A 57,671-nucleotide genomic window follows, 5' to 3' on the forward strand; every position below is an offset into this window, starting at 1 on the left:
TTCACTCAAACCTTCATTGAAGAAGGAAATTGGTGGGCGATACCGGGTTCGAACCAGTGACCCCCTCCTTGTAAGGGAGGTGCTCTCCCAGCTGAGCTAATCGCCCTGGGACTTTTATTATATCAGCGATTGAAATCAATGATATTAAAAAAGTGGTGGGTCGTGCAAGATTCGAACTTGCGACCAATTGATTAAAAGTCAACTGCTCTACCGACTGAGCTAACGACCCACTGTTTTTTTATTTACTTAGTGTTGACAACAGAAAGTATTGGTGGGCGATACCGGGTTCGAACCAGTGACCCCCTCCTTGTAAGGGAGGTGCTCTCCCAGCTGAGCTAATCGCCCGCTGTCAACGAGGGCCGCATTATAGGGGCTACTCGTTGAGAGTCAACGTTTTTTTCTATGGAACTGTACGTCCGTCGGGAAAATAATCAAATTGATCTCTTTTTCTTCAACTCTGTATTTCTAACGTGATTTTTCTGTTGATTTGGCGTGTTGTTTTGATTGTTGCGTTGTGGATTCAAAGCGGAGTGCTAGAATAACAGCACTTTTTCAGCCTTTATGTTGTTACTGCTGTTTCAGTGAGTACGATTAGACAGGGCTGTGCTGTTTATCTGCTTGTTAAAGGCCTCGATCTTATCATGAAAATTAAAACGCGTTTTGCGCCAAGCCCTACGGGTTATCTGCATGTGGGTGGTGCTCGTACTGCTCTGTACTCTTGGTTGTATGCTCGCCATATGAAGGGTGAATTTGTATTACGCATTGAAGATACGGATTTAGAGCGTTCAACACAGGAAGCCATTGATGCCATTATGGATGGTATGGATTGGTTAGATTTAGGCTGGGATGAAGGCCCATACTATCAGACTAAACGCTTTGATCGTTATAATGCGATTATTGATCAGATGCTAGAAACAGGCACAGCGTACCGTTGTTACTGTTCGAAAGAGCGTTTAGAGGCGTTACGTAATACACAAGAAGAGAATAAAGAGAAACCACGCTACGATGGTTTATGTCGTGATCATGCACATAGCCATACACCTAATGAGCCGCATGTGGTGCGTTTTCGCAATCCACAAGAGGGCTCAGTCATTTTTAATGATCAAATTCGTGGCCCGATTGAGTTCAGTAATCAAGAGCTCGATGATCTGATTATCCGCCGTACTGATGGTTCACCAACATACAACTTCTGTGTGGTGGTGGATGATTGGGATATGGAGATCACCCATGTTATTCGTGGCGAAGACCATATCAATAACACGCCTCGCCAAATCAATATTCTCAAAGCGTTAGGTGCACCTGTGCCGGTATATGCACATGTCTCAATGATTTTGGGTGATGACGGTAAAAAACTGTCAAAACGTCACGGTGCAGTGAGTGTAATGCAGTATCGTGATGATGGTTATCTGCCTGAGGCACTGTTGAACTATTTAGTGCGTTTAGGCTGGTCACACGGCGATCAGGAGATTTTCTCTATTGCTGAGATGGAAGCACTGTTCTCTTTAGACGCGGTAAGCAAATCAGCCAGTGCATTTAATACAGATAAGTTGCTATGGTTGAATCATCACTATATCAATACGGTTGATCCTGTGCGTGTAGCAGAGTTCTTGGCATGGCATATGGAAGATCAGAGCATTGATACAGCAAATGGCCCAGCATTGGTTGAGATTGTCTCGTTACTGGGTGAACGTTGTAAGACACTGAAAGAGATGGCGGCATCCAGCCGTTATTTCTTTGAAGATTTTGCTGCATTTGATGAAGATGCCGCGAAAAAGCACTTACGTCCGGTTGCTCAAGCGCCGCTAGAAGCCGTACGTGCACAGTTGGCTGATGTAGCATGGAACGTAGAGGCGATTCACGCAGCAATTGCGCAAACCGCTGATGCATTAGAGATTGGTATGGGCAAAATAGGTATGCCGCTGCGTGTGGCCGTGACAGGTGCAGGCCAATCACCTTCTGTTGATGCTACAGTGCATGCGGTAGGCCGTGAGCGTGCGTTGGCCCGTATTGATATGGCGCTGGCATTTATTGCTGATCGCGCAGCAGCACAATAAGCCATATGGGGCAGCAGGGCTATTTTTGTTTATTCATTAAAGTGTGTTCTTGTTGAAGAATATCGCTGTTAACTAAAGTAGCCATCAGCCAATACGATATATGAGGCCATAACGATTGTTATGGCCTTTTTTTGTTTGGGAAGGGCTTTTTTTTGAGAAATATGTTGTTGGCTGATGGCCTGTTTTACGCTTACCGATATCACTGTGATACCGGTAAGTGGGGCAAAGGCAAAATAGCAGCGTTAGTTAGGCAAGATCACACTGATAAGGCAGCGGGTAGATAGCCAGTTCACTACTCGGTTCATCAATGAGGCGCAGTTGTGCGTCAGGTTCAAGATCACTGCTAAGTACAATTTGAATCAGTACTTTGCCGGCAGGCAAGGCTACCGCCGATAACACAGTGCCGGTTTTACGCCAGTTATCACCTAATTTGAGCTCGACACTTTCACCGGCGACAGGAAGGTGTGCCGCACTACCCAACAAGGTATATAAGGCACGTTTATTCGCCCCCCGATATTTTGCTCGCGCGACCATCTCTTGTCCGGCATAGCAACCCTTGGTAAAACTGATGGCGTTTAAGGCCTGCAAATTGACGGCCTGTGGAATAAATTCCGCGATAGTTTGCGCACTTAATTGCGGTAAACCCGCTTCAATATCTAATGCCTGCCACTGTGTGTGATGATGCAGTATTGCACCTGATTGTTGCAGTGTGCTGTACAAGCTCTCTTGTGGCGTGGTGTGAGTATCGATAATCAGAAGGTAACGATCTGCCGGTGTGGGGAGATACATAATCTGGCCAAACGGTGCGTTGACGACCGGTGTAGCAGCATCTGGCAGTGTATCAGTCAGCGTTTGCAGTGTAGTTGCTGCATGTGAACCGGCTAATCCGGCCAGTTTCCACTGCGTGTTTTCGGTGATGGTCAGCTTGGAAAATACGGCATACTTTTTCAGTTCGGGCAGTTGTTGCTCTGTGAGTGATTTTGGTTGTATCCAGCCGAAACCATCATTGAGATGAAACAGAGTGAACACGCTCCACATTTTACCTTTGGCATCACAATGTGCGCCTAAACTGTAATGTTCTGGCTGGATCGTTGGCACATCACAGGTGACTTGCCCTTGCAGGTATTTGATGGCATCAGGGCCGACGATATTCAGCAGATCAAGATGATCAAGCGGGATTAGCGAAAGGGCGAGTTCAGATGACATTACAGCAGGTTGAGTGGAAAAATCAGGCGTGATCGCAGGTGTCATAAAAAAGTCCATCTGTCTGTTTGGCTAAGTGATTTCGTCTATCTGCCGAAATCAGTCAAAAGTGTATTTACTATAACGCGCTACAAGATGACTGACTATGTGAAATCATCTGATTTTCAAGCGGATAAATTGGGCAGAACAGCGTGTTTAGTCACAAATCTGCACGATAAAATCAGCGTAAAATAGCAAATAAATGCTACGATCGGCCGCGTTTTAGTGGGTTTATTGGAGTCAGCAACGTGGATATTAATGATAAAGCGCGTGTGCGTTGGGCATGCCGCCGTGGGATGTTAGAGCTGGATGTGATTATCATGCCGTTTTTTGAGCATGAGTACGATACGCTGACGGATGTGCAAAAAGTCGATTTTATTCGCCTACTTGAGAGTGATGATCCGGATCTATTTCGTTGGTTTATGAATAGCACTAAGCCAACAGATCCGGTTTTAGATGCGATGGTTGTGTTGATGAAAACGCGTAATCAAGCCCGTGGATTTATGGCAGTCTGATATTCACCCTTCGCAGCGCGCACTATGGATTTTACGTGCTGCTTATTTTCTACTCAGCATAGCCGCTTTGACTGTGGTGTTAACGTTTTCCTATACGCTTTTATATTCCCTTTTACTTATTTTTTTGATGTTTTTAATGTTTTTTGAATATAAAAGGATACGCCGCAACGGGCTAAAAATGAGTGGGAAACTGGCATTTAGTGAGATGTATTTGATTCGGTGGCAAGACAGGGAGTGGCGCTACTGCCGTACGCTTTCACTTTCCGTATTTGGCTTGCTAATTTATCTGCGTGATCCGCATAATAAGAGGTGCAGAAAGAAGGTGCTGTGGTTATTACCCGATATGATGAGTGAAAGGTCATGGCGCACGCTCTCTGCCGTAGTGCGGCAAACTGATCGGATTAATGATAAATACTCATAGGCAGTGTGTTGTGTAAATTACCTGCTATTTAAACAGGCAATTTACAGATGTCATTTTTTTCGAGCCGTGTTTGTGATGCTGCTTTGTACGGCTACCGCGTTGATCCTGATTGGCTATCGTGCGGTGAAAGAATGCTCGGCAGAGGATCAGATTGTGGCTCAGGGTAATCAAGCGTGTAGTGCAATCCACGGCTCTCTTTACGCTGCAGCGCACATAGCACGATTAACTCAGCAACCTGTACCAGATTACGCAATTCCAATAAATTATTGGAAACGCGGAAGTTGGCATAATAGTCATGAATCTCTTGTTTGAGCATGTTAATTCGCCGTAAGGCGCGCTCAAGCCGTTTGGTGGTTCGCACTATGCCGACATAATCCCACATAAAAAGCCGCAATTCGTGCCAGTTATGCTGGATCACCACATTTTCATCAGAGCATTCAACCTGACTTTCATCCCATGCGGGCAGTGAGTCAACAATGTCCGCATAAGGTAGCCACTGCAACAGATCTTCGGCAGCAGACCATGCATATACTACACACTCAAGCAGTGAGTTAGATGCCATACGGTTTGCACCGTGCAAACCGGTATAGCTGACTTCACCAATGGCATACAGACCATCAATATCCGTACGACCAGCATGGTCAACCATTACGCCGCCACAGGTATAGTGAGCCGCAGGTACAATAGGGATAGGCTCAGTAGTAAGATCAAGCCCTAATGTCAGCAGTTTTTCATAAATGGTGGGAAAGTGCGCTTGTACAAATGCAGCCGGTTTATGGCTGATATCTAAATACATACAATCAGCACCTAAACGCTTCATTTCATGATCAATAGCACGGGCAACAATATCACGTGGCGCTAACTCTGCGCGTTCATCAAAATCAGGCATAAAGCGAGAACCATCAGGACGACGCAGGTAAGCGCCTTCACCCCGTAATGCCTCAGTTAGCAAGAAATTACGGGCTTGTGGATGATACAAACAGGTCGGATGGAACTGATTGAACTCCATATTAGCGACCCGACACCCTGCTCGCCATGCCATAGCAATACCATCACCGGATGAAATATCGGGGTTCGTGGTATATTGATAAACCTTTGATGCGCCACCTGTTGCAAGCACAACGGCTTTGGCTCGAACACATTCAACCCGTTCAAGTGTTCTGTTCCAAACATAAGCGCCTACGACTTTTTGTACTTGATCATGTTCATGTGGCAAATGGTGGACGCTCAGTTGCTCAGTTTGCACAATGCCCTGTTTTACACAGGTGATTAAATCAACAGCATTGTACTTTTCATATAAAAAGATATTAGGGTGATGACGGGCTTGCTCTACCAATGTTGTTTGAACTGCCTTTCCTGTGGCATCAGCAGCATGTAAAATTCGGCGATGACTATGACCCCCTTCGCGTGTAAGGTGAAATTTTTGGTCAGTGGCAAGCCCTTCTATATCAAAAGGAACACCACAATCGATTAACCACTGTACGCAGTTACGGGCATTTTCAGTAATAAATTCAACTGCTGCTTTATCACACAGCCCTGCACCAGCAATCAGTGTATCCTGCACGTGTGATTCAATGCTGTCAGTTTCGTCAAATACGGCAGCAATACCACCTTGTGCATAATAAGTTGCACCTTCTGCGAGCGATCCTTTGCTCAGTATGATCACCTTGCAGTGTGGTGCTAAACGAAGTGCTAACGAAAGCCCAGCAGCCCCGCTGCCGATGACTAGCACATCGCAAAGATGTTCAAGGGATTGTTCCATAACGTATGATATATATTCAGAAAGGGATCTTATGTTAGATCAGGTACTGATATATTGTTATCGTTTTTATGTCTTTGGATAGACGTTTGACTCACAGAATTTAGTACAACGTTGAACTTTACCCAGAGATAAGCATCAAACACACCAGCTGGCTCAATTACTGCGATTTCATATTAACAGCGAGTAATGCGAGATGCTGTACAAAGAATGTTTTGGAGAAAACACCTCGGATGAGCGAGCAGTTGACAGATCAGGTTCTGGTCGAACGTGTTCAGCAGGGGGATAAACGCGCTTTTAATCTTCTGGTTACTCGTTATCAACATAAAGTAGCCGGATTGGTTTCCCGTTATGTCCCGCAGGGAGATGTCCCTGATGTTGTACAAGAGTCATTTATCAAAGCGTATCGGGCCTTAGCGTCTTTTCGCGGTGAGAGTGCGTTCTACACATGGTTGTATCGTATTGCGGTCAATACCGCTAAAAACTACTTAGTGGCTCAAGGTCGTAGACCACCAAGTAGTGATGTAGATGCCGAAGATGCAGAAAATTTTGAAGTAGGTGGTGCGTTAAAAGAAATATCGAACCCTGAGAATTTAATGTTGTCAGAAGAGTTGAAGCGGGTGGTTTTTAGTGCAATAGAAGCACTGCCCGATGATCTGAAAATGGCAATTACGTTGCGAGAATTAGATGGGTTAAGTTATGAAGAGATCGCTTCTATCATGGATTGCCCCGTCGGTACAGTGAGGTCGCGGATATTTCGAGCTCGTGAATTTATCGACAGTAAAATTCAACCGTTAATTCAGCAGTAATTGCTATAGCAATACCGATTTAATCTCTGTAGCGAGGCATCGGTATTCGACAACAGTCATATCACCTTTAGGTAATATAGGTAAGTAGGCATGCAGAAAGAGCAACTTTCCGCCCTGATGGACGGTGAATCGGTAGACAGCGTGTTGTTGAGTGAGCTGTCGAAAGACCGTGAGCTGCAAGGAGCGTGGCGTAATTATCATCTTATCCGCGATACGCTACGCGGAGAGACACCGGCGGTGCTCGATTTTGATATTACCTTCCGCCTTGCTGCTGCACTGGAAAATGAGCCCACGTTATTTGCACCTAACGCTGTGCCAGAGTCACAACCTACACCAGAAACGTGGCACAAACTCTCTTTTTGGGAAAAAATTCGTCCTGTCTTGGGTAATGTTAGCCAGTTAGGGTTAGCTGCGTGTGTATCATTAGGGGTGATTGTTGGGGTGCAATATTACAATCAACCAGAAAGCGGATTTGAAGATAGCCCTGTTTTCAATACGTTGCCAATTGGTGGGCAAGCATCACCTGTGAGCTATAGCGTACCTACGTCAGGTGCACCGAGTGAGCAACAATTGCAAGAGCAACGTAAGCGAATCAGTGCGATGTTACAAGATTATGAGCTACAGCGTCGTTTGAATGCGGAAAATATTGAGCCGCGTCAAAATGAATTATCGCAACAAGCCGGGAATACACAGCACTAATGAAGCAAATTGTCTTTTTCCTGCTGTCAGTATTTGGGCTATGTAGTACTCATGCTATGGCATCACAAGGAACGGCAGAACTGCCTACAATCTCTTCATTGCCTCCTGTGCCAGCAACGCCAAAGCCGGTAAAAAAAGAGCAGGGAGAAGAACGTGTTACACCAGCAGTAACACCAAACTCAACACGTAATAATGCAGTATCAGCACAAACGCTGCTTGAAAATATGGCTGTAGCAGCGCAAAACTTAAGTTATGAACTGGCATTTATTCGTGTTAGCAAAAGCAGCATTGACTCAATGCGTTATCGGCATACGCGTATTGATAACCGTAATTTAAGTCAGATGCTCTATCTTGATGGGCCACGTCGTGAAGTGTTACAACGTGGCGATGAAGTCAGTTATTTTGAGTCAGGTGTTGAGCCTTTTACTATTCGTAGCTCATACATTGTGGATTCGTTACCCTCTGTTTTACATGGTGATTTTAAAAAGCTCAGTAAGTTTTATGATTTTGTTCCTGTAGGGCGAGCTAGGGTCGTTGATCGCCCAACCCAAGTTGTCCGTATTGTTCCACGAGATGATTTTCGTTATAGCTATGTTGTGTGGCTAGATGAAGAGAACAAACTCTTACTGCGTGCCGATTTGCTTGATCGTGATGGTGAAACACTCGAACAATATCGAGTGATATCTTATGTGATAACACCAGAGTTATTAAAAGTGATGTCAAAGCTCGATGACGTGTCTTTGCCACCGGTTTTAGCTTTTGAACCACAGTCGAAACAAAAAATGACATGGAAATTAACATGGGTGCCAAACGGGTTTACAGAGATTTCGCGAAGTCGTCACCGTTTACCGAATGTAGATATTCCTGTTGAATCACGTCTTTACTCTGATGGATTATTTAGTTTTACCGTTTATGTATCACCTGCTGATGGCCGTGCTCTGCAAGAACAACTCGTACGCCAAGGTCGTAGAACGGTACACATTGAAAATCAGGGCGCATATGAGATCACCGTGGTCGGCGAGTTGCCACCCTCAACCACTAAACGCATCGTGCATGGGGTAAAGTTTGACACAGAGTCTACGCCTACTAATGTGTCGACAAACGATAATAAATAACACGATATAAAGTATTATTTATTGAACGCGTCTAGAGTGCATCATACAGTGAGTATTTTAAAAGAGACGTTTTTATCTACATACTCACTATCTGAATATATAAAAATATCTAATAGGTAAGCCCACTATATGAAGGCTTACCTCTTTGTTTTTAGATTTAACTGAAAACAAAGAGACACTGAAATAGAGTGCTCTAACTGGCTATAGAGGTTGAGCATTGTACTCTGTATTTCAACCAACTCTGAGATAGAGATAACGCATGATTCAAGAAAAAGTGACGGTTGTTAGTTATCAAGAAGGGGTTGCAACGGTTGCGTGCCAGCAAAAATCAAGTTGTAGTGGGTGTGCAAGTGCATCTCATTGCGGTATGAGTGTATTAGATAACATCTCTAAGGGCAACATACATACACTTAAACTACACAGTGATGTGGCGTTAACAGCGGGCCAACAAGTTGATATTGGAATATCTGAAGCTAGCTTAGTCAGATCAGCGTTTACACTCTATTTTATCCCGTTATTAGGGTTAGTAGTAAGTGCATTGATTGCAAATCAATATTTTAGACAAGAGTGGATTGTTATTGTAATGACCGCATTCGGTACGGGAATTGGTTTTTTTATTGCACGAAATATAGCGCAACGAGCCAGCCAACAAAAAGCCTATCAACCCACTATCCTATCAACAATAGATAGCCTTAATGTCACCCATGGTCAAAAAATACATTCTGATCAACACTTGTGATGTTGTTACTCATCGTGCTGTAAAACGGAGGGTGATAACCCCTTTAACTGCACATTAAAAAGAGAAATAAAAAGCAAAATAGTAAAAACACAATAAACCTGATTTTACTATAATCACATCAAAATTAATGTTAGTGCACAATTTACGTCGCGAGTTTGTTGGTATTGCTGCTCTAATTATGACTAAGTGACCCACTTAAACTGGAATAAATAGGGCTAATCCACAAAGTGAATGCGCGCAAGGATAGCGAGTAACCAGCGATTCAGGTAGAATCCACCCACTTAAATCATTAACACTGATTCTGCTTTGATTCCTAGCAAAGGTCGCGCAAATTCTGATGAAGCATATTCGTAACTTTTCCATCATAGCCCACATTGACCACGGTAAGTCGACACTGTCTGACCGGATCATCCAAATTTGTGGCGGTTTATCTGATCGCGAAATGGCAGCCCAAGTTCTGGACTCTATGGATTTGGAACGTGAGCGCGGTATCACCATTAAAGCGCAAAGCGTTACGCTAGATTATACCGCCCCTGATGGGCAGGTTTATCAGTTAAACTTTATCGATACTCCAGGCCATGTTGACTTCTCGTATGAAGTATCTCGCTCGCTGGCAGCCTGTGAAGGTGCGCTGCTGGTGGTTGATGCTGGCCAAGGCGTTGAAGCACAAACATTGGCAAACTGTTACACCGCACTGGATATGAATCTGGAAGTGGTGCCGGTATTGAACAAAATTGATCTTCCTGCCGCAGAGCCTGAGCGTGTGGCTGAAGAGATTGAAGATATTGTAGGTATTGATGCTACCGATGCGGTGCGCTGTTCAGCGAAGACCGGTGTGGGTGTGCCTGAAGTGCTGCAACGGTTGGTTGAGTCTATTCCAGCCCCAGAAGGTGACCCTGAAGCGCCGTTACAGGCCCTGATCATTGATTCATGGTTTGATAACTACTTAGGTGTTGTCTCTTTGGTTCGTATCAAAAACGGCAGCCTGCGTAAAAACGACAAAATTAAAGTGATGAGCACCGGCCAGACTTGGGGTGTTGATCGTTTGGGTATTTTTACCCCGAAGCAGCTTGATCGTACAGAACTTAACTGTGGCGAAGTGGGCTGGGTTGTTTGCGGTATTAAAGATATTCTGGGCGCTCCAGTGGGCGATACCCTGACTCTGGCGCGTAACCCAGCAGACAAAGCATTACCGGGCTTTAAGAAAGTAAAACCACAGGTTTATGCCGGTCTGTTCCCTATCAGCTCTGATGATTATGAAGCATTTCGTGATGCGCTAGGTAAACTAAGCCTGAACGATGCCTCACTGTTTTATGAGCCAGAAAGTTCTACAGCACTGGGTTTTGGTTTCCGTTGCGGCTTCTTAGGCTTGCTGCACATGGAGATCATCCAAGAGCGTTTAGAGCGTGAATATGATCTTGATTTAATCACCACTGCCCCAACGGTAGTGTATGAAGTGGCAATCACCAATGGTGATATTGTCTACGTTGACAGCCCATCAAAATTACCACCACTGAATAATATTGATGAGATCCGTGAGCCAATCGCAGAGTGTCATATGCTATTGCCACAGGCTTATTTGGGTAATGTGATCACTCTGTGTATCGAAAAACGCGGTGTACAAACCAACATGGTTTACCACGGCAATCAAGTGGCACTGACCTATGAAATTCCAATGGGTGAAGTGGTGCTTGATTTCTTTGACCGATTGAAATCGACCTCTCGTGGATATGCATCGCTTGATTACGGTTTTAAACGTTTCCAAGCCGCTGATATGGTGCGTGTTGATATCATGGTTAACGGTGAGCGTGTTGATGCGCTGGCAATTATTACACACCGTGATAATGCTCAAGGTCGTGGGCGTGATGTGGTTGAGAAAATGAAAGAGCTGATCCCACGTCAGCAATTTGATATCGCGATTCAAGCGGCTATCGGTAACCAGATTATTGCCCGTGCTACCGTCAAACAGTTACGTAAAAACGTACTGGCAAAATGTTATGGTGGTGATGTGAGCCGTAAGAAAAAGCTGCTACAGAAGCAGAAAGACGGTAAAAAACGTATGAAGCAGGTCGGTAATGTCGAGCTGCCACAAGAAGCGTTCTTGGCCATTTTGCATGTCGGCAAAGATTAATTTTCGACAAATATTGATTTAAGGAGCAAGCATGGCGAATACCTTCGCGCTGATTTTGGTGCTGGTTACTCTGTTCACCGGCATTATCTGGTGTTTAGATAAACTGGTTTGGGCACCTAAGCGTAATGCCAAAAAAGAGGACGTACGTGCGAAGGCGGGCGGCAGTATTGATGAGGCAACCTTAAACAAGGTTGCTCCACAGCCAAGTTGGGTTGAGACTTCTGTCTCTATCTTTCCGGTTATTGCCGTTGTATTGGTCGTGCGCTCTTTCATCTATGAACCTTTTCAGATCCCTTCTGGTTCTATGATGCCAACCCTACTGGTAGGTGATTTTATCCTAGTAGAGAAATTTGCCTATGGTATTAAAGACCCGATCTTCCAAAAAACGTTGATCAAAACCGGTGAACCTAAGCGCGGTGACATTGCGGTATTTAAATATCCAGAAGATCCGAGCTTAGATTACATCAAGCGCGTTGTTGGATTACCGGGAGACACCATTGTTTATCAAGATAAACAATTGTTCATTAAGCCCGCCTGTCCTACAGGAAAAGCATGTTTGCCATTAACCAAACTTGAGTATAGCAATATACATCCTAGCCCGTTTTATCAAGGGAATGCTCAGTTAATTGAAGCTACTGAGCAGTTAGGGAAAGTAGGGCATAACATTCTTATTAATCCTTATATGCCAGAAGCTACAGCCTACTATTACACTCAAACTGGAAAGCCAGTGGGTGAGTGGGTTGTACCTGAAGGTGAATATTTTGTTATGGGTGATAACCGTGACAACAGTAAGGACAGTCGTTTCTGGGGCTTTGTCCCGAACGCCAATTTAGTCGGTAAAGCTGTTGCTATCTGGATGAGTTTTGATAAAGAACCCGGAGAGTGGCCAACAGGTGTTCGCCTAAACCGAATTGGCGCAATTCATTAATCGGTTATGTAGTTGATGAATGCATCATTAAATACTTTACAGCGTAAGCTAGGTTACACCTTTACGAATCAAGAGTTACTTCATCTGGCACTGACTCACCGCAGTGCCAGCGGTAAACACAATGAGCGTTTAGAGTTCCTTGGTGACTCTATTCTTAGTTTTGTGGTTGCTGATGCGCTATATCATCAATTTCCTAAAGTTGATGAGGGCGATATGAGCCGTATGCGTGCAGCATTGGTCCGTGGAAATACACTGGCTGAACTTGCCCGTGAATTTGAACTGGGTGACTATTTGCGTCTTGGCCCCGGAGAGCTTAAAAGTGGCGGGTTTCGTCGGGAATCTATCCTGTCTGATACCGTTGAAGCTATCATTGGTGCGGTCTATTTAGACACGGGTTTAGAGTCGGTTCGTCAACTGATTTTGCAGTGGTATCAGCAACGTTTGGAAGAGATCCGCCCAGGTGATCGGCAAAAAGATCCTAAAACACGCTTGCAAGAGTATCTGCAAGGTCGCCGTTTACCGTTACCAGTTTACCATGTGATGCAGGTGCGCGGTGAAGCGCATGATCAAGAGTTCACGATTCATTGCAGCGTAGAAGGCATGGCTCAACCGGTTATCGGTGTGGGTTCAAGCCGCCGTAAAGCGGAGCAAGCTGCCGCTGATCAAGCACTTACATTGTTGGAGCTGGTATGACCGAAGCTGAAAAAACACATTGTGGCTTTATTGCCATTGTCGGTCGCCCAAATGTTGGGAAATCAACCTTACTGAACCAGTTACTGGGGCAGAAAATTTCGATTACCTCACGTAAAGCTCAGACTACGCGTCACCGTATTGTCGGTATTGATACCCAAGGGGCTTATCAGGCTATTTATGTCGATACTCCGGGTTTGCATATCGAAGAGAAGCGCGCGATTAACCGCTTGATGAATAAGGCTGCCACCAGTTCTATTGGTGATGTAGAGCTGATCATTTTTGTGGTGGAAGGCACGAACTGGAATGAAGATGACGACATGGTGCTGGGTAAACTGCGTCATGCCCGTTGTCCGGTCATTCTGGCGATCAACAAAGTTGATTGCATCAAGCAAAAAGATATTTTGCTGCCACATATTCAGGCGCTAGCAGAGAAGTTTAACTTCCTGAATGTTGTGCCTATTTCGGCTGAAACCGGTGCGGGCGTTGATGAAATTGCCCGTATTGTGCACGATAAACTGCCAGAAGGTACACATCACTTTCCGGAAGATTATGTCACTGACCGTTCACAGCGGTTTATGGCCTCAGAGATTATCCGTGAAAAGCTGATGCGCTTTATGGGTGAAGAGCTGCCGTACTCCGTTACCGTAGAGATTGAGCGTTTTGTCGCCACCGAAATGGGTACTTACGATATCAATGCGGCAATTTTGGTTGAACGTGAAGGCCAGAAGAAGATGGTGATTGGCGCGAAAGGTAGCAAGATCAAGGTAATTGGTACTGAAGCGCGTCGCGACATGGAATCGATGTTCGATACCAAAGTGCATCTGGAGCTGTGGGTGAAAGTGAAATCAGGTTGGGCGGATGACGAGCGTGCCTTGCGCAGCCTCGGTTATACGGACGATCTGTAATTGTACAAGGATACTTTCTGATGGATGGGTGGCAGCGTGGCTTTGTACTTCACGCTCGCCCTTACAGTGAAACCAGCCTGATGCTGGATGTCTTCACTGAAGATCAGGGGCGACTGCGAATACTTGCTAAAGGTGCACGCAGTCGCCGTTCCAATTTAAAGGGCTGTTTACAGCCCTTTACTCCCTTACTGCTCCGCTGGAGTGGGCGTGGAGAAGTCAAAACATTGCGCAGTGCAGAGCCTGCTGCATTAGCCTTGCCTTTTAGCCGTATTGGTTTATACAGTGCGCTGTATGTCAATGAGCTGATTACTCGTGTTCTTGAGCCACAAACGGCTTACTCTTCTGTTTTTCTTGACTATCTCACCTGCCTGCGTGAGCTGGCACAATATCCGAATAATCCAGAACCGGCTCTACGCCGTTTTGAATTGGCACTGTTACAGGCGCTTGGCTATGGGATTGATTTTGTACGCTGTGCAGGTAGTGGGTTACCCGTTGATAAACAGATGACATACCGTTACCGTGAAGAGAGAGGGTTTATTGCATCACTCATTGTTGATCAACTCAGTTTTAGCGGTCAGCATCTGTATGCACTGGCAGCACGCCAATTTGATACCGCTGATCAATTAAAAGCAGCAAAACGCTTTACGCGTTTAGCATTAAAGCCCTATCTTGGTGGTAAGCCATTAAAAAGTCGGGAGCTTTTCCGCCATTTTGCCAAGGAGTCGAAACATGTCTAAGTTACTGCTCGGTGTTAATATTGATCATATCGCGACAATTCGTAATGCTCGTGGAACAATTTACCCTGATCCAGTGAATGCAGCATTTGTTGCGGAGCAGGCCGGTGCTGACGGTATTACCGTACATTTGCGTGAAGATCGCCGCCATATTACTGATCGCGATGTGAAAATCTTACGGCAAACCCTGCAAACGCGGATGAATCTGGAGATGGCTGTCACCGAGGAGATGCTGGCGATTGCTTGTGAGGTGCAACCACACTTTTGCTGCTTAGTGCCAGAGAAGCGCGAAGAGGTGACAACCGAAGGTGGGTTGGATGTTGCTGGTCAGCTGAGTAAAATGACTGACGCAGTGGCACGTTTAACTGCGGCACAGATTAAAGTCTCACTGTTTATTGACCCTGATATGGCGCAAATTGATGCTGCTGTTGCAGTCGGTGCACCATTTATTGAATTACATACCGGTGCGTATGCTGATGCGCCAACCGAGGCTGCACAACAACTGGAGTTGGCCCGTATTGCAGCAGCGGCAGAATATGCTGCTGGGCGTGGGCTGACGGTCAATGCCGGACATGGCCTGACATACCACAATGTAGCTGCGATCGCGGCCTTACCTGAGATGTATGAGCTAAATATCGGCCATGCAATTATTGGTCGTGCGGTGATTGATGGGCTGAAGAATGCAGTTTCCGATATGAAGCAGTTGATGCAGGCTGCGCGTGCATAATGGCGGTTTGCGGTTTAGGTACAGACATTGTTGAAATCGCGCGTATTGATGCGGTGGTTAATCGTAGCGGTGAACAGCTGGCCCAGCGAGTTTTGACACCCTACGAGCTGACCTTGTATCAGGCCAGTACGCAGCCAGTACGCTTTTTAGCCAAGCGTTTTGCAGTAAAAGAGGCGGCAGCCAAGGCGCTGGGTACTGGATTTCGTGGTGGTATAGCGTTTAATCAGATAGAGGTGCGCACTGATCCATTAGGCAAACCCTGTCTGTATTGGTATGCGCATGCAGATACGCAGCGAGCTTTGCTGGGTGCTGTAAGTTCATATGTGACCATTGCCGATGAGAAGCATTATGCTGTGGCAACAGTACTTCTTGAACGGTAATGTTGGCAGTGACTTAGCAAGCATAGCAGCTAAAAAAGAGAAGGTGAGCATGATAGCTCACCTTTTTTATTCGTATCTTAGTCAGATTTTTTTGCAAAGTGATACTCGTACTTTTGCAACAGTGCTTATATCACCTGCGCTTATGTGACCTGATGTGGAATAAAACGTAAAGACTCATGCCTAACGTTCTCTATCTCATCGAGTAATTCGAGCCATTCTGGTTCTAATTCTGTCGCTGACGTTCCCTGACGTAATAGCTGTTCAAGCTGACGACAGAGGTTTTTTAGGCGCGGCACTCCGCTGTAACTGCAACTGCCGTGCAGCGTATGAATTTTAGCAAGGATCTCAGGCTCATCCTGTTCATTGAGTACATTGTGTACCCGTTGCTCAATTTCGGTCAGGAAGGTGAGGAGCATTTCCAGTAATTCAATGGCTAAATCCTCTTTACCCGCGGCTTGCTGTAACGCTAATGCCCAGTCAAGGCTGCTGTTTTCACTGGCATTGCCTGCAATCACGGTTTTTACTGTCTCAGTTGTTTCCGTTGCATTTACAGTTTCAACTGTAAGTACTGTTGCGACAGTATTGGTAATATCGCGAACTACAGTGTTTTGTGCCGGTATGGCATCTGTCTTGCTGATTAATATTGGTGCCGAATTGCCTGGGTATGGTTTTGCAGGGCATGGTAATGCCGCGGTTGAAACAGTTATTGGCAGATTGCAGCCGGTATGCAGAGCCATAATCCGCTGTAGCATACTCTCATCAATAGGTTTAGTTAGATAATCATCCATGCCTGCAGCCATCAGCCGTTCGCGCTCACCGCTCATAGCATGTGCAGTAACAGCAATAATGGGGGTATGTTGATTATTGGTTTGTTGATGAATCAGCTCGCTGGCTCTGATGCCATCCATCTCTGGCATTTGAATATCCATCAAAATAATATCAAATGGTTGGTGCGAAGCTTGCTCAACAGCATCAAGCCCGTTATTACATAAATAAACGTGTTCAACCATCTCTTGTAATAGTGTACCAATCAGTTTTAAGTTAGCTGGATTATCATCAACTGCCATGACATGCAGTGGGAGTTTTGCTGGCAACCAAACCGGAGTTGGGAGTGTAGTTGAATGGCCATCTTGCAGCGTATTAAATAATCGCGCACGTGGCAGTGGTTTGGTTAAGCAAGCTTCTGCACCGGCTTGAATGAGTGCATCAGCCACATTGAGATCTTTACTGGGTAAGCCGACAATCACACGACGGGTATAACGGCGTGCTTGTTTAATTTGCTTTGACATATCAGCTACATCAGGTGTGAGTGTCGCAGCAAAACAGAGCAATAAAATATCTGTTTGTGTAATAGTTAATTCTGTCAGTGTTGCAGCGCAGTGCAGTATAACAGGTTGCTGCTCAAACATACTGATTACTGCACTGGCTGCGTGCTCGTTAGATTCAATGACGCTGATATGTTGCCCTGCCAGTGAAAGTAGTTTGGGCACATCGTTGTGCATACTATCAGTTAACGCCAATGGCACAGTAAACCAAAAACTAGATCCTTTATGCAGGCGGCTTTGAAAGCCAATTTCTCCCCCCATCTCTTTAACCAGTTTTTGGGTGATAACCAAACCTAAACCTGTGCCCCCATAACGGCGGGAAATGCTGGCATCCGCTTGCCGAAAAGCCTGAAACAGTTGTGCTTGCTGGCGTTCAGAAATACCGATACCCGTATCTTTAATTTGCAAAAGAAGTTCAATTCCGCCCGGCGTGTGGCTACGTAGCTCAATTAAGATATCGATATTCCCATGCTCGGTAAATTTAATGGCATTACCAATAAGGTTGGTCAGGATTTGCTGTATCCGTAAGGGATCACCGACCACATATTCAGGCACATCTTGACTGAGCGTGAGTGTGAGCTCGATGCCTTTATCATGAGCATTTGGGGCAAGTAGTAGTATCACTTCATCAATCGTGTCGTGTACCCCAAATGGGATCTGCTCAAGCACTAACTTTCCGGCTTCAAGTTTTGAGAAGTCTAAAATATCGTTGATGATGGTCAGCAAGTTATTAGCAGAACGTTCAATGGTTTGTAGATAGTCAATCTGGCTGGTGCTGAGGCGAGTTTTTAACATCTGACGAGTAAAGCCGATAACACCATTAAGCGGTGTACGTAGTTCATGCGACATATTGGCTAAAAATTCAGATTTAATGCGTGCCGCTTCTTGTGCCCGTTTTTTCGCCAAATCAAGCTCGACGTTCTGGATCTCCATCTGTTCGAGCGTTTCCCGCAAATCAGAGGTGGCCTGATCAATGCTTTGTTGCATCTCTTCATGGTATACGGTGAGTGAAACAGCCATCGAGTTAATGCCATTTTTCAGCATATTTAACTCACCGAGCATATTACCCGCAACCCGACTATCAAGCTGCCCACGGCGAATTTGATCAACAGTATGCACCATATGGGTGATAGGCACGGTCACTACACGCATCAGGCGGTAAGAGAATACACCCGCAATAATCATGCCGATAGCCAACATTCCGAGTGAGGCTGCTATTTCTTGATATTGTTGCAACTCCATAGGTTTAACATCGAGCTCTACAGCAATATAACCAAGTGGTGGATTATTATCTGGATTACTCAGTAATAGCTCAGGCAATGAATTTTCAGCAAAAATAGGCGTACGGATCACCAGCAGTTGATCTTGCCGTGTGACCATGACTTGTGTCGGTAATTTACTTTGATCATCAAGTTGCAGTACTGAGAAATTACGGTGAAAATTAGAGGTAACAAATAAACGGTTGTCAGCATCGAATACAGCAATAGAGCGCACTATATTTGAGTGACGACGGTGCAATAAATTGATCAGTTGCTTAACTGACTCTCGGTTTCTGAATGTCATCGCATATTCAGTGGCGACAGAGAGAGGCTCGATGATCGAGATCCCCTCATCAATCAGTTGTTGATTGAGATCGCGATAACGATTAACGACAAAAAAAGTACTGAGCAGCAACCCGATAATTAGGGTTGGGGCCAGTGTCATGGTGATTACTCGTGCGCGCAGGCCGTAATTGGTCATCAGTCGTTATCTGTGGGAGAATTGCCGATTATTCGCATAATTTACCTGATTATGGCTAGATATTCATGGTGCAATTTTATACTCCAGTAAAAAAACGGGCTTCTGTCGTACAAACTGCCGAAGTTGAGATCCTTTCTCTTGATTATCAAGGGCAAGGTGTTGCGCGTTGGAAAGGGAAAACGCTGTTTGTAACGGGTGCACTGCCTGGTGAAAAAGTACTGGTGCGGATTTATGAAGATAAACGCCAGTATGCGAAAGCAAACACGCAAAAAGTGTTACACGCTTCTGACGCCCGAATCAAACCCGTATGTCCACACTTTGCATTGTGTGGCGGTTGTCAGATGCAACATATCGAATATGCATTGCAAATTGAGACTAAGCAAAAAGCAATTTTGCGTTTAATGACTCGTGATGTCACTACTCCCGCAACAGTAGTTGCACCCTTATGTGGTTATGCATATGGTTACCGCCGCCGAGCAAGATTGAGTCTGTTGGCCGATAAAAAGACCCGCGATCTAACGTTGGGTTTTCGGCGTGCAAATGCTAAAACATTGGTTGATATTCAGCAGTGCCCAGTGTTACAGCCATCGCTCTCTGCACTTATCCTGCCATTAAAGCAGTGCTTACAAACGTTGCGTGGGGTTATTTCACTCGGCCATATTGAGTTGGTAGAGGCTGATAATGGTCATGCTTTAGTCGTGCGCCATGTAAAGCCTTTGTCAGAGTCAGATCAGGCAATATTGATTGAATTTGCAAAGGCACATCAACTGAGTCTATTTTCTGCCCCTGATAGTGAACAGGTGATCTGTTTAGTTGGCCAATGGCCGACCTATCAGGTTAATGGGCTAACGCTGAAATTTTCACCACGTGACTTTATTCAGGTGAATGCTGATGTAAACCAAAAAATGATCACGCAGGCATTAACGTGGCTGGCGTTATCGGCCGATGATCGGGTGCTGGATTTGTTCTGCGGAATGGGGAACTTTACATTACCGATTGCGCAGAAAGCCGGTTATGTGGTGGGTGTTGAAGGTGTGGCCGCGATGGTTGAGCAGGCTAAAACTAACGCACATGAAAATCAGATCAGTAACGCTGAGTTTTTCTGTTGTGATCTTGATGCACCGCTTACGACACAACCGTGGAGTGCTGAAGGGTTTAATAAGGTGTTGCTTGATCCTGCACGGGCGGGGGCGTTAGCTGTAATGGAGCATATAGTGAACTTGCGCCCAAGTCATGTTGTCTATGTGTCGTGTAATCCGGCAACACTGGCACGCGATAGCCAAATTTTACGTGATTCTGGTTATCAATTGGCAAAACTCGGTGCGTTAGATATGTTTCCACAGACGGCACATGTTGAGTCAATGGCGCTGTTTCTTCGCCAAAAAAGGTAAAATGTTAGCCATTAAAAGGTGACGTTTTTAATGCCGCGTTTCACTATGCCAAGTCAGAGTATAATTCGTTAACGGTACGATTTTTTATGAAATATTCAGCGCATCATAGATGATGATTACGGTATTGTATCGGTTCGAATATCTGCTTTATATCGTTAATTTTTAGCATAAAAGCCAAGAAATAGGGATTAATTATGGTCGCAGTTCGCGGTGCTCACCTAAATAAAGACGGGGTGTTTGCGCTCGAAAAATGGATTAACAGTCTGGGTTTATCACCTGAGGCTAAAACCTGTGTATCCGAAACTTGGCGTTATTGTGAAAGCTGTATTACTGAGCCAACATTAGCCAGTACAGTGCTATCGCGTGGTCTGGAAATGGTCGAAATTCTGGCCACGCTAAGTATGGATACTGAGAGTTTACGTTCAGCATTAGTTTTTCCATTGGTTGAAGCTAAGTTGCTAACGCTCACCCAAGTACAAGAAGAGTGCAGTAAACCAATTGCAGATCTTATTCGCGGTGTGTTGGATATGGATGCCATACGCCAGCTTAATGGTACACAAAACGGTTCTACTTCCTCTGAACAAGTCGATAATGTGCGACGCATGTTACTGGCTATGGTCGAAGACTTTCGTTGTGTAGTTATCAAACTGGCCGAGCGTATTGCACATCTGCGTGAAGTGAAAGATGCCGATGAAGAGCAGCGGGTCTTAGCGGCCAAAGAGTGTACTAACATCTATGCACCGTTGGCTAATCGCTTAGGGATTGGGCAATTAAAGTGGGAGTTAGAGGATTATTGCTTCCGTTATCTGCATCCTGATGAGTACAAGCGAATTGCCAAGCTATTGCATGAGCGTCGGATTGACCGTGAGCAGTATATTGATGCTTTTGTGAAAATACTGCGATCACACCTCAAAGAGGCAGGTATTGTTGCCGAAGTATCGGGTCGACCTAAGCACATCTACAGCATTTGGCGGAAAATGCAGAAAAAAATGCTGTCATTTGATGAGCTGTTTGATGTGCGTGCTATTCGTATCATTACCGAGCGTCTGCAAGACTGTTATGCCACATTAGGCGTAGTACACACCTATTGTAAGCATCTGCCCAAAGAGTTTGATGATTATGTGGCAAACCCTAAACCTAACGGTTATCAGTCAATCCATACCGTAGTATTGGGGCCACAGGGTAAAACCATTGAAATTCAGATCCGCACCCGTCAGATGCATGAAGATGCTGAACTCGGTGTTGCTGCCCACTGGAAATATAAAGAGGGCGGTGGCAACGTGCGTTCGGGCTATGAAGAGCGGATTGCATGGTTACGTAAACTGCTGGCGTGGCAAGAGGAGATCTCTGACTCTGGCGAGATGATGGATGAGCTGCGTAGTCAGGTCTTTGATGATCGTGTTTACGTTTTTACCCCGAAAGGGGATGTGGTTGACTTGCCAAGTGGCTCAACACCGCTCGACTTTGCCTACCATATTCACAGCGATGTCGGTCATCGCTGTATTGGTGCAAAAATCAGCGGGCGTATCGTTCCTTTTACCTACAAATTGCAGATGGGTGATCAGATAGAGATCATCACCCAGAAAAATCCTAATCCGAGCCGTGACTGGTTAAATCCTAACTTAGGCTTTGTGAACAGTAGTCGTGGGCGCGCGAAGATCCATGCCTACTTTAAAAAGCTTGATCGCGATAAGAACATTGCTGCCGGTAAAGAGATGCTCGAAGGTGAGCTTTCACGCATGGGGTTGGGGTTTAAAGATGTTGAAAAGCTGGCAATAGAGCGTTTCAATGTCAAAAGTATGGAAGAGGTACTGGCCGGTATTGGTGGTGGCGATTTACGCCTTAATCAGCTAATTAACTTCCTACATAACCGCTTGATGAAGCCTGATGCAGAGCAAGCCGATAAAGAGGCATTGCGTAGCATTGAGCAAAAAGCCCAAAATGCCGCCCAAAAGAGTACTGAGCATAAGCCTGGTCGTGTTGTGGTTGAAGGCGTTGGGAATTTATTGCACTACATTGCGCGCTGTTGTCAGCCCATTCCGGGGGATGACATTGTTGGCTTTATCACCCAAGGGCGAGGTATTTCGATACACCGCGCTGATTGCGAACAGCTACATGATCTACTCAGTCATGCACCAGAACGGGTTGTTGAAGCCGTGTGGGGTGAGTGCTACTCATCAGGTTACTCGCTCAGTGTACGGGTGATAGCCAATGATCGCAGTGGATTACTGCGCGATATCACCACCATTTTAGCAAATGAGAAAGTCAATGTGCTGGGTGTTGCCAGCCGCAGTGATACCAAAAAACAGTTGGCCACCATTGATATGGAAATTGAATTATACAACTTACCAGCACTCGGGCGAGTACTTAGCCGTATTGGGCAACTGCCAGATGTGGTTGAAGCTCGCCGATTACGTGGTTAGCCGGCACGGTGAATTGTTGCAAACCGAATCTGACTCATAGATATATCACGGGAAGCATTGGCTTCCCGTTCTTTTTCGTTTTTTCAGTACAGGTTACTGATTGTCGATAACAACAAAAAATAGGCTGATGAAAATGTCTGAACCGATGAACACGCTGCTGAACATGATGCAACAACTGCGCGATCCGCAAACCGGTTGTCCGTGGGATCGCAAACAAACGTTCGAAACCTTAGTGCCGCACACACTGGAAGAGACCTATGAAGTTATCGACGCGATTGAGCGTAATGATACTGCTGATTTGAAATCAGAGCTGGGCGATATGCTATTTCAGGTGGTGTTCTATGCACAAATCGCCAAAGAACAGGGGCTATTTGATTTTGGTGATGTCTGCAATGAGATCAGCGATAAGTTATATCGCCGTCATCCTCATGTGTTTGGTGATACTCAACTGGATGCAAGCGCAGGTGATGCAACTGCCGAAGTGTTACGCAACTGGGAGAGCATTAAACAAAATGAGCGTACAGAAAAAGCACAAACGTCCGTATTGGATGATATCCCTAAAGCACAACCGGCACTGATGCGTGCTTATAAAATGCAGCAACGTTGTGCCACCGTAGGCTTTGATTGGAATACTTTAGGCCCTGTTGTTGAAAAAGTGCGCGAAGAGATCGAAGAAGTGTTAGCTGAAGCGTGTCAGGTTGAGAAAAATGAGGTAAAATTAGCAGAAGAAATTGGAGATTTGCTTTTTGCTACGGTTAATCTCAGTCGTCACTTAGGGCATAAGCCGGAACTGGCATTGCGTCAGGCAAGTGATAAGTTTGAGCGGCGCTTTCGTCAGATAGAAGAGGCGATAGCCGCACAAGGGCGACAGATGCAAGATGCATCACTGGCAGAAATGGAGGCATTATGGCAAGCAATCAAACGCCGTGAACCTTCATAATAACTGCTTGATTAACCGTTGAAAAATGAAGAGTAGAGTACAATAGGGGTAATTAGCTGCTTCCCGATTTGTCGAGAGGGGGGAGCTCTGGTATACTATTATCCCGTCTTTGTTCTTCCTTTTCTCCTATAAACCTAACTCTCAGGTTCAGCATGACAACAAATTATATTTTTGTGACCGGTGGGGTTGTATCCTCGCTAGGTAAAGGCATTGCAGCAGCATCACTGGCCGCGATTCTCGAAGCGCGTGGACTCAATGTCACCATCATGAAACTGGACCCTTACATCAACGTGGATCCGGGTACTATGAGCCCGATTCAGCACGGTGAAGTATTCGTAACGGAAGACGGCGCGGAAACGGATCTTGACTTGGGGCACTATGAGCGTTTCATTCGTACTAAAATGACTCGCCGCAATAACTTCACCTCTGGCCGTGTGTATGCTGATGTGCTGCGCAAAGAGCGTCGTGGTGATTATTTGGGTGCGACCATTCAAGTGATTCCGCACATCACAAATGAAATTAAAGATCGTGTTATTGCCGGCGCTCAAGGTCACGATGTCGTGATTGTTGAGATTGGCGGTACAGTGGGTGATATCGAATCACTGCCATTTTTGGAAGCTATTCGTCAGTTGGCCGTTGAAGTCGGCCGTGAGCATACTCTGTATATGCACCTGACTTTAGTGCCATACATGGCCGCTGCCGGTGAAGTGAAAACTAAGCCAACACAGCATTCAGTGAAAGAGTTACTGTCTATCGGTATTCAACCTGATGTACTGATTTGCCGTTCAGATCGTGTGATCCCAGCGAATGAGCGTGCAAAGATTGCATTATTCTGTAATGTGCCAGAAAAGGCGGTTATATCACTGAAAGATGTTGATTCTATCTATAAAATCCCTGCGCTATTGAAGTCGCAAGGGCTGGATCAATACATCTGTAAGCGTTTTGGCTTGAGCTGCCCGGAAGCAAACTTGTCTGAATGGGAACAGGTCATCTACGAAGAGGCCAACCCAACAGCAGAAGTCACTATCGGGATGGTCGGCAAGTATATTGAACTGCCTGATGCTTATAAATCCGTGAATGAAGCATTAAAGCACGGTGGTTTGAAAAATCGCCTGACAGTGAATATTCAGTATATTGACTCACAAGACGTTGAAACTAAAGGTGTTGAATTGCTCAAAGGCCTTGACGCAATTTTAGTGCCAGGTGGTTTTGGTTCGCGTGGCGTAGAGGGCAAGATTATGGCGGCCCGTTATGCGCGTGAAAATAATGTTCCTTATTTAGGTATCTGTCTGGGCATGCAAGTGGCAATGATTGAATTTGCCCGTCATGTTGCCGGAATGACAGGTGCTAACTCCACTGAGTTTGATGCAAGCAGCACCTTCCCGGTTGTTGGCTTGATCACTGAGTGGAAAGACGCAGAGGGTCAAGTTGAAGTGCGCAGTGAAGGGTCTGATTTAGGTGGCACTATGCGTTTAGGTGCGCAACTATGTCATTTAGAAGAGGGCAGCACTGCACGTAAACTGTATGGTCAACCGACCATTCATGAACGTCACCGTCACCGTTACGAAGTGAACAATTACCTACTGCCTCAAATTGAGAAAGCTGGGCTTCGTGTTACAGGGCGTTCAGCAGATAAGCAACTGGTTGAAATTATTGAAGTGCCAAACCATCCGTGGTTTGTTGCTTGTCAGTTCCACCCAGAGTTTACATCGACCCCGCGTGATGGTCATCCTCTGTTTGCAGGCTTTGTAAAAGCCGCAGAGGATTACCAAGCTCGCCAGATTAAGTAACGAAAACCCTAAAATGTACTGCATTTCTGGGCTGGATTAGGTGTACTTTTTAATCCAATCACACAGTAAAGCAGTGCATTTTTTGACTCAGCTTAAAGTTCAGACTCACTTTTAATAGGAAGAAAAGTTATGTCCAAGATCGTTAAAGTACTGGCTCGTGAAATTATTGACTCTCGTGGTAACCCTACCGTTGAAGCAGAAGTGCATCTGGAAGGGGGTTTTGTTGGTCTGGCTGCTGCGCCATCTGGTGCATCTACCGGTTCGCGCGAAGCACTGGAACTGCGTGATGGTGATAAATCCCGTTTCATGGGCAAGGGCGTTCTGAAAGCAATTTCTGCTGTTAATGGTCCGATTGCTGAAGCTCTGCTGGGTAAAGATGCAAAAGATCAAGTTGCTATCGATAAGATTATGATTGATCTTGATGGCACTGAAAACAAATCTAACTTTGGCGCAAATGCGATTTTGGCTGTATCACTGGCTAACGCTAAAGCTGCTGCTGCAGCGAAAGGCATGCCACTGTTTGCACACATTGCCGAATTGAACGGTACACCGGGCGTTTACTCTATGCCTCTGCCAATGATGAACATCATCAACGGTGGTGAGCACGCGGATAACAACGTTGATATCCAAGAGTTCATGATCCAGCCTGTTGGCGCAAAAACGCTGAAAGAAGCAGTACGTATGGGTTCAGAAGTATTCCATACTCTGGCTAAAGTACTGAAAGCAAAAGGCATGGGTACAGCAGTAGGTGACGAAGGTGGCTACGCGCCAAACCTAGAGTCTAACGCTGCTGCACTGGCTGCTATCAAAGAAGCCGTTGAGCAAGCTGGCTATGTGCTGGGTAAAGACATTACTCTGGCCATGGACTGTGCAGCTTCTGAATTCTACAACAAAGAAACGGGCATGTATGAGCTGAAAGGTGAAGGCAAAACCTTCACCGCAGAAGGCTTCTCTGATTTCTTGGCAGAATTGGCAACTCAGTACCCAATCGTCTCTATTGAAGATGGTCTGGACGAGTCTGATTGGGATGGCTTTGCATACCAAACCAAGATTCTGGGTGACAAGATTCAACTGGTAGGTGATGATTTATTCGTTACCAACACCAAGATCCTGAAGCGTGGTATCGACAACGGTATCGTTAACTCCATTCTGATCAAATTCAACCAGATCGGTTCTCTGACCGAAACTCTGGCTGCAATCAAAATGGCGAAAGATGCAGGCTACACCGCTGTTATCTCTCACCGTTCAGGTGAAACTGAAGATGCAACCATTGCTGATCTGGCAGTAGGTACAGCAGCTGGCCAAATCAAAACGGGTTCTATGAGCCGTTCTGACCGTGTTGCTAAGTACAACCAACTGATCCGTATCGAAGAGATGTTGGGCGAAAAAGCACCTTTCAACGGTTTGAAAGAAGTGAAAGGCCAAGCATAATCGTGCTGCGCTAAAACTTCACACATTGTAATTTTATATTGCAGTGTGTTGCATAATATAAGGCTACCTTTGGGTAGCCTTTTTTTATGGCTTAAAAGTAGTATTTATCAGAATAATACGGGAAATATATCAGTAACAAAGAGAGGTATATTGGCGACTAGCGTATTACGACAGTGGTACAACGGCATCAGATATGGGATGATAACGGCGATTTTTTGGGGGGTAAGATGGGTAAACTAAGCATACTTTTGCTCGTGATACTGAGCTGGTTACAATACAGTCTGTGGCTGGGTAAAAATGGTGTGCATACATATACCCGTATTCAGCGTGAAGTTGTGGCACAACAAGCAAGTAATATGAAACTAAAAAGCCGCAATGAACAACTATTTGCTGAAATTAATGATCTCTCTAGCGGGCTTGAAGCTATTGAAGAGCGTGCACGCGATGAGTTAGGCATGGTAAAACCGGGTGAAACTTTCTACCGTATTTTACCGGCGGATAAAACCACAAAATAAGTAATAATGATGACTGTGGCCACTGAACAACCTATACATTTTATTGCGATTATTCCTGCTGCAGGCATTGGTAGTCGAATGCAATCGGCTATTCCGAAGCAATATTTATTGCTACAAGGATTAACAATTTTAGAGCATACCGCACAGGCGTTACTGCGTGATACGCGTATTGCATCGGTTATCATTGCACTGCACCCTGATGATTGCTGGTTTGATACACTCTCTTTGCGTAATCATCCACGTATTCGTACCGTTGTCGGAGGGAATGAGCGTGCTGACTCAGTATTGTCAGCTTTGCGCTCAATTGAGGATGATAGCGCATGGGTGCTAGTGCATGATGCTGCCCGCCCATGCCTGCACGCCAATGATCTTGACAAACTTCTGACCTTTGTTGACCGTCCGTGGCAGGGAAACATGCCAATTGGCGCAATTTTAGCCAGCCCCGTACGCGATACCATGAAACGCGGAACAGCCTCACAAACTATCGATCACACTGTTGAACGTACGCAGTTGTGGCATGCATTAACACCGCAAATGTTCCCTGCGCGCTTGCTGTGTGATTGTCTTGAAAAAGCCTTAGCAGAGCAGGCTATGATCACTGATGAGGCTTCTGCCTTAGAGTTTTGTGGCTTTCAACCTTATCTTGTGAGCGGGCGTGCCGATAATATCAAGGTAACACAACCTGAAGATCTGGAACTGGCTCGTTTTTACTTAGCGCACATTGCTAATGTTATCTGCTGATCTTAAAACGTGGCAGTGTCTACACACGATGAAGCAATAGATGCAATCACACAGTATCACTTTTACTCTCTATTCCCCTTTTTAGCTTGCGAGGACATCAGATGATGCGTATTGGACATGGTTTTGATGTACACAAGTTTGGCGGCGATGGCCCTGTCATTATGGGTGGCGTAGCCATTCCGTACCCGCAAGGCTTGCTCGCTCACTCTGATGGGGATGTTGCTTTGCATGCGTTGACTGATGCATTACTTGGTGCTGCCGCACTGGGTGATATTGGCCATCTATTTCCGGATACTGACCCTGCATATAAAGGTGCAGATAGCCGTAACTTGCTGCGTGAAGCATTTTGTCAGATCCAACAAAAAGGTTACTGCGTTGGGAATGTTGATATCACTATTATTGCTCAATCTCCTAAAATGGCCCCGCACATCAACGCCATGCGCGCCTGTATTGCCGCAGATTTAGCCTGTTCGATTGATTGCGTGAATGTCAAAGCTACCACCACTGAGAAGCTCGGTTTTACGGGGCGAGGCGAAGGTATTGCCTGTGAAGCGGTTGCGTTGTTGCTAAAAAAATCAACAACTGAACATAGTATGACTCAACAACCTTGTACAGATAAAAACGCAGGAAATGGAGAGTACATCAGTGAGTGAGCTGCACTACTTACACGGAAAACCAACACATTACGCACAACTAAAAGCACAACCAGATGATTTTTGTGTGATAGAGAACTTAGGCTATGACTTTACCGGTGAGGGTGAACATGTCATGGTCTTAGTACGAAAAATAAGCTGCAATACCAAGTTTGTTGCTGAAAAACTTGCTGAATATGCGGGTATTCCTGCGCGTAATGTAACATATGCGGGTTTAAAAGATCGCCATGCGGTCACCGAGCAGTGGTTTGGTCTGCATATTCCGGGAAAAATCACCCCCGATTTTTCCGCTTTTCAGCTCGATGGTTGTACCGTGCTAAATATAACACGACATAACCGTAAAATGCGCACTGGAGCATTACGCGGAAATCAATTTGAAATTTTACTGCGTGGTATGACAGCGTCTACTGAACATGATGTGCGACTCACACTAATCGCCGAACAAGGTGTGCCTAACTATTTTGGCGAACAACGTTTTGGTCGTGAAGGTAATAACTTGCATCTCGCAAGGCGTTGGGCTAGTGGTGAAGTAAAAGTTAAAGACCGTAATAAACGAAGTTTTTGCCTGTCTGCTGCCCGTAGCGAGCTATTTAATTTAGTGGTGAGTGCCCGCATTGCCGCTAATTTGCATACCACGGTATTGCTGGGGGATGCGCTGCAACTGGCTGGCCGCAACAGTTGGTTTGTCACTACGCCAGAAGAGTTGACGCAATCTCAACAACGTTTGCAAGAGCGTGATGTTAATTTAACTGCACCTATGGTTGGAGAGGGTGAGTTAGGCTCACAGGCGGAGGCTGCCACGTTTGAGCAAATACAATTAGACACCGAACAGGCTTTAATCCATTTGTTAACCCGTGAGCGTTTAGAATCTATGCGGCGTGCTCTGCTATTACGGCCAGAACGCTTTACATGGCAATGGCAGCCTGAAGGGTTAAAGCTGGCCTTTTTTCTGCCAGCAGGCAGCTACGCAACCAGCGTTATTCGTGAAATCGTGTTGACTGATCAAGAAGGAGATAACCGTGCGTATCCTGCTGAGTAATGATGATGGTGTGACTGCACCGGGGATTCAAATTCTTGCCGCAGAGCTGCGAAAATTTGCTGATGTGACCGTTGTTGCACCTGATCGTAACCGCAGTGGCGCATCAAATTCATTGACACTTGAGATGCCCGTACGCATTAACACACTGGCTAACGGTAATCTTTCGGTACGCGGTACGCCGACTGATTGTGTGCATTTAGCCGTAAATGGTTTGATGTCTCCGCTGCCAGACATTGTGGTTTCAGGCATCAATGCTGGCCCTAATCTAGGAGATGATGTGATCTACTCCGGCACGGTTGCTGCTGCAACGGAAGGGCGACATATGGGGTATCCAGCATTAGCCGTATCACTCAATGGCACAACCCATTATGAAACGGCCGCAGTGATTACGGCACGGTTATTGCGTACATTGCAACGGCATCCACTTCGTACGAATCGTATTTTAAATATCAATGTGCCCGATGTGCCTCTTGAGCAGATTAAGGGGATCAAGATTACCCGTTGCGGTAATCGCCACCCCGCGGGCAAAGTCATTTGTGAGCAAGATCCGCGCGGTAATGATATTTACTGGATCGGCCCTGTTCCAGCAGCAAAAGATGCGGGTGAAGGAACTGACTTTGATGCAGTAGCACAACACTATGTTTCAGTAACCCCGTTACAGATTGATTTAACCGCACATCAGCATCTTGATATGCTGACTGAATGGGTAGAAAGCAGCGGAGAGTGGTAATAATGAAGAGGTCAGTCGAGTTAGATCGGCTGCTCATCAACTTGAAAGCACAGGGGATCAGGGATGAGCAAGTTCTGCATGCACTGGCCAGCGTCCCGCGAAACCGTTTCATTGATGAAGCATTCACCCATAAAGCTTACGATAACACCGCACTGCCGATAGGTGCGGGGCAGACTATTTCTCAACCCTATATTGTTGCGCGGATGACGGAGCTGCTCGGGCTGCAGCCCCATTCACGGGTGTTGGAAATTGGCACAGGTTCAGGCTATCAAACCGCAATTTTGGCACATTTGGTTGATCGAGTCTGCTCAGTTGAACGGATTAAAACCCTGCAATGGCAGGCAAAACGGCGTTTTAAACAACTCGATTTACATAATATTGCTACCCGTCACGGTGATGGCTGGGAAGGTTGGCCGGCACGCGCACCTTTTGATGCAATCATTGTTACCGCGGCAGCAACGGCTATTCCGCAAGCACTGCTGGAACAGTTGGCCGATGGCGGTGTACTGGTGATCCCGGTGGGGTCTACTAGTCAGGCATTGCAGAAAATTACTCGCATTAAAACACAGTATACGATTGAGCAGATTGAGGCGGTTCGTTTTGTGCCGCTCGTACAAGGAGAGATTGCGTGAAATTATTTGGTGCTATTTATGATCGCGTTATGATCTGGGCACGTCACCCGAAAGCAGAGATATGGTTGGGCGCGGTCAGTTTTATCGAGGCTATTTTTTTTCCTATCCCGCCCGATATTATGTTGGCCCCGATGGCGCTGGCTGAACCGAAAAAAGCGGTACGATATGCACTTGTTACCGCAGTCACCTCTGTACTCGGTGGTATTATCGGTTATGCTTTGGGATACTACTTGTTCGATCTGCTGCAACCGATGATTGCACATATGGGTTATCAGGCTAATTTAGATAAAGCCATGCAGTGGTTCAAGGAGTGGGGAGTTTTAGTGGTCTTCATTGCTGGTTTCTCTCCTATTCCGTATAAAGTTTTTACCGTAACGGCCGGGTTACTCAAAATGGCATTTTGGCCATTTGTTGGCGCAGCATTAATTTCACGTACCGCACGTTTTTTACTGGTTGCGTTATTAATGGCCTGGGGCGGCCCGCGTATGGAAGTACAATTACGCAAATATATTGAAATATTAGGTTGGGGTACTGTGGCGCTGGCAGTACTTGTTTATTTGATTTATCGCTAAAATTGTTAGGTGAAAGGATGATTTCAGGAAGCCTAAACAAGGCCCTCTATCAGACAGGTCTTTACTCTTGTTTATTATTTGCACTCAGTGGGTGTTCTACAACATCAACAAATCCGGCACCAGTAAGTTCGGCAACGTCAGAGAGTGGTGATTACTACAGCTCTTCGTCGAGCTCAAGTTCTACGCCCGATTATAAACATCTACAAAAGGGAAGCTATACAGGAACAACATACCGAGTGAAAGATGGTGAAACACTCTTTTATATCTCGTATATCTCTGGCCGTGATTTTAGGGATCTCGCTGCGGCAAATAATATCCCTGCGCCTTATACGATTTATCCTGGGCAGACCATTCGATTGTCGGATAACACTGATGCGAGTACTTCACGTACTCATCAGACCAGCAGTAGATCGACACAAAGTTATGTTGAACCTGTTGCGGTTAAGCATTATTCTGGTAATGAAAGTAAACAAAATGTTAATCAGCGTCAGGGTGATATTCATGTTACAGAAACAGTGGTTGCACGTAGTACACCACCTGTTTCGGTAAAACCTATTGAAACACCTGTGAAAAGTAGCCCAAGCACATCCAATGCATCAAGTGAAGCGGGTAATGCTACCGTAGGCACTTGGCGTTGGCCGGTGGAAGGTAAGGTGATTAACGGCTACTCGGCATCAGAAGGTGGCAATAAAGGGATTGATATTGCAGGCAGACGTGGCCAGCCTATTTATTCAACGGCGGCAGGTCGTGTGGTATATGCCGGCAACGCATTACGTGGATATGGCAATTTAATCATCATTAAACACAATGATGACTATCTCAGTGCCTATGCACACAATGAAACATTACTGGTGAAAGAGCGTCAGTCTGTGAAAGCAGGTGAGCAGATTGCCACTATGGGTAGTTCAGGCACCAGCTCAGTCAGGTTGCACTTTGAAATACGTTATAAAGGTAAGTCTGTGAATCCGTTGGGTTATTTACCACGGCGCTAAACGGGCAGAGAGGGTTGTACTGCTTCGTATTTCTCCGACATGCAAGTGCCAAGGAGTAAAGTATGAGCCATAGCAATACTGCAGCAGAAGAACTGCATGACTTTGAGTTAGAAGAGTCGTCTTTAGAAACACTCGAAGAGGAGGCTTTTCAACTGGCAGCGGAAGAGGATCTCGACGCTGACGAGCAGTTCCCGCACATTGATGCTCTGCGAGTGTTAGATGCAACCCAACTCTATCTAGGGGAGATTGGTTTCTCCCCACTGTTAACAGCAGCAGAAGAGGTCTATTTTGCCCGCCGAGCCTTACGTGGTGATGAATCAGCGCGTAAACGGATGATTGAGAGCAATTTGCGCCTTGTAGTAAAAATTGCTCGCCGTTACGGTAATCGAGGCTTGGCACTGCTTGATTTGATTGAGGAAGGGAATCTCGGTCTGATCCGTGCGGTTGAGAAATTCGATCCTGAAAGAGGTTTTCGTTTCTCTACCTATGCAACATGGTGGATTCGTCAAACCATTGAACGCGCGATTATGAATCAAACGCGAACTATCCGTTTGCCGATTCATGTCGTGAAAGAGCTGAATGTTTATTTGCGCACGGCGCGGGAGTTAGCGCATAAACTTGAACACGAGCCTACAGCAGAAGATATTGCATCAGTGCTTGACTGCCCAGTGCATGATGTTAGCCGTATGTTACGTTTAAATGAGCGTATTACATCAGTTGATACCCCTATCACGGGTGATTCAGAAAAAGCGTTGCTAGATATCCTAGCGGATGAAAAAGACAATGGTCCTGAAGAGACAACCCAAGATAACGATATGCATTCAAGTATTGTTAAGTGGTTGTATGAACTTAATCCTAAACAACGTGAAGTGCTTGCGCGTCGTTTTGGTTTATTGGGTTATGAGGCGGCAACGTTGGAAGATGTTGGCAGTGAAATTGGCTTAACACGTGAGCGTGTTCGCCAAATTCAAGTTGAAGGTTTGCGTCGATTACGTGATATTTTGACTCAGCAAGGGTTGAGCTTAAATGCACTTTTTCGGGAATAATGCACAAAAGCAAAGATTGGCAGTTTATTCGCAATTAAAAATCAAACATTAAAAATTGAATTTAAAATAAAAAAGTCCCCGTTTTACGGGGACTTTTTTTGTCTCATTGATAGATTATTGAATGCAATAATTAAAGAGCTTTGAGTTTATACAGTAGGTCAAGAGCTTGTTTTGCAGTTAAATTATCTGGATGTATTGCCGCAAGTGCAGCAATTACAGGATGCTCGGTTTCAGATAATAGTGAAAGCTGGGCAACACTCTGTGTTTGCTTAGTCACGCACTCTGTATGTTCAGTGGTAACAGCATCAGTACACGCATGTGTTATTGGCGTATTTGCGGAGACATTTTCTAACGCTTCCAGTTTTTGCCGAGCCCTGGCAATCACTTCACGTGGTACACCTGCCAAGGCTGCGACAGCTAAACCATAACTTTTACTGGCAGGCCCTTCTTGTACTGCATGCATAAAAGCGATGGTTTCTCCGTGTTCAACCGCATCAAGATGAATATTTATTACACCTTGTAAGTGTTCTGGCAGTGCGGTGAGTTCAAAATAGTGTGTTGCAAACAGAGTCATGGCTTGAACTTTTTGAGCGAGCCACTCTACACAAGCCCATGCTAGAGATAAACCGTCATAGGTAGACGTTCCTCGCCCGATCTCATCCATCAATACTAAGCTGTGCTCTGTGGCATTGTGTAAAATATTGGCCGTTTCTGTCATTTCAACCATAAACGTTGAGCGGCCAGAGGCCAGATCATCAGATGCGCCAACACGGGTAAAAATACGATCAATGGGCCCAATAACAGCCTGTTGCGCAGGAACAAAGCTACCGATATGAGCCAGTAAGACAATCAGGGCTGTTTGTCGCATATAGGTACTTTTACCGCCCATGTTCGGGCCGGTAATGATTAACATACGACGTTCTGGTGTCAGATGAGCAGGATTGGCAATAAAAGGTTCTCGCAGCATGTGTTCAACCACCGGATGCCGGCCATTTTCAATGTGCAAACCTGAGTGTTCGCTGAGTTGCGGGCAGTGGTAATCAAGGGTTTCTGCCCGCTCAGCTAAGTTGATTAATACATCAAGTTCTGACAAGGCGGCAGCACTTTGTTGCAGTGCCGGTAAATGAGGCAGTAATTGATCAAACAGTGCTTCATATAAGCTTTTTTCCAGTGCCAGTGCTTTGCCTTTCGCAGTAAGCACTTTATCTTCATACTCTTTCAGCTCTGGAATAATGTAGCGTTCAGCATTTTTCAGTGTTTGGCGGCGGATGTAATGCGGTGGTACATGTTCACTTTGTCCGCGGCTGACTTGAATATAGTAGCCGTGAATTGCATTAAAACCGACTTTGAGCGTATCTAGCCCTGAACGCTCTCGTTCACGGATTTCAAGCTGGTCTAAATAGTGTGTTGCACCGTCGGCTAGAGCACGCCACTCATCAAGCTCTGCATTGTAGCCTTGTGCTAGTACGCCCCCGTCGCGGATCAGTACCGGTGGGTTCTCCATAATGGCGCGTTCGAGCAGGTCACACAATTCAGTAAATGTACCGATATTGCTTTTGAGCGTTTGTAGATGTGCCGTTTTTTGTTCGGAAAGTAGTGTGTTAATTTCCGGTAATTGTTGAAATGCGCTGCGCATACGAGCGAGATCACGCGGGCGTGCTGTGCGCAGTGCAAGACGCGCCAAGATACGCTCTATATCGCCAACTTGCCGTAAAGGAGGTTGTAATGTGCTGATTAAGTCGGCCTGTTGCAGCGCAGAAATGGCTTGCTGGCGTGCAGTTAGAACATTGATATCACGAATGGGTTGATGCAGCCAGCGTTTGAGCATACGGCTGCCCATGGCAGTGACAGTGTGATCTAGCACTGCAGCAAGGGTATTTTCATTTCCACCGCTTAAGTTTTGGGTGATCTCAAGATTACGGCGGGTGGCCGCATCCATAATAATACCGTCTTGCTGGCGCTCTATGGTTAATCCGCGAATATGCGGCAGAGCTGTGCGCTGGGTATCTTTGACATATTGCAGCAAACAGCCTGCAGCAGATAGGGCAAGATGCGCTTGTTCTACGCCAAACCCGATCAGATCACGGGTACCAAATTGTAAAGTCAATTGCTGGCGAGCGGTTTCCAGTTCAAATTCCCACTGCGGGCGGCGGCGTAAACCCCGGCGTTTAGCAATCAAATCATGGTCTGGAAAGTTATCTGCATATAAGAGCTCTGCTGGATTAGTCCGTTGTAACTCTGCTAGTAGAGCATCAATACTGTCGGGTTCTGTCAGCAAAAAACGGCCAGAGCTGATATCGAGTGTGGCATAACCAAATTGATCAGCATGTGCATACACTGCGGCCAGCAAATTATCTTGCCGTTCTTGCAGCAAGGCTTCATCACTGACTGTGCCAGGGGTGATAATTCGCACCACTTTACGCTCTACCGGCCCTTTGCTGGTGGCTGGATCACCAATTTGCTCACAAATAGCGGCTGACTCACCGAGTGTAATCAGTTTAGCTAAGTATCCTTCAATAGAGTGATAGGGAACACCGGCCATTGGAATTGGCTCGCCAGCAGATTGACCTCGTTTAGTCAAAGAGATATCAAGCAGTTGTGATGCAGTACGGGCATCATCATAAAAGAGCTCGTAAAAATCGCCCATACGATAAAACAGCAGAATATCAGGATGTTGTGCTTTTAGACGCAGATATTGCTGCATCATGGGGGTGTGGGAGTCTACATTTTTGTTATCATTCATCTGTGTCATGGCTTTAGTTTGTTGAATTTAAAGTTAATAGTGATTTTATTTATTGTCATCAAGTATCACGACGTTTTATAAGAAACAACTCAGCCCTTGGTATTTAGCAGCATTATGCTATGAGCGAGAGGTTATTGTACTCTATTTCAAGAGTGACCTACACTTGGCAAAAAAGCGGTTTTTACGTTTCGATTCTCTGGTATGGTTGCTATTCAATCATTTTATTCTTACGGATTATTAAGGTGAAGGGCGATTTATTGTCACCTTGTGCGGCTAAAAACACTATTGCTACGGGTATTCTTGTATTTTTATTCGTTAATATTTATGGTGTTCTCTCTATATAAATCGATAATCTGTGCGCTTGTAAATATAGCTATGAATACACATAAGGGTAACGGTGAGAATTAGAGTTAAAACATAAATAAACATTATGTTATTCATTGTCGACTAACACGAAATGGCCATATAAAGATAATTAATGGCTAAGGTGAGTGCTTAGCTAAATATATTCTATTTTTATTTATTCTTGTTTTTACATATTCAAAGGTGATGTTGTCTCTGGTGAGTTGTGTTTATTCCATACTCTTTCTGTATGATGAAAATAGCGCAAGTTGATTTTATTTTTAGGTGGATAAATAAATGTGAGTGATAAAGGATAGAGTGGTTCATATTCATCCTTTATTTTTCAAGTGGTTATTAATTTCAATGCATTGATTTTAAAGTGATAAATAGAAGTGTGACGACGCGTAATTAAAGGCGTTATTTTCATTTTTCTTCATGTGCAAAAATAGGCCTCACCCCATAATATATCTCTCGCCCTCTTTAGGTGTACAACACACTCTTTGATATTAGGCCTGTGCTTATTTCATCATGAGTGTGCTATTTCGCAATATATTCGCACTGTTTATTAGACAACATTGTTGATAACACAATTGTTGATAACACAGCCGTTGTTCTAGAGCAGATATTCATGACTCATTTATATTCAATAAAACATTGAGTTTAATATGAGTAAAAATAAATAATAATTGAAAATGGGATATGTCGTAATGAAGAAGTTAAAGCCTATTTTATTTACACTGTCGTCTCTTACTGTTGCGTTAGCCTCAGCCAATGTAAGTGCGCACGGTTATATGTCTTCTCCTCAAGATTATGCTTATAGTTGTTCAGTCGGTTCAACAAGCAGTAAAGAGCTTTGTAATGCAACGGTAAGCCAGCAAAAAAGTGAAATTAACCAAGGTGGGGCCGCTGGAAATCATAAAGCGGTGTTGATGGATGGAAAGATCTGTTCTGCCTCAAAAGGCGGCGCTTATGATGTGCTTGATGTACCTTCTGCGCAACGCCACACCACCAAACTTAAGCGTGATAAAGAGGGAAAAATTGAAATTCAATACGTTCCTACCGCAGCTCATCGTACATGGTACTGGGACTACTTTGTCACCCGTGATGGCTTTAATCCGGATACCGATAAATTGACTTGGGCTGATTTAGAAAGAATTGATGTGATTGATGCAAAAGGTACAGCGCCAAATGGTGGTAATAGTGGTCAGGTATATACCCAGAAAATTAAGTGGCCAGCAAATAAAACCGGTAAGCGTATTTTATTCCAAATATGGCAGCGTCCAGACCCTTCTCATACACACCATGAAGTGTTAGGTGCTCCGCCATCAAATGCCTGGGATAGTGCTGAAGCGTTTTATAGTTGTGCTAATGTGATTGTTGAGTCAGATGATGGCGGTACTGAGCCACCAGAAATTGATAATCCATGGCAGAGTAGCCAGCGTTTTGCGGCAGCCTCCACACCTGTTGAAGCGGGATATACTGTAGTGGCTCGTCTAATGAATAAAGGCAATGAGCAGTTTAAAATTCCTTTAGACATTACAGCAAATAATATTATTAATGATAAGTGGAAAATAGAACTTGCTGAGAAGATTAATAACGATGCTGCGGTTAGCAAGTTTGCCAAAGTAGGTGTTATTAATGCTGATTACGATGTTTCACTTAATTCTGATCCAAATAAAAATTATATTTACTTTACCGGTAAAGAGTGGAAACACTTAATTGAAAGCCACAATAATGAAAAACCAGATGTAAAATTCAGCATGAGCTGGCCAGACCAGAAAGAAAGTTACGAGTTTGCGCCTAATGAGTCTTTAGCTGTGCCTTTCTCATTGAAAGTGGTTGAGCAGGTGCGTTTGGTCGGTAAATATACCTATACAGCGGTTGTGAAGCAGGTTGGTGTTGAAGATCAAGAACCGGTGCAAGTGCTACAAGGCCCTGTTACTGAAAATGGCGCTTCTGCAAATATTAATGTAAAAAATGCAGGTACTTACAGTGTTAATGTTACAGTGAGTAACGATAAAGGCAAAGCTGAAAGCAAAATGTACCACTTTAATGTGGTGGTAAATGATGGTGAGCCAGGAACCGGCGAGTTTGACTATGTGTTCCCTAATGGTTTAAAGAGCTATGTTGCAGGCACGAAAGTAAAAGGGCGCGATGGCAAAATTTATGAGTGTAAGCCATGGCCATATGCAGGTTACTGCCAGCAGTGGAGTGAAAGCAGCAATGCCTATGAGCCAGGTGTGGGCTTTGCTTGGCAGCAAGCATGGAGTCTTGTGAAGTAATATTTTCACAGAATAAATACGTTCATGGCCACTGAATCAGTGGCCATTTTTTTAAGTGGTATGATGCGATTATCTTTTTTTGTCTTTTTTATATCATTCAGTGTACAAGCAGATACAACATGGTCAGCAAAAGCTGAGTTAGGGCGCTATCTGTTTAACGATCTCCGTTTATCCTCTTTGGGTAATCGCAGTTGTGCGGTATGCCATGCCCCTGAGTTAGGTTGGACAAACCGTTTTAGTCGAACCCCTGATATTGCCGGACACATAACAGGGTTAAATACCCCATCATTATTGAATGTGGCCGACTATGATTATTTTACACAGAGCTCGCCAGATATTGTTGCTTTAGACGCAGCCATTATTCGCCCACTATTTTCCTCTTCCCCTAAAGAGATGGGGATGACACCTGCGCTGCTCGTTCAACGTTTAGAACACGCAAAAAGTCTATATTCTCCTCTATTTAATGCGGCGTATCAGGATCAAAAAATCACGGTTCAGCGGGTGATCACTGCACTGACAACTTACGTGAGCACGCTGCGCTCTACCAACACGCCTTGGCATCAATATCTTGCTGGAAATACCAACGCAATCACAAGAGAGCAGCGTAAAGGAGCACTGCTCTTTTCCAGCACAAAACTAGGTTGTAGCCAGTGTCATGGTGGAAAATTACTGAATCAACCCGTCAAAGATGCGGGTGGTTTTTATGCTAACACAGGCCTTTATGGGATAAGCGATAGTGCTGGCGTTCGCCATTACCCTACTGATTTTCAAGGCCTAAGTGCAACTTCAGGTAATAAAAGTGATGAGGGTAAATTTCGTATTCCCTCTTTGGTGAATATCACAGAAACAGGCCCATGGGGGCACGATGGTAGCTTTTTGTCACTCAGCTCAGTTGTAGACAGCTATGCTCGTGGTGGTAGGAAAATCACCTTAGGAAAAAATCAGGGAGACGGCGCTTTACATGCCAATAAACACCCTCTTGTACAGGGGTTTGTTTTATCAGCGAAAGATAAACAAGCCTTATTGGCTTTTTTTGATGCATTGAAAGTGCCTGAGGCTAAAACCTATACCCACCCAGACTCTCCATTTTGTCAGTTAATAAAGTTAAAAAATAAAAATGATCCAGCAGGATGTATTCCCCCATACCAACATCGCCCATAAACAGGAGATCTATTCATGCGCAGTACATTGTGTATTTTGTTAACCCTGATATTAAGCAGCCAATATGCATTGGCTCAGACCAGTAAAGATAAGAAGATCTCTGAAGCGAGAAATCAGTATTTCAGTAAAGATTACCAAAAAGCGTGCCAGATACAGCCGGAGAACTATGCCACTTATCCCAATACGCCTGATCAAGCAGCCCAAGTAGAGGTGACACTTGATAAAGGGTTTTCCCATCAATTTACCGCAACTGACCGTGAGCACTATCTGCAAATTGCCACAATACATTGGGATGAGAAGTTTGTTGTGATGGTCAATGATGATGTCACTTTGGCAATAAAAGGGGGGGATATTACAGGTGAAAACATTGAGAACAACGCATGCCCTGCGCAGAAAAGAAAAATTTACCACATCAATACCCATGAGTGGGCCAGTTATCTGATGACAATAACTGCAAAAGCAGGTGAAAAAGTGTGGATAACGGTGCTGCCTGAGGGGAACCAAACTCATAAACAATAAAAGTGCAGCAGAGTATCCAGGTGATAGAGAGCGGTTAATATTTGGTCTTATCTCGATTGTACCGCCATGAGGGCTTGCAGAACACCGCATTGTTGCTACTTGTCGAGGTATTGTAACACCACGCTTATGCGATATTGCGCCGTTTCAGAAATGGGTTAAGAATATGAGTAAGTTAATCAGTTATGGCAGTATAGCTCTCTAACGAGCAACCATTTTACTTACTCAACCCCTTATCTTCGGATGTAAAGGCGATATTTATGCAAAATTTTACGCTCCATACCCCAACAAAAGTACTGTTCGGTAAAGGACAAATTGCCCATTTACGTAATGAAATTCCGACAGATGCACGAGTGTTAATTACCTACGGTGGTGGCAGTGCAAAGCGTTCAGGGGTACTTGATCAGGTACATGCGGCACTGAGCGGTATGCATGTACTTGAGTTTGGCGGAATAGAGCCAAACCCCTCTTATGAAACGCTGATGCAAGCTGTTGAATTTGTGCGTAATGAAAAAATTACCTTCCTGCTGGCTGTTGGTGGCGGTTCAGTGATTGACGGTACTAAGTTTATTGCTGCTGCTGCCGATTATATCGGTGAACCGTGGAATATCATGCACACAGTAGGCAGTGATATTAAACACGCTATCCCGATGGGGTCAGTATTGACACTGCCTGCAACTGGTTCTGAGATGAATATGGGTGCAGTCATCACCCGCCGTAGCACTGGGGATAAACAGCACTTTTTCTCGCCATTGGTGATGCCAAAATTTGCGGTGCTTGATCCCGAATTGACGTATACATTGCCAGAACATCAAATTGCAAATGGTGTTGTTGATGCCTTTGTGCATACCGTTGAGCAATATCTGACCTATCCGGTAGAGGCTAAAGTACAAGACCGCTTTGCCGAAGGGTTATTGCAAACGTTGGTAGAAGAGGGCCCACGAGCTCTGGTTGAGCCACAAAACTATGCTGTTCGCGCCAACATTATGTGGAGCGCAACAATAGCGCTTAATGGTCTAATTGGTGCTGGGGTTCCACAAGACTGGGCAACCCATATGCTAGGGCATGAGCTAACAGCGATGCATGGTATTGATCACGCTCAGACATTAGCCGTTATTTTACCCGTGTTATTGCAAGAAAAGCGGGCAACAAAACATGCAAAACTGCTGCAATACGCAGAGCGTGTTTGGGGAATACATGCAGGCAATGATGAACAGCGTATTGATGCTGCAATTGCAGCAACACGACAATTTTTTGAGCAGATGGGGCTAAAAACACATTTGCGAGATTATGGTCTTGATGGTAGTACTATTCCAGCAATGGTCAATAAACTCAAAGAGCATGGTATGAGCCAATTAGGTGAGCATCAAGATATTCATTTAGAAGATAGCCGCCGAATTTATCAAGCTGCACTGTAAATCTTTAAGGTGTTATTGTCTAAAAAGTGTACACCCATAACGTGTCTAAAGCGTGTATTGCTGGCTGACCTCTCAGAGTCAGCCAGCAATGTGATTTATTATTTTATCGAACTCAGTATTTATAACCCTGCCTGAATCCGTGTACTTATTTTACGATAACACATCTCTTTAACCTTCTAATCTCTTCACTTTTTGTATACAAATTGTTGTGATATTTTGCAGCAATAATGCAAATAAACTGTATTTAACTTGTGAATTATTCTTTTGGTTATGTCAGCATTGTGTAATGTGACAGTAATGGTATTTCATGGCATAGCTGCTATTTTTAACGGCATACACACTAAGGATAGCGAGTATGGCAAACCGTACCCCTCTTTATAAACAGCACTTGTTAGCACATGGCAAAATGGTTGATTTTCATGGTTGGGATATGCCGCTGCACTATGGCTCACAGCTAGAAGAGCACCACAGTGTTCGCCGCAGTGCCGGCATGTTTGATGTCTCACACATGACGATTCTTGATTTACATGGCCCACAGTGTCGCCCGTTTTTACGCTACTTATTGGCCAATGATGTTGCAAAACTGACCCGCTCAGGAAAAGCCTTATACAGCGGCATGTTAAATGAACAAGGCGGTGTGATTGATGATTTAATCGTCTATTTCTTGCAAGAAGATTTTTTCCGTTTAGTGGTGAACTCTGCGACGCGTGAAAAAGATCTGGCATGGATTAGCTTACAAGCAGAGGCTTATCACATTGAGATCATTGAGCGTAATGATCTGGCCATATTAGCAGTACAAGGCCCTGACGCTATCGCGCATGTTGCCACGCTACTGCCTACTGAGCAGCAAGCACAATTGGTAACAATGCCACGCTTTTTCGGCCAACAATATGGTTCATGGTTTATTGCCACAACCGGATATACCGGTGAGAAGGGGGTTGAGATTTTGATCCCAAAAACAGAAGTTGATGCGCTATGGCAACAATTACAAATGCGTGGCATACCACCGTGTGGGTTAGGTGCGCGCGATACATTGCGCCTTGAGGCCGGTATGAATCTGTATGGGCAAGATATGGATGAAACTATCAGCCCATTAGCAGCAAATATGGCATGGTGCGTAAGCTTTACATCAGAGAATCGAGATTTTATTGGTCGTCGGGCCTTGATTACCCAACAACTACAAGGGCATGCACAACTGGTGGGATTAGTCATGCATGAGAAAGGGGTTTTGCGTCATGGTCAACGCGTACATTTTGTTGATCAGCATGGCATAACACAACAAGGCGAGATCACCAGTGGCAGTTTTTCACCTACGTTGGGATATAGCATTGCGTTGGCGCGTGTTCCAGCCGGTATTGGAACACAAGCTACGGTATTTATTCGTAATCGTGAGATACCCGTGCGTGTGGCTACCCCTCCATTTGTCTCTCAAAGAAAGCCGATGGCTGATTAATACATTAATCAGCCCAATACTGCTTATTTTGCTTCTTGTTCAATTAACTGTGATTTTACTATCAAGTGGATAAAAGGATGTTTTTATGAGCCATATTCCTGCTGAATTACTGTATACCGGCACCCATGAGTGGATTCGTGATGAGGGTAATGGCTGTTATACCATAGGTATAACAGACCATGCACAGGCACTACTTGGTGATATGGTATTTATCGAGTTGCCAGATATTGGCAGTCAGGTTGATGCTGGTGATGATTGCGCTGTTGCCGAATCAGTCAAAGCGGCATCGGATATTTACTCTCCGCTAACCGGTGAAATTATTAGCATTAATGAAGAGTTAGCCGATGCGCCTGATCGTGTTAACCATGACCCCTATGGTGATGGCTGGCTGTTTCAGATGAAGTTGGATGATCCTGAAGAGCTTGATGAGCTTCTCGATGCAGAAGGGTATCTGCAAATGATCTCTGCTGATGACGACGAAGATGGTGAAGATTAATACGTATCACCACAGGTAATACACATCACAACAGTGTGAGATCTGCGTATTTACACATGATATTTGCTTGCTGTTGTGGCAAACCACAACAGCCTATTGCTTAGATACAGCATTTCAGGGATTTGATAATGACGTTGACACTCACCTCGCTCGATGACTCTCAGGCATTTGTGCACCGCCATATCGGCCCTGATGCTGAACAGCAAAAGCAGATGCTTGCCGCGCTCAAACTTCGCTCTTTAGATGAACTCATTGCGCAGACTGTACCCACTGATATCTTGTTGGCAACTGCGCCAGAAACAGTCAGTGCTGTGAATGAAAATCAGGCCTTGGCAGAGTTAAAAGTGCTGGCACAGCAGAATAAAATCTTTAAAAACTTTATTGGGATGGGATACACAGCAACTATCACCCCGCCGGTCATTCTGCGCAATGTGCTTGAAAATCCGGGGTGGTATACCGCCTATACGCCCTATCAGCCGGAAGTGTCACAGGGGCGCTTAGAAGCACTGCTCAATTTTCAGCAACTGACTCTTGATTTAACCGGATTAGATGTCGCTTCGGCCTCACTGCTTGATGAGGCAACTGCCGCTGCTGAAGCGATGGCAATGAGTGCCCGTTTAAGTAAGCGTAAAGGTTCAAATCGCTTTTTTGTGTCGGCAGACGCCCACCCGCAAACGCTTGATGTACTTAAAACACGTGCCGAAGGTTTTGGGTTTACCTTAACCATTGGCGCTTTGGCGGAAACCGAGCAGTACGATGATCTGTTTGGTGTATTGGTGCAATATCCCACTTCAAGTGGCAATATTGCCGATTATCGTGAGCAGTTTGCCCGCTGGCAGGCACAAAATATCATCATCAGTGTGGCAGCCGATATGCTGGCGCTGGTGCTGCTTGAATCTCCGGGGGCGTTGGGGGCGGATATTGTCTTTGGATCGGCCCAGCGTTTTGGCGTACCGATGGGTTACGGTGGCCCACATGCCGCGTTTTTTGCTACACGTGATAGTTTTAAACGCGCGATGCCTGGCAGAGTCATTGGCGTGTCGCGCGATGCGCGCGGCAATACTGCACTGCGCATGGCCATGCAGACTCGCGAGCAACATATTCGGCGTGAAAAAGCCAACTCAAACATCTGTACCTCACAAGTGTTGCTGGCGAATATGGCTGGGTTTTATGCTGTTTACCACGGTGCGCACGGGCTGCAACGGATTGCCCGCCGGATACACCGTTTGACCACGCTACTGGCACACGCCCTTATCCAACAAGGCTATGTATTACGGCATCAACACTGGTTTGATACGCTGGTGGTAGAGTGTGCCGATGCACCACACATCTTGGCACGGGCATATGCTCAACAGGTGAATTTACGGGCTGATTTACCGCAGGCTATCGGTATTACGCTCGATGAAACCAGTACGCCACAAGATATTCAACTGCTCAGCCGGATTATCACCGGAAACAACACACTGGATCTGGATATTGATACGCTGGATCAACAACTGACGCCGTTAGATGCGCGGTTGTTACTGCCACGCAGCACTCCTATTTTGACTCATCCAGTGTTTTCACGTTACCACAGTGAAACCGACATGCTGCGCTATATTCACCGCTTAGAACGCAAAGACTTGGCGCTTAATCAGGCGATGATCCCGCTCGGCTCTTGTACCATGAAACTCAATGCCACGGCAGAGATGATCCCAGTGACATGGCCAGAATTTGCCACCTTGCACCCGTTTTGCCCACCAGATCAGGCGCAGGGTTATCAGCAGATGATTGGCCAGTTATCACGCTGGCTGATAACCCTGACTGGTTACGATGCACTCTGTATGCAGCCAAACTCTGGTGCACAGGGCGAATATGCCGGATTAGTTGCCATTCGCCGTTATCTGAATGCACAGGGGCAGTCGCAGCGTAATGTCTGCCTGATCCCAAGTTCTGCGCACGGCACCAATCCCGCTTCGGCGCAGATGGTTGGCATGGAAGTGCTGGTTATTGACTGTGATAAGCAGGGTAATATCGATTTGGCCGATTTGCGCAATAAAGCAGAGCAAGTAGCCGAGCGATTAGCCTGCATTATGGTCACTTATCCTTCAACGCATGGCGTGTATGAAGAGACGATCCGCGAAGCATGCCAAATTGTGCATGAGTTTGGCGGGCAGGTTTATCTCGATGGTGCGAACATGAATGCACAAGTTGGGTTGACCACTCCCGGTTATATTGGTGCTGATGTCTCACACCTTAATTTGCATAAAACGTTTTGCATTCCACACGGTGGCGGTGGCCCAGGAATGGGGCCGATAGGGGTGAAAGCACACCTTGCACCCTTTGTGCCCGGCCACAGTGTTATCCAACTTGATGGCATGGTGAATGCCACCAGTGCAGTCTCTGCTGCGCCGTTTGGTTCGGCCTCTATCCTGCCCATTAGTTGGATGTATATCCGCATGATGGGCTCTTTAGGGCTGCGCTATGCCACCGAAGTGGCGATTTTGAATGCCAACTATATTGCCGAGCGTTTAAGTTCGGCTTACAAAGTGCTCTATACCGGCCGTTACGGGCGGGTGGCCCATGAGTGCATTTTGGATATTCGTCCGCTGAAAGAGCAGTCGGGCATCACCGAAATGGACATTGCCAAACGGCTAATTGACTACGGTTTTCATGCTCCGACCATGTCATTTCCAGTTGCTGGCACACTGATGGTCGAGCCGACAGAGTCAGAGTCACAGGCCGAGCTTGATCGTTTTATTGAGGCGATGTTGTCGATTCGCCATGAAATTGCACTGGTTGAGCAAGGGGTGTGGCCGCGTACTGATAATCCACTGGTGAATGCACCGCATACACAAGATGATGTGATTGATGACACATGGTTGCACCCCTATTCACGTCAGCAGGCAGCATTCCCGACAGAGCAGGTGCGTGCGAATAAATATTGGCCAAGCGTAAAGCGTTTGGATGATGTTTACGGGGATAGAAACCTGTTTTGTGCCTGTGTTCCGCTGGCTGAATATAGTGATAACGCGCAGTAACTGCGTGTAGCCTTGTTCTTTTAGTCTCGGCAATGTTGCAATGTGGGGCGGTTATTTTTGCCCCTTTTGCTGTGTGCAGAGTACACTAGGGCAGTCTATAACCGTAAATCAGCCTGCATTTGTTTACAGGAGGCCGTATGTACTGTCCCTTTTGTTCTGCTGTGGATACCAAAGTGATCGATTCGCGGCTGGTGACAGATGGCACACAAGTTCGCCGCCGTCGCCAATGTCTTGAGTGCAATGAACGTTTTACCACCTTTGAAATGGCCGAATTGGTAATGCCAAGGGTGATCAAAAGCAATGAAACCCGCGAGCCGTTTAACGAAGATAAACTGCGGCACGGTATGCTCAAGGCATTGGAAAAACGTCCAGTCAGTGCTGATGATGTTGAAAAAGCACTGAATCACATTAAAAGCCGTTTACGTGCAACTGGTGAGCGCGAAGTTCCGGCAAAAATGGTCGGTAGCTTGGTCATGGATGCCTTAAAACAGCTCGATAAAGTGGCGTATATCCGTTTTGCTTCAGTCTATCGTAGCTTCGAAGATATCCGTGAATTTGGTGAAGAGATTGCCCGTTTGCAAGATTAAAAGACCGCCGGAAGGCGGTTTTTTTATAAACAATGGTTCATAAAAATAGTAACAAATTTGATATATATGACTTCATACAGTACCCTTTATCGTCTGAACGTAAAGGGAGAGAACCTTCAAATTAAGTATTAGTTTGTGCTGTAAAAGAGGTCAAATCTCAATGGGATTACGAAAAAAAAGTATAAAACCGTTACAAATTCAAGATATTACGATAATAGATAATGCTAAATTAAAAAAGGCAATTACTGCGGCTGCATTAGGTAATGCAATGGAGTGGTTTGACTTTGGGGTGTATGGTTTTGTTGCATATGCACTCGGTCAGGTCTTTTTTCCGGGGGCCGCGCCTGGTCTGCAAGTTATCGCCGCATTGGCGACATTTTCTGTTCCTTTCCTTGTTCGTCCGCTAGGCGGCGTATTTTTTGGTGCATTGGGTGATAAGTTTGGCCGACAAAAGGTCTTGGCTATTACGATCATCATCATGTCAATCAGCACCTTTTGTATTGGCTTGATCCCTTCCTATGCCAGTATTGGTATCTGGGCACCAATGTTATTGCTGTTGGCTAAATTAGTGCAGGGTTTCTCTGTTGGCGGAGAGTATTCCGGCGCGGCGATTTTTGTGGCTGAGTATTCGCCAGATAAAAAACGCGGCTTCATGGGCAGTTGGCTCGATTTTGGCTCTATTGCCGGATTTGTTGCCGGAGCAGGGGTTGTTGTACTGATTTCTGCTTGTGTGGGGGAGAAAAATTTTCTTGATTGGGGCTGGCGATTGCCGTTTTTCCTGGCTCTACCACTCGGTGTGATTGGCCTATACCTGCGCCATGCGCTAGATGAAACACCCGCATTCCAGCAGCATACCGAATTGCGCAAGCAACAACATATCCAACAACAGCAGATTGCTGTACAACATGGCTTATCATTTGGCTCAATAGCCAAACCAACAAGTGTACCGTTTCGTGAAATTACCACTCAACACTGGAAAAGTCTGTTGACCTGTGTCGGTATGGTGATGACCACAAACGTGACTTACTACATGCTTCTCACCTATATGCCGAGTTATCTTTCACATAATCTACACTATTCAGAAGATCATGGCATACTGATTATTATTGCAATCATGATTGGTATGTTATGCGTACAGCCAATTATTGGGCTACTCAGTGATAAATTTGGCCGAAAACCGTTTGTTTTGGGGGGAAGTATTGGGTTATTACTGCTCTCTGTGCCCTGTTTTATGCTGATTAACAGCAACCAAATTGCACTGATTTTTATCGGTTTACTGGTTTTGGCCGTATTGCTGAATGCCTTTACCGGCGTGATGGCATCAACACTGCCAGCCCTATTTCCAACTGAGATCCGTTACAGTGCTCTGGCTATTGCATTTAATATCTCGGTATTAATTGCGGGTTTAACGCCTACTATAGTGGCATGGTGGGTAGATGTAACACACAACCTGTATGTGCCTGCATATTATTTGATGCTGATTTCGGTGATTGGGTTAGTGACAGGCATTTTGATGAAAGAGACCGCCAATAAACCCCTTAAAGGTGCAACGCCCGCGGCATCAGATAAAAAAGAGGCAAAAGAGTTGCTGCAAGAGCAATACGATACTATCGAGCAAAAAATTGACGCAATTAATGAGCAGTTGGCTGATTTAGACGCACAAAAACAGCGTCTGGTTGCCCAGCATCCGACCATTGATTGATAGGCATTACCGTTTCACGCTGTTCAAGTAACATGTGTTCAGTGCCATGACCCGTATTGGCTTCGCGGTTTGTGTAAACCGACAGGCATAGCCAATACGGGCCACGGCAATGCAAAGGTATACTGCCACGGGGGTGTTTTCCTTTATGTTCAGAATAATGAAAACAACTGCCGATATTGCAGTAAAATATCACAACAGATTTCAGAGACAGCCTGCACAATGAACGATTCAGCGCGCGATCTTCACTACATGGCCCGAGCCATTGAATTGGCAAAAAAGGGGCGATTTACAACAGCACCGAATCCGAATGTGGGCTGTGTCATTGTTAATGATGGCCAGATTGTCGGCGAAGGGTATCACTACCGCGCCGGAGAGGGGCATGCAGAAGTGCATGCGTTGCGCATGGCCAAAACGCGCGCGCGTGGTGCAACAGTTTATGTAACGCTTGAACCTTGCAGCCATTATGGTCGAACACCGCCTTGTGCAGATGCACTGATTCAGGCCGGTGTACGGCGTGTTGTGGCCGCGATGCAAGATCCAAATCCGGAAGTTGCTGGCCGTGGTTTGTACAAACTACAGCAAGCCGGTATAGCGGTTGAACATGGTGTATTGATGGCGGAAGCAGAAGCCTTGAATAAAGGTTTTCTCAAACGCATGCGCACCGGATTCCCTTATATCCAAGTTAAAATGGCCGCCTCACTTGATGGCCGTACTGCCATGGCATCTGGCGAAAGCCAATGGATTACCGGCTTAGAAGCGCGGCGCGATGTGCAAAATTTTCGTGCGCAAGCAGACGCTATTTTAACAGGCAGCGGTACGGTGTTGGCTGATAACCCTTCGCTGAATGTGCGTTGGTCAGAGCTTGATACAAAAATACAGCAGGTCTATCCAGTAGAGAGTCTGCGCCAACCGCTACGTGTGGTGGTGGATAGCCGTAATCAGGTTACGCCGCAGCATCAGTTAGTTTCACTTGATGGGCCGGTCTGTTTAGCCCGCACCGCTGTAACAGCAGAAACCGAGTGGCCTGATAACGTGCAACAACTGAAAATTCCCGCCAACAGCGCAGGGAAAGTTGATCTGGTTACGTTAATGCTTTTGCTGGGCCGTCAGCAGATTAATCATATTTGGGTGGAAGCGGGGCCAGCTTTGGTTGGTGCACTGTTTAATGCAGGGCTTGTTGATGAGCTTATAGTATATGTTGCGCCTATGTTATTAGGCGATGAGGCTAAAGGGGTGTGTCATTTACCTGAGTTGACTCGTTTAGCACAAGCTCCCCGTTTTACATTCAGTGATATACAGCCAATAGGGAAAGATTTACGTTTGATATTGAAACCTTGCTATTAAAAATAAAGCATTAAAATAAACGGATAAAGTAAACGAGGTTTTGCCTTGTGCCTTTTTTCACCGATTGCATACCTTAAGCAGAGGCTATTTTTAGACAGGTAATACGCATGTTTACAGGAATTGTAGAAGCCGTCGGTACGCTGACAGCGTTAACACCGAAAGGTGATGATATCAGCGTAACCGTAAACAGTGGTAAACTGGATCTCTCTGATGTGCGTTTAGGCGACAGTATCGCTACTAACGGCATTTGCTTGACAGTAATACGCGTACTAGAAAACGGCTATCAAGCTGATTTATCGCTAGAAACACTGCAACGAACCGCATTTGCGAATTATCAAGCTGGGCAGAAACTTAATCTAGAAAAAGCGTTAACACTTAATAGCCGTTTAGGGGGACATTTGGTTAGTGGGCATGTTGATGGCATTACTACCGTTGTTTCACGTGTTACTGTAGGGCGTGCGGTAGAATACTGGCTGCAAGCACCTGCTGTGTTAGCACGCTATATCGTGCAAAAAGGCTCGGTGACGCTTGATGGCATTAGCTTAACAGTCAATGCTGTTGATGGAGATCGTTTTAAGATCACCCTGGTTCCTCATACGCAATTAGAAACCACCACACTTATGTGGCAAGCCGGTAGTCAGATTAATTTAGAAGTGGATATGTTAGCGCGTTATCTTGAGCGTTTAATGCTGGGTGATAACGCTGCAAACTGTAACGCCTCGTCTGTACCGAATGGAATTAGCATGGATTTGCTGGCTCGTAGCGGTTTTTTGCGTTAATAGGCATTATTATGCTCATTTTGTTTATAAAATGGGCGAATCTGTCGAGTGTGATTGAGCAAGCTCTGCACACTGGCTAATACTGTGATAGAATCCGGCGCTTTATCGTCAGCCGGAATGAGCAACAGGAAGGATCATGAAGGTAATTGAAGGCTTAGTTGCTGCACCCAATGCGCGTGTAGCCATTGTGATTGCACGTTTTAACAGTTTTATTAATGAAAGCCTGTTAGAGGGTGCTGTTGATGCACTTAAACGTATCGGTCAGGTTACAGATGATAATATCACACTGGTGCGTGCGCCAGGCGCATATGAACTGCCCTTAGTTGCCCGCCGTTTGGCAAAAAGTGGTAACTATGATGCGATTATCGCACTAGGCACTGTGATCCGTGGCGGTACAGCACATTTTGAGTATGTTGCTGGTGAGTGCAGTAAAGGATTAGCTCAGGTCATGATGGAGTCTGATATTCCGGTTGCTTTCGGTGTGCTGACGACAGAAACCATTGAACAAGCCATTGATCGTGCCGGCACGAAAGCCGGTAACAAGGGTGCAGAAGCTGCTCTGACTGCGCTGGAAATGGTTAACGTATTGAATGCAATTTAAAATCCTGAGGGGAAAAGCGTGAAACCCGCCATGAAACCAGCTGAACGTCGTCGTGCTCGTCAATGTGCTGTACAAGCCATTTACTCTTGGCAGATCTCCAAGAACGATGTTGCCGATGTAGAGTTACAGTTCCTGACGGATCAGGATGTTAAAGGCACGGATATTGCCTATTTCCGCGATCTATTGGTCGGTGTGGCACTGCATCACGAAGAGTTGGATCGTGTGATGGCTCCGCATGTTTCTCGCTCTGTTGATGAGTTAGACCCGATTGAAAAAGCCATTTTACGCTTGTCTGTTTACGAGATGACAAAGCGTCAAGATGTGCCATACAAAGTGGTGATTAACGAATCAATTGAGTTGGCCAAGATGTTTGGCGCTGAAGATAGCCACAAATTTGTTAATGGTGTGCTAGATAAACTTGCGCCACGGGCTCGTAAATAATCTTGAGAAGGTCGGCTTTGCCGGCCTTTTTTTTACTCTAACGATATACTGTAATTTATTATGGCTTGTGGTGAATTTGAATTGATTGCGCGTTATTTTACGCGTGATCGAGCATCGCGCAAAGATGTTCAACTCAGTATTGGCGATGATTGCGCCTTGATGACACTGGCAGAAAATCAACAATTAGCAGTAAGTACTGACACGTTAGTCTCTGGTACACACTTTCTGCCTGATATTCACCCTGCTGATTTAGGCTATAAAGCGTTGGCCGTTAATCTCAGTGATCTGGCTGCAATGGGCGCAACACCCGCTTGGCTTTCATTAGCCATCACCCTTCCTGATGTACAAGAAATGTGGTTAGCGGCATTTAGTCAAAGCATGTTTGCTTTAGCTGACTACTACAGTTTACAACTGGTCGGTGGCGATACGACCAAAGGCCCACTCAGTTTAACCCTAACTGTTCATGGGCATATCCCTTACGGCAAAGCATTGACGCGCAGTGGTGCAAGTGCTGGTGACTGGATTTATGTAACAGGAACACTCGGTGACAGTGCTGCCGGTTTAGCGATATTACTGCAACAACTGCAGCTTGATGATCCTGAACAGGGTAGTATTCAGCAAATGTTACTTGCACGTCATCTGCGGCCAACCCCGCGGATCTTAGTCGGTCAAGCATTAAGGGGAATAGCATCTGCATGTTTAGACTTGTCTGACGGGTTAGCGTCTGATCTGCGGCATATTTTAAACCGCAGCGGCTGTGGGGCAAAAATTGAGCTTGATAAACTTCCACTCTCAACAGAGTTGCAAACCGTGGTTTCACCTGAACAGGCACTAATATGGGCAATTAGCGGTGGAGAAGATTACGAACTGTGCTTTACTGTGCCTGAAGTTAATCGCGGCCGTCTGGTTTCGGCACTGGCCAATGTGGGGGTAAACTACACCTGTATCGGGCAAATATCAGGTCAGGTAGGCAAACTTGAGTTTACCCAAAACGGTCAACCTGTTGATATCAGTGCGCGCGGTTTTGATCATTTCGGAGAGAGTCATGCGTGAGGGAATCGATAAAATTCGGCTAAATAATCCGGTGCACTTTCTGGCGGTTGGGTTTGGGAGTGGGCTATCACCGGTGGTACCTGGTACGATGGGGACACTAGCTGCGTTGCCAGTATGGTGGCTGTTGTCTCACCTGTCGCTGCCAGTGTATCTGTTACTGACGGCGCTGGCTTTTGCGCTGGGTGTGTATCTGTGCGGAAAAACAGCCGATGACATGCAGGTGCACGACAGCGGTGCTATTGTGTGGGATGAGTTTGTTGGCCTGTTTATCACTTTGTTAGCTTTGCCTGCAATGACATGGCAATGGGTATTGACCGGTTTTGTGCTATTCCGTTTTTTTGACATGCTCAAACCTTGGCCGATTCGCTGGTTTGATCAGAAAGTTGATGGCGGTTTTGGCATCATGATTGATGATGTGATCGCAGGGCTTATTGCTGCGGTATGCTTGTGGCTAAGTAGCATATGGTGGGGATAACTCTGCAACACGGGGTTTTGTTGTGACTCATGTGTTGTGAGCCAATTTTTGCATAAATGTCGGCACAAGCAGATAAAAGTAAACTTTTCACCTGTTTGTGCCGGTTTTCTGTGCTAATGGTTTTTATACCGTCTACATTTATTGTAGCTTTTGCTGATATGTCGTGATTTGCTGCACAATACCGTCTGCATCCAGCCCGATATCGTGGCGGATCTCATCTTGCGTACCTTGCGGTACAAACAGATCCGGCAGGCCGATATTTAATACCGGTTTACAGCGTGCTGATGACATTAGCACTTCATTTACCGCGCTACCCGCACCGCCCATGACCGCATTCTCTTCAACTGTGACCAGCAGATCGTGCATATCGGCCAACTGAGTGACGAGCTGGTGGTCGAGTGGTTTGACAAAACGCATATCAGCAACAGTAGCATTGAGCGTTTCCGCTGCCTGCATGACCTCTGGCAGTAACGTACCAAAATTCAGAATTGCTATTTTGGGTATTGCAGTGTGAGTATCGGTACTGATTTCACGTAGGATACGGCCTTTACCAAGCGTGAGTTCTGCTAACGGTTGCAAGGTTGCGCCTGTGCCACTTCCGCGCGGATAACGCACCGCTGATGGCCCATTATGCCGATAGCCGGTATAGAGCATTTGGCGGCACTCATCTTCATCGCTTGGAGTCATAATAACCATATTCGGGATACAGCGTAAGAACGAAAGATCAAACGCCCCCTGATGAGTCTGCCCATCAGCACCCACAATACCGCCGCGATCAATAGCAAACATCACGGGCAAGTTTTGAATGGCTACATCATGAATCAGTTGATCGTAACCGCGTTGTAGAAAGCTGGAATAAATCGCCACGACGGGCTTATAACCACCAATGGCCAAACCGGCTGCAAATGTCACTGCATGCTGTTCAGCAATGGCAACATCAAAATATTGCTGAGGGAACTCTTTAGAGAACCTTACCATCCCTGAGCCTTCACGCATTGCAGGGGTAATACCTACCAGTTGCGGGTCTTTGGCTGCTATATCACATAGCCAATCACCAAAAATTGTTGAATAGCTTGGCACATTACCTGTACTTTTTGGCAATGAATCTTGAGTTGGATCAAATTTTGGCACACCATGATAACCGATCGGATCTTTTTCCGCCGGTGCATAACCTTTGCCTTTTTTAGTCATAATATGCAGCAATTGTGGGCCTTTTAAATTACGCATATTTTTCAGTGTACGGGTTAGCTCTTCTACATTGTGCCCGTCAATTGGGCCAATATAGTTAAACCCAAGCTCTTCAAACAGAGTTCCTGGGATCACCATCCCTTTAATGTGCTCTTCTGTACGCTTGAGCAACTCTTTTATTGGGGGAAGCCCTGCGAGTACTTTTTTACCACCTTCGCGAATAGAAGAGTACAGGCTGCCTGACAATACTCGAGCTAGATGGTTGTTGAGTGCCCCGACATTTTCTGAAATAGACATCTCGTTATCATTGAGGATAACCAACATATCAGGATGAACATCGCCTGCGTGGTTCATTGCCTCAAACGCCATACCGGCAGTCATTGCACCATCGCCAATCACCGAGACTACTTTACGCCCTTGAGCTTCACGTTCGGCAGCAACAGCCAGACCTAAGGCAGCACTAATAGAGGTTGATGAGTGGCCAACCGATAGCACATCAAACTCGCTCTCTTCCCGCCATGGGAAAGGGTGTAACCCACCTTTCTGCCGGATAGTTGGCATCCGCTCACGGCGGCCTGTCAGAATTTTGTGTGGGTAGGCCTGATGCCCAACATCCCAAATAAGGTGGTCAAAAGGGGTGTTATACACATAGTGCAGGGCAACGGTCAGTTCAACAGTCCCTAAACCAGAGGCCAAATGGCCACTGGTGCGGCTAACAGAATTGAGTAGATACTGGCGCAACTCATCACACAACTGGGGTAAGTTGTCTTTGGGAATCAGCCGCAAATCTTCAGGCGTATTTACCAACGCCAACATCGGGTATTTAGCAATATCAAGATTCATTACAAACTCGCGTTGCGCTTTAAGGTTTTATTTGTCGCGCTCAATAATGTAACTGGCAAGAGCTTCCAGTGCTCTGGTATTGTACGGCAGAGTTTGCAATGCGCCTAAAGCTTCTTGGTATAACTCCTGTGCTTTTGCTTGTGCACCTGCAATACCTAACAAGGCAGGATAGGTACTTTTACCTAATTCAATATCTGCACCCTGACGTTTTCCTATCACGTAGGTATCACCGATAACATCTAAAATATCATCTTGCACCTGAAATGCGAGGCCAATCGCATTGGCATAACGATCAAGTGCTGGCAGTGCTGCATGGCCACGTGCACCGGCAGCCAATGCCCCTAAACGAATTGCACTGCGAATCAGTGCGCCAGTTTTATGATTGTGGATCTGCTCAAGTTGCAAAAGGGTGCAGATATGGCCTTCTGCGGCCAGATCAAGAGCCTGCCCGCCACACATACCGTTGACACCGCTGGCACTGGCCAGTTCCCGCACTTGTGCTAAACGTATTGCGAAAGCTTCGGTGCTGTTTTGAGTGTGCGTGTCTGCAAGTATAGTAAATGCCAGTGTTTGCAGCGCATCACCGGCCAAAATTGCATTAGCTTCACCATAACGAATATGGCAGGTGGGTTGTCCGCGCCGTAAATCATCATTATCCATTGCGGGCAGATCATCATGGATCAGTGAATAGGCATGAATACACTCCACGGCGGCGGCAGGTGCATCAAGATCATCGAGTGGAATATCAAACAGAGCGCCAGTGGCGTAGACCAAAAAAGGGCGTAGACGTTTCCCGCCTAGCAGTGTTCCATGGCGCATCGCCTGCACAATCGCATGATCTTGAAAGGGTAACGCATCGAGATGCTGGCTTAAAATATGGTCAATTCGCTCTCGGTATAAAGCTAACAGCTCAGAATAGGGCACGTTAATTACTCATTGTCGGCTGAAAAAGGCGTTAATGCAGCGTGTGGTGTGTTACTGAGCAAAATGTGTATCCGTTGTTCAGCTTGAGTTAAACGCTGTTGGCCTTCACGGGCGAGCACAATTCCACGTTCAAATGCTGACAAAGCCTCTTCCAGTGATAAATCACCCGATTCGAGACGTGTCACTATCTGTTCTAGTTCAGTTAATGTGGTTTCAAAATCGGTCGGTTTTTTCGCAGCTCTGGCCATAACATGTCAACATTTTAAGGAGTCATGGCGCAAAAGTTACCCCAGCCTTGCCAGTTGGTCAAATCACTCAGAAAGTAAGTGTGCGAAAAACAGATTTTTTTTACTTTTACGATTAATTTTCTGCGTCACTTGCCGATAGCGATCCATAACAGACAAAAAACAAAGTAAAGAACACATTGGTGCGATACATTCATATGCCGACAGTTGTAATGGCATATCAATAAACTGCACTCTTTGCCTGTTC

Annotated in this window: 50 protein-coding genes and 3 tRNA genes; 43 read left to right on the forward strand and 10 right to left on the reverse strand. The window is 45.6% G+C overall.

Annotated features, from left to right (window positions below; all coding sequences use genetic code 11):
* Positions 1–30: 30 nt before the first annotated feature.
* The 3 genes from ACRC53_RS05725 to ACRC53_RS05735 form a co-directional block, all read right to left on the reverse strand.
* Positions 31–106, reverse strand: a tRNA-Val gene (locus ACRC53_RS05725).
* A gap of 47 nt (positions 107–153) precedes the next feature.
* A tRNA-Lys gene (locus tag ACRC53_RS05730) sits at positions 154–229 on the reverse strand.
* Positions 230–269: 40 nt separating this feature from the next.
* A tRNA-Val gene (locus ACRC53_RS05735) sits at positions 270–345 on the reverse strand.
* Positions 346–641: 296 nt separating this feature from the next.
* On the opposite strand from ACRC53_RS05735, the gene gltX reads away from it, so the two are divergent.
* Complete coding sequence (gltX, locus tag ACRC53_RS05740; RefSeq protein ID WP_438642562.1) at positions 642–2,054, forward strand: glutamate--tRNA ligase; 1,413 nt, start codon at positions 642–644, stop codon at positions 2,052–2,054.
* Between the two features lie 246 nt (positions 2,055–2,300).
* Here gltX and ygfZ read toward each other — a convergent pair whose 3' ends face one another.
* Positions 2,301–3,305: a tRNA-modifying protein YgfZ gene (gene ygfZ, locus ACRC53_RS05745; RefSeq protein WP_438642563.1), complete on the reverse strand. Its 1,005-nt coding sequence runs from the start codon at positions 3,303–3,305 to the stop codon at positions 2,301–2,303.
* A 239-nt stretch (positions 3,306–3,544) separates the two neighbouring features.
* On the opposite strand from ygfZ, the gene sdhE reads away from it, so the two are divergent.
* Positions 3,545–3,811 carry an FAD assembly factor SdhE gene (gene sdhE, locus ACRC53_RS05750; RefSeq protein WP_438642564.1) on the forward strand — a complete coding sequence of 89 codons (267 nt, stop codon included), beginning with the start codon at positions 3,545–3,547 and terminating at the stop codon, positions 3,809–3,811.
* Positions 3,792–4,232 carry a protein YgfX gene (locus tag ACRC53_RS05755; RefSeq protein WP_438642565.1) on the forward strand — a complete coding sequence of 147 codons (441 nt, stop codon included), beginning with the start codon at positions 3,792–3,794 and terminating at the stop codon, positions 4,230–4,232. Before sdhE ends, ACRC53_RS05755 begins: the two co-directional genes overlap by 20 nt.
* A 91-nt stretch (positions 4,233–4,323) precedes the next feature.
* Here ACRC53_RS05755 and nadB read toward each other — a convergent pair whose 3' ends face one another.
* The gene (nadB, locus tag ACRC53_RS05760; protein ID WP_438642566.1) at positions 4,324–5,994 is read right to left on the reverse strand and encodes an L-aspartate oxidase; all 1,671 of its coding nucleotides are present in this window, start codon (positions 5,992–5,994) and stop codon (positions 4,324–4,326) included.
* A gap of 230 nt (positions 5,995–6,224) precedes the next feature.
* Between nadB and rpoE the strand changes: the two genes are divergently transcribed.
* The 11 genes from rpoE to acpS all read left to right on the forward strand — a co-directional run bounded on the left by rpoE (position 6,225) and on the right by acpS (position 15,851).
* Positions 6,225–6,800, forward strand: a complete 576-nt coding sequence (gene rpoE, locus ACRC53_RS05765) for an RNA polymerase sigma factor RpoE (RefSeq protein WP_438642567.1) — start codon at positions 6,225–6,227, stop codon at positions 6,798–6,800.
* Between the two features lie 90 nt (positions 6,801–6,890).
* A complete protein-coding gene (gene rseA / locus ACRC53_RS05770) occupies positions 6,891–7,499 on the forward strand; it encodes an anti-sigma-E factor RseA (RefSeq protein WP_438642568.1) in 609 nt (202 codons plus the stop codon).
* A complete protein-coding gene (gene rseB / locus ACRC53_RS05775) occupies positions 7,499–8,614 on the forward strand; it encodes a sigma-E factor regulatory protein RseB (RefSeq protein ID WP_438642569.1) in 1,116 nt (371 codons plus the stop codon). Before rseA ends, rseB begins: the two co-directional genes overlap by 1 nt.
* 259 nt (positions 8,615–8,873) lie before the next feature.
* Positions 8,874–9,353 (forward strand): SoxR reducing system RseC family protein, encoded by a 480-nt coding sequence (locus ACRC53_RS05780; RefSeq protein WP_438642570.1) that lies wholly within the window; start codon positions 8,874–8,876, stop codon positions 9,351–9,353.
* A gap of 337 nt (positions 9,354–9,690) precedes the next feature.
* Entirely contained in the window at positions 9,691–11,484 is a 1,794-nt protein-coding gene (lepA, locus tag ACRC53_RS05785) for a translation elongation factor 4 (RefSeq protein ID WP_438642571.1), read from the forward strand.
* A gap of 31 nt (positions 11,485–11,515) precedes the next feature.
* Entirely contained in the window at positions 11,516–12,412 is an 897-nt protein-coding gene (gene lepB / locus ACRC53_RS05790) for a signal peptidase I (RefSeq protein ID WP_438642572.1), read from the forward strand.
* A gap of 15 nt (positions 12,413–12,427) precedes the next feature.
* Positions 12,428–13,105 carry a ribonuclease III gene (rnc, locus tag ACRC53_RS05795; RefSeq protein ID WP_438642573.1) on the forward strand — a complete coding sequence of 226 codons (678 nt, stop codon included), beginning with the start codon at positions 12,428–12,430 and terminating at the stop codon, positions 13,103–13,105.
* Positions 13,102–14,010, forward strand: a complete 909-nt coding sequence (era, locus tag ACRC53_RS05800) for a GTPase Era (RefSeq protein ID WP_438623700.1) — start codon at positions 13,102–13,104, stop codon at positions 14,008–14,010. The genes rnc and era overlap by 4 nt, the downstream gene beginning before the upstream one ends.
* 20 nt (positions 14,011–14,030) lie before the next feature.
* Positions 14,031–14,747, forward strand: a complete 717-nt coding sequence (gene recO, locus ACRC53_RS05805) for a DNA repair protein RecO (RefSeq protein ID WP_438642574.1) — start codon at positions 14,031–14,033, stop codon at positions 14,745–14,747.
* A complete protein-coding gene (pdxJ, locus tag ACRC53_RS05810; RefSeq protein ID WP_438623702.1) occupies positions 14,740–15,471 on the forward strand; it encodes a pyridoxine 5'-phosphate synthase in 732 nt (243 codons plus the stop codon). Before recO ends, pdxJ begins: the two co-directional genes overlap by 8 nt.
* Positions 15,471–15,851: a holo-ACP synthase gene (gene acpS, locus ACRC53_RS05815; protein WP_438642575.1), complete on the forward strand. Its 381-nt coding sequence runs from the start codon at positions 15,471–15,473 to the stop codon at positions 15,849–15,851. Before pdxJ ends, acpS begins: the two co-directional genes overlap by 1 nt.
* Positions 15,852–15,991: 140 nt before the next feature.
* Here the strand turns inward: acpS and barA are convergent, their stop codons facing one another.
* Positions 15,992–18,916 (reverse strand): two-component sensor histidine kinase BarA, encoded by a 2,925-nt coding sequence (gene barA / locus ACRC53_RS05820; RefSeq protein WP_438642576.1) that lies wholly within the window; start codon positions 18,914–18,916, stop codon positions 15,992–15,994.
* A 65-nt stretch (positions 18,917–18,981) separates the two neighbouring features.
* On the opposite strand from barA, the gene rlmD reads away from it, so the two are divergent.
* The 14 genes from rlmD (at position 18,982) to rpoS (ending at position 33,811) form a co-directional block, all read left to right on the forward strand.
* Complete coding sequence (gene rlmD, locus ACRC53_RS05825; protein WP_438642577.1) at positions 18,982–20,307, forward strand: 23S rRNA (uracil(1939)-C(5))-methyltransferase RlmD; 1,326 nt, start codon at positions 18,982–18,984, stop codon at positions 20,305–20,307.
* 194 nt (positions 20,308–20,501) lie between these two features.
* Positions 20,502–22,730 carry a GTP diphosphokinase gene (gene relA, locus ACRC53_RS05830; protein ID WP_438642578.1) on the forward strand — a complete coding sequence of 743 codons (2,229 nt, stop codon included), beginning with the start codon at positions 20,502–20,504 and terminating at the stop codon, positions 22,728–22,730.
* Positions 22,731–22,857: 127 nt separating this feature from the next.
* Entirely contained in the window at positions 22,858–23,670 is an 813-nt protein-coding gene (mazG, locus tag ACRC53_RS05835) for a nucleoside triphosphate pyrophosphohydrolase (protein WP_438642579.1), read from the forward strand.
* Between the two features lie 152 nt (positions 23,671–23,822).
* Positions 23,823–25,460, forward strand: a complete 1,638-nt coding sequence (gene pyrG / locus ACRC53_RS05840; RefSeq protein WP_438642580.1) for a glutamine hydrolyzing CTP synthase — start codon at positions 23,823–23,825, stop codon at positions 25,458–25,460.
* Positions 25,461–25,589: 129 nt separating this feature from the next.
* Positions 25,590–26,891, forward strand: a complete 1,302-nt coding sequence (eno, locus tag ACRC53_RS05845) for a phosphopyruvate hydratase (RefSeq protein WP_438642581.1) — start codon at positions 25,590–25,592, stop codon at positions 26,889–26,891.
* Between the two features lie 227 nt (positions 26,892–27,118).
* On the forward strand, positions 27,119–27,406 hold the full coding sequence (gene ftsB, locus ACRC53_RS05850) for a cell division protein FtsB (protein WP_438642582.1): 288 nt from the start codon (positions 27,119–27,121) through the stop codon (positions 27,404–27,406).
* A gap of 6 nt (positions 27,407–27,412) precedes the next feature.
* The gene (ispD, locus tag ACRC53_RS05855) at positions 27,413–28,147 is read left to right on the forward strand and encodes a 2-C-methyl-D-erythritol 4-phosphate cytidylyltransferase (RefSeq protein WP_438642583.1); all 735 of its coding nucleotides are present in this window, start codon (positions 27,413–27,415) and stop codon (positions 28,145–28,147) included.
* Positions 28,148–28,251: 104 nt separating this feature from the next.
* The gene (gene ispF / locus ACRC53_RS05860; protein ID WP_438642715.1) at positions 28,252–28,800 is read left to right on the forward strand and encodes a 2-C-methyl-D-erythritol 2,4-cyclodiphosphate synthase; all 549 of its coding nucleotides are present in this window, start codon (positions 28,252–28,254) and stop codon (positions 28,798–28,800) included.
* Positions 28,778–29,839 carry a tRNA pseudouridine(13) synthase TruD gene (gene truD / locus ACRC53_RS05865; RefSeq protein ID WP_438642584.1) on the forward strand — a complete coding sequence of 354 codons (1,062 nt, stop codon included), beginning with the start codon at positions 28,778–28,780 and terminating at the stop codon, positions 29,837–29,839. Before ispF ends, truD begins: the two co-directional genes overlap by 23 nt.
* Positions 29,820–30,569 (forward strand): 5'/3'-nucleotidase SurE, encoded by a 750-nt coding sequence (gene surE / locus ACRC53_RS05870; RefSeq protein WP_438642585.1) that lies wholly within the window; start codon positions 29,820–29,822, stop codon positions 30,567–30,569. The genes truD and surE overlap by 20 nt, the downstream gene beginning before the upstream one ends.
* Positions 30,570–30,571: 2 nt before the next feature.
* Positions 30,572–31,201, forward strand: a complete 630-nt coding sequence (locus tag ACRC53_RS05875; protein ID WP_438642586.1) for a protein-L-isoaspartate(D-aspartate) O-methyltransferase — start codon at positions 30,572–30,574, stop codon at positions 31,199–31,201.
* Positions 31,198–31,773, forward strand: a complete 576-nt coding sequence (locus ACRC53_RS05880) for a YqaA family protein (RefSeq protein ID WP_438642587.1) — start codon at positions 31,198–31,200, stop codon at positions 31,771–31,773. The genes ACRC53_RS05875 and ACRC53_RS05880 overlap by 4 nt, the downstream gene beginning before the upstream one ends.
* A gap of 17 nt (positions 31,774–31,790) precedes the next feature.
* A complete protein-coding gene (gene nlpD / locus ACRC53_RS05885) occupies positions 31,791–32,765 on the forward strand; it encodes a murein hydrolase activator NlpD (RefSeq protein WP_438642588.1) in 975 nt (324 codons plus the stop codon).
* Between the two features lie 62 nt (positions 32,766–32,827).
* Positions 32,828–33,811: an RNA polymerase sigma factor RpoS gene (rpoS, locus tag ACRC53_RS05890; RefSeq protein ID WP_438642589.1), complete on the forward strand. Its 984-nt coding sequence runs from the start codon at positions 32,828–32,830 to the stop codon at positions 33,809–33,811.
* 130 nt (positions 33,812–33,941) lie between these two features.
* Here the strand turns inward: rpoS and mutS are convergent, their stop codons facing one another.
* Positions 33,942–36,563: a DNA mismatch repair protein MutS gene (gene mutS, locus ACRC53_RS05895; RefSeq protein ID WP_438642590.1), complete on the reverse strand. Its 2,622-nt coding sequence runs from the start codon at positions 36,561–36,563 to the stop codon at positions 33,942–33,944.
* 1,040 nt (positions 36,564–37,603) lie between these two features.
* Here mutS and ACRC53_RS05900 point away from each other — a divergent pair.
* The 15 genes from ACRC53_RS05900 to pgpA all read left to right on the forward strand — a co-directional run bounded on the left by ACRC53_RS05900 (position 37,604) and on the right by pgpA (position 54,224).
* On the forward strand, positions 37,604–39,178 hold the full coding sequence (locus ACRC53_RS05900; protein ID WP_438642591.1) for a lytic polysaccharide monooxygenase: 1,575 nt from the start codon (positions 37,604–37,606) through the stop codon (positions 39,176–39,178).
* Between the two features lie 24 nt (positions 39,179–39,202).
* Positions 39,203–40,339 carry a cytochrome-c peroxidase gene (locus ACRC53_RS05905; RefSeq protein ID WP_438642592.1) on the forward strand — a complete coding sequence of 379 codons (1,137 nt, stop codon included), beginning with the start codon at positions 39,203–39,205 and terminating at the stop codon, positions 40,337–40,339.
* A 15-nt stretch (positions 40,340–40,354) separates the two neighbouring features.
* The gene (locus ACRC53_RS05910; protein ID WP_438642593.1) at positions 40,355–40,858 is read left to right on the forward strand and encodes a hypothetical protein; all 504 of its coding nucleotides are present in this window, start codon (positions 40,355–40,357) and stop codon (positions 40,856–40,858) included.
* 257 nt (positions 40,859–41,115) lie between these two features.
* Positions 41,116–42,273 carry an alcohol dehydrogenase gene (gene yqhD / locus ACRC53_RS05915; protein WP_438642594.1) on the forward strand — a complete coding sequence of 386 codons (1,158 nt, stop codon included), beginning with the start codon at positions 41,116–41,118 and terminating at the stop codon, positions 42,271–42,273.
* A gap of 355 nt (positions 42,274–42,628) precedes the next feature.
* Positions 42,629–43,726 carry a glycine cleavage system aminomethyltransferase GcvT gene (gene gcvT / locus ACRC53_RS05920; RefSeq protein WP_438642595.1) on the forward strand — a complete coding sequence of 366 codons (1,098 nt, stop codon included), beginning with the start codon at positions 42,629–42,631 and terminating at the stop codon, positions 43,724–43,726.
* A gap of 85 nt (positions 43,727–43,811) precedes the next feature.
* Positions 43,812–44,222 (forward strand): glycine cleavage system protein GcvH, encoded by a 411-nt coding sequence (gene gcvH, locus ACRC53_RS05925; protein ID WP_438642596.1) that lies wholly within the window; start codon positions 43,812–43,814, stop codon positions 44,220–44,222.
* A 128-nt stretch (positions 44,223–44,350) separates the two neighbouring features.
* A complete protein-coding gene (gcvP, locus tag ACRC53_RS05930) occupies positions 44,351–47,242 on the forward strand; it encodes an aminomethyl-transferring glycine dehydrogenase (RefSeq protein WP_438642597.1) in 2,892 nt (963 codons plus the stop codon).
* A 137-nt stretch (positions 47,243–47,379) separates the two neighbouring features.
* Positions 47,380–47,829: a transcriptional regulator NrdR gene (nrdR, locus tag ACRC53_RS05935; RefSeq protein ID WP_438623724.1), complete on the forward strand. Its 450-nt coding sequence runs from the start codon at positions 47,380–47,382 to the stop codon at positions 47,827–47,829.
* A gap of 160 nt (positions 47,830–47,989) precedes the next feature.
* Positions 47,990–49,531, forward strand: a complete 1,542-nt coding sequence (proP, locus tag ACRC53_RS05940; protein ID WP_438642598.1) for a glycine betaine/L-proline transporter ProP — start codon at positions 47,990–47,992, stop codon at positions 49,529–49,531.
* 219 nt (positions 49,532–49,750) lie between these two features.
* Positions 49,751–50,875 carry a bifunctional diaminohydroxyphosphoribosylaminopyrimidine deaminase/5-amino-6-(5-phosphoribosylamino)uracil reductase RibD gene (gene ribD / locus ACRC53_RS05945; RefSeq protein ID WP_438642599.1) on the forward strand — a complete coding sequence of 375 codons (1,125 nt, stop codon included), beginning with the start codon at positions 49,751–49,753 and terminating at the stop codon, positions 50,873–50,875.
* A gap of 107 nt (positions 50,876–50,982) precedes the next feature.
* The gene (locus ACRC53_RS05950; RefSeq protein WP_438642600.1) at positions 50,983–51,654 is read left to right on the forward strand and encodes a riboflavin synthase; all 672 of its coding nucleotides are present in this window, start codon (positions 50,983–50,985) and stop codon (positions 51,652–51,654) included.
* 136 nt (positions 51,655–51,790) lie between these two features.
* Positions 51,791–52,255: a 6,7-dimethyl-8-ribityllumazine synthase gene (gene ribH, locus ACRC53_RS05955; protein WP_438642601.1), complete on the forward strand. Its 465-nt coding sequence runs from the start codon at positions 51,791–51,793 to the stop codon at positions 52,253–52,255.
* A gap of 30 nt (positions 52,256–52,285) precedes the next feature.
* Complete coding sequence (gene nusB / locus ACRC53_RS05960) at positions 52,286–52,696, forward strand: transcription antitermination factor NusB (RefSeq protein WP_438642602.1); 411 nt, start codon at positions 52,286–52,288, stop codon at positions 52,694–52,696.
* Positions 52,697–52,756: 60 nt separating this feature from the next.
* A complete protein-coding gene (gene thiL, locus ACRC53_RS05965; protein ID WP_438642603.1) occupies positions 52,757–53,749 on the forward strand; it encodes a thiamine-phosphate kinase in 993 nt (330 codons plus the stop codon).
* Positions 53,742–54,224, forward strand: a complete 483-nt coding sequence (pgpA, locus tag ACRC53_RS05970) for a phosphatidylglycerophosphatase A (RefSeq protein WP_438642604.1) — start codon at positions 53,742–53,744, stop codon at positions 54,222–54,224. Before thiL ends, pgpA begins: the two co-directional genes overlap by 8 nt.
* Positions 54,225–54,362: 138 nt before the next feature.
* Here pgpA and dxs read toward each other — a convergent pair whose 3' ends face one another.
* Genes dxs through xseB form a run of 3 tightly spaced genes read right to left on the reverse strand, consistent with a single transcriptional unit; the run spans position 54,363 to position 57,427 of the window.
* Positions 54,363–56,255, reverse strand: a complete 1,893-nt coding sequence (gene dxs / locus ACRC53_RS05975) for a 1-deoxy-D-xylulose-5-phosphate synthase (RefSeq protein WP_438642605.1) — start codon at positions 56,253–56,255, stop codon at positions 54,363–54,365.
* Between the two features lie 27 nt (positions 56,256–56,282).
* Positions 56,283–57,179, reverse strand: a complete 897-nt coding sequence (ispA, locus tag ACRC53_RS05980; RefSeq protein WP_438642606.1) for a (2E,6E)-farnesyl diphosphate synthase — start codon at positions 57,177–57,179, stop codon at positions 56,283–56,285.
* A 5-nt stretch (positions 57,180–57,184) separates the two neighbouring features.
* The gene (xseB, locus tag ACRC53_RS05985; RefSeq protein WP_438642607.1) at positions 57,185–57,427 is read right to left on the reverse strand and encodes an exodeoxyribonuclease VII small subunit; all 243 of its coding nucleotides are present in this window, start codon (positions 57,425–57,427) and stop codon (positions 57,185–57,187) included.
* Between the last annotated feature and the right edge of the window lie 244 nt (positions 57,428–57,671).

This window comes from Plesiomonas sp. (assembly GCF_051652165.1).
Classification (GTDB): Bacteria; Pseudomonadota; Gammaproteobacteria; order Enterobacterales; family CAMTGL01; genus Plesiomonas.

Excerpts from the sequence above, each read along its gene's own strand:
- gltX (WP_438642562.1), top strand. The coding sequence starts at position 642 with ATGAAAATTAAAACGCGTTTTGCGCCAAGCCCTACGGGTTATCTGCAT.
- ygfZ (WP_438642563.1), bottom strand. The coding sequence starts at position 3,305 with ATGACACCTGCGATCACGCCTGATTTTTCCACTCAACCTGCTGTAATG.
- nadB (WP_438642566.1), bottom strand. The coding sequence starts at position 5,994 with ATGGAACAATCCCTTGAACATCTTTGCGATGTGCTAGTCATCGGCAGC.
- rpoE (WP_438642567.1), top strand. The coding sequence starts at position 6,225 with ATGAGCGAGCAGTTGACAGATCAGGTTCTGGTCGAACGTGTTCAGCAG.
- rseA (WP_438642568.1), top strand. The coding sequence starts at position 6,891 with ATGCAGAAAGAGCAACTTTCCGCCCTGATGGACGGTGAATCGGTAGAC.
- rseB (WP_438642569.1), top strand. The coding sequence starts at position 7,499 with ATGAAGCAAATTGTCTTTTTCCTGCTGTCAGTATTTGGGCTATGTAGT.
- ACRC53_RS05780 (WP_438642570.1), top strand. The coding sequence starts at position 8,874 with ATGATTCAAGAAAAAGTGACGGTTGTTAGTTATCAAGAAGGGGTTGCA.
- lepA (WP_438642571.1), top strand. The coding sequence starts at position 9,691 with ATGAAGCATATTCGTAACTTTTCCATCATAGCCCACATTGACCACGGT.
- lepB (WP_438642572.1), top strand. The coding sequence starts at position 11,516 with ATGGCGAATACCTTCGCGCTGATTTTGGTGCTGGTTACTCTGTTCACC.
- rnc (WP_438642573.1), top strand. The coding sequence starts at position 12,428 with ATGAATGCATCATTAAATACTTTACAGCGTAAGCTAGGTTACACCTTT.
- era (WP_438623700.1), top strand. The coding sequence starts at position 13,102 with ATGACCGAAGCTGAAAAAACACATTGTGGCTTTATTGCCATTGTCGGT.
- recO (WP_438642574.1), top strand. The coding sequence starts at position 14,031 with ATGGATGGGTGGCAGCGTGGCTTTGTACTTCACGCTCGCCCTTACAGT.
- pdxJ (WP_438623702.1), top strand. The coding sequence starts at position 14,740 with ATGTCTAAGTTACTGCTCGGTGTTAATATTGATCATATCGCGACAATT.
- acpS (WP_438642575.1), top strand. The coding sequence starts at position 15,471 with ATGGCGGTTTGCGGTTTAGGTACAGACATTGTTGAAATCGCGCGTATT.
- barA (WP_438642576.1), bottom strand. The coding sequence starts at position 18,916 with ATGACCAATTACGGCCTGCGCGCACGAGTAATCACCATGACACTGGCC.
- rlmD (WP_438642577.1), top strand. The coding sequence starts at position 18,982 with ATGGTGCAATTTTATACTCCAGTAAAAAAACGGGCTTCTGTCGTACAA.
- relA (WP_438642578.1), top strand. The coding sequence starts at position 20,502 with ATGGTCGCAGTTCGCGGTGCTCACCTAAATAAAGACGGGGTGTTTGCG.
- mazG (WP_438642579.1), top strand. The coding sequence starts at position 22,858 with ATGAAAATGTCTGAACCGATGAACACGCTGCTGAACATGATGCAACAA.
- pyrG (WP_438642580.1), top strand. The coding sequence starts at position 23,823 with ATGACAACAAATTATATTTTTGTGACCGGTGGGGTTGTATCCTCGCTA.
- eno (WP_438642581.1), top strand. The coding sequence starts at position 25,590 with ATGTCCAAGATCGTTAAAGTACTGGCTCGTGAAATTATTGACTCTCGT.
- ftsB (WP_438642582.1), top strand. The coding sequence starts at position 27,119 with ATGGGTAAACTAAGCATACTTTTGCTCGTGATACTGAGCTGGTTACAA.
- ispD (WP_438642583.1), top strand. The coding sequence starts at position 27,413 with ATGATGACTGTGGCCACTGAACAACCTATACATTTTATTGCGATTATT.
- ispF (WP_438642715.1), top strand. The coding sequence starts at position 28,252 with ATGCGTATTGGACATGGTTTTGATGTACACAAGTTTGGCGGCGATGGC.
- truD (WP_438642584.1), top strand. The coding sequence starts at position 28,778 with ATGGAGAGTACATCAGTGAGTGAGCTGCACTACTTACACGGAAAACCA.
- ACRC53_RS05875 (WP_438642586.1), top strand. The coding sequence starts at position 30,572 with ATGAAGAGGTCAGTCGAGTTAGATCGGCTGCTCATCAACTTGAAAGCA.
- nlpD (WP_438642588.1), top strand. The coding sequence starts at position 31,791 with ATGATTTCAGGAAGCCTAAACAAGGCCCTCTATCAGACAGGTCTTTAC.
- rpoS (WP_438642589.1), top strand. The coding sequence starts at position 32,828 with ATGAGCCATAGCAATACTGCAGCAGAAGAACTGCATGACTTTGAGTTA.
- mutS (WP_438642590.1), bottom strand. The coding sequence starts at position 36,563 with ATGACACAGATGAATGATAACAAAAATGTAGACTCCCACACCCCCATG.
- ACRC53_RS05900 (WP_438642591.1), top strand. The coding sequence starts at position 37,604 with ATGAAGAAGTTAAAGCCTATTTTATTTACACTGTCGTCTCTTACTGTT.
- ACRC53_RS05905 (WP_438642592.1), top strand. The coding sequence starts at position 39,203 with ATGGCCACTGAATCAGTGGCCATTTTTTTAAGTGGTATGATGCGATTA.
- ACRC53_RS05910 (WP_438642593.1), top strand. The coding sequence starts at position 40,355 with ATGCGCAGTACATTGTGTATTTTGTTAACCCTGATATTAAGCAGCCAA.
- yqhD (WP_438642594.1), top strand. The coding sequence starts at position 41,116 with ATGCAAAATTTTACGCTCCATACCCCAACAAAAGTACTGTTCGGTAAA.
- gcvT (WP_438642595.1), top strand. The coding sequence starts at position 42,629 with ATGGCAAACCGTACCCCTCTTTATAAACAGCACTTGTTAGCACATGGC.
- gcvH (WP_438642596.1), top strand. The coding sequence starts at position 43,812 with ATGAGCCATATTCCTGCTGAATTACTGTATACCGGCACCCATGAGTGG.
- gcvP (WP_438642597.1), top strand. The coding sequence starts at position 44,351 with ATGACGTTGACACTCACCTCGCTCGATGACTCTCAGGCATTTGTGCAC.
- nrdR (WP_438623724.1), top strand. The coding sequence starts at position 47,380 with ATGTACTGTCCCTTTTGTTCTGCTGTGGATACCAAAGTGATCGATTCG.
- proP (WP_438642598.1), top strand. The coding sequence starts at position 47,990 with ATGGGATTACGAAAAAAAAGTATAAAACCGTTACAAATTCAAGATATT.
- ribD (WP_438642599.1), top strand. The coding sequence starts at position 49,751 with ATGAACGATTCAGCGCGCGATCTTCACTACATGGCCCGAGCCATTGAA.
- ACRC53_RS05950 (WP_438642600.1), top strand. The coding sequence starts at position 50,983 with ATGTTTACAGGAATTGTAGAAGCCGTCGGTACGCTGACAGCGTTAACA.
- ribH (WP_438642601.1), top strand. The coding sequence starts at position 51,791 with ATGAAGGTAATTGAAGGCTTAGTTGCTGCACCCAATGCGCGTGTAGCC.
- nusB (WP_438642602.1), top strand. The coding sequence starts at position 52,286 with ATGAAACCAGCTGAACGTCGTCGTGCTCGTCAATGTGCTGTACAAGCC.
- thiL (WP_438642603.1), top strand. The coding sequence starts at position 52,757 with ATGGCTTGTGGTGAATTTGAATTGATTGCGCGTTATTTTACGCGTGAT.
- pgpA (WP_438642604.1), top strand. The coding sequence starts at position 53,742 with ATGCGTGAGGGAATCGATAAAATTCGGCTAAATAATCCGGTGCACTTT.
- dxs (WP_438642605.1), bottom strand. The coding sequence starts at position 56,255 with ATGAATCTTGATATTGCTAAATACCCGATGTTGGCGTTGGTAAATACG.
- xseB (WP_438642607.1), bottom strand. The coding sequence starts at position 57,427 with ATGGCCAGAGCTGCGAAAAAACCGACCGATTTTGAAACCACATTAACT.